The 57671-nt window shown below is 73.5% G+C and carries 31 protein-coding genes (1 of these 31 running past the window's edge); 20 read left to right on the top strand and 11 right to left on the bottom strand.

Annotation, left to right across the window (positions count from 1 at the left end; all coding sequences use genetic code 11):
• The 4 genes in view from AB0D44_RS09745 to AB0D44_RS09730 are tightly spaced (at most 14 nt apart) and all read right to left on the bottom strand, a layout consistent with a single transcriptional unit that may run on beyond the window.
• Window positions 1-91, bottom strand: partial view of a histidine kinase gene (locus AB0D44_RS09745; protein ID WP_362587047.1) — the 5' end (the start) only. Its footprint begins 1316 nt before the window's first position; 91 of the gene's 1407 nt are visible here — the first part of the coding sequence; it begins with the start codon at window positions 89-91; its stop codon lies off the left edge, out of view.
• On the bottom strand, window positions 91-756 hold the full coding sequence (locus AB0D44_RS09740; protein ID WP_362587044.1) for a response regulator transcription factor: 666 nt from the start codon (window positions 754-756) through the stop codon (window positions 91-93). Before AB0D44_RS09740 ends, AB0D44_RS09745 begins: the two co-directional genes overlap by 1 nt.
• Window positions 757-770: 14 nt before the next feature.
• Window positions 771-2765, bottom strand: coding sequence for an FtsX-like permease family protein (locus AB0D44_RS09735; RefSeq protein ID WP_362587041.1), 1995 nt, complete (start codon window positions 2763-2765; stop codon window positions 771-773).
• Window positions 2753-3493 (bottom strand): ABC transporter ATP-binding protein, encoded by a 741-nt coding sequence (locus tag AB0D44_RS09730; protein WP_362587038.1) that lies wholly within the window; start codon window positions 3491-3493, stop codon window positions 2753-2755. The genes AB0D44_RS09735 and AB0D44_RS09730 overlap by 13 nt, the downstream gene beginning before the upstream one ends.
• A 246-nt stretch (window positions 3494-3739) precedes the next feature.
• Between AB0D44_RS09730 and AB0D44_RS09725 the strand changes: the two genes are divergently transcribed.
• Together AB0D44_RS09725 and AB0D44_RS09720 are read left to right on the top strand one after the other, a co-directional pair.
• On the top strand, window positions 3740-5053 hold the full coding sequence (locus AB0D44_RS09725) for a sensor domain-containing protein (RefSeq protein ID WP_362587035.1): 1314 nt from the start codon (window positions 3740-3742) through the stop codon (window positions 5051-5053).
• On the top strand, window positions 5041-5703 hold the full coding sequence (locus tag AB0D44_RS09720) for a response regulator transcription factor (protein ID WP_362587032.1): 663 nt from the start codon (window positions 5041-5043) through the stop codon (window positions 5701-5703). The genes AB0D44_RS09725 and AB0D44_RS09720 overlap by 13 nt, the downstream gene beginning before the upstream one ends.
• 55 nt (window positions 5704-5758) lie before the next feature.
• On the opposite strand, the gene pheA is transcribed toward AB0D44_RS09720, so the two are convergent.
• Complete coding sequence (pheA, locus tag AB0D44_RS09715) at window positions 5759-6694, bottom strand: prephenate dehydratase (protein WP_362587029.1); 936 nt, start codon at window positions 6692-6694, stop codon at window positions 5759-5761.
• Between the two features lie 331 nt (window positions 6695-7025).
• Between pheA and AB0D44_RS09710 the strand changes: the two genes are divergently transcribed.
• From AB0D44_RS09710 to AB0D44_RS09660, 11 genes are all read left to right on the top strand, one after another.
• Window positions 7026-8381: a serine hydrolase domain-containing protein gene (locus AB0D44_RS09710; protein ID WP_362587026.1), complete on the top strand. Its 1356-nt coding sequence runs from the start codon at window positions 7026-7028 to the stop codon at window positions 8379-8381.
• A gap of 105 nt (window positions 8382-8486) precedes the next feature.
• Entirely contained in the window at window positions 8487-18758 is a 10272-nt protein-coding gene (locus AB0D44_RS09705; RefSeq protein WP_362587023.1) for an amino acid adenylation domain-containing protein, read from the top strand.
• A 91-nt stretch (window positions 18759-18849) separates the two neighbouring features.
• The gene (locus AB0D44_RS09700) at window positions 18850-31257 is read left to right on the top strand and encodes an amino acid adenylation domain-containing protein (protein WP_362587020.1); all 12408 of its coding nucleotides are present in this window, start codon (window positions 18850-18852) and stop codon (window positions 31255-31257) included.
• Between the two features lie 27 nt (window positions 31258-31284).
• Complete coding sequence (locus AB0D44_RS09695; RefSeq protein WP_362587017.1) at window positions 31285-32250, top strand: TauD/TfdA family dioxygenase; 966 nt, start codon at window positions 31285-31287, stop codon at window positions 32248-32250.
• A 1-nt stretch (window position 32251) separates the two neighbouring features.
• Complete coding sequence (locus tag AB0D44_RS09690; RefSeq protein ID WP_362587014.1) at window positions 32252-33493, top strand: MFS transporter; 1242 nt, start codon at window positions 32252-32254, stop codon at window positions 33491-33493.
• A gap of 194 nt (window positions 33494-33687) precedes the next feature.
• A complete protein-coding gene (locus AB0D44_RS09685; protein ID WP_362587011.1) occupies window positions 33688-34497 on the top strand; it encodes a helix-turn-helix domain-containing protein in 810 nt (269 codons plus the stop codon).
• A gap of 20 nt (window positions 34498-34517) precedes the next feature.
• On the top strand, window positions 34518-35270 hold the full coding sequence (locus AB0D44_RS09680; RefSeq protein WP_362587008.1) for an alpha/beta fold hydrolase: 753 nt from the start codon (window positions 34518-34520) through the stop codon (window positions 35268-35270).
• A 50-nt stretch (window positions 35271-35320) separates the two neighbouring features.
• On the top strand, window positions 35321-35773 hold the full coding sequence (locus AB0D44_RS09675) for a helix-turn-helix domain-containing protein (protein WP_362587005.1): 453 nt from the start codon (window positions 35321-35323) through the stop codon (window positions 35771-35773).
• Between the two features lie 148 nt (window positions 35774-35921).
• A complete protein-coding gene (locus AB0D44_RS09670; RefSeq protein WP_362587002.1) occupies window positions 35922-36485 on the top strand; it encodes a hypothetical protein in 564 nt (187 codons plus the stop codon).
• Entirely contained in the window at window positions 36482-37672 is a 1191-nt protein-coding gene (locus tag AB0D44_RS09665; RefSeq protein ID WP_362586999.1) for an MAB_1171c family putative transporter, read from the top strand. Before AB0D44_RS09670 ends, AB0D44_RS09665 begins: the two co-directional genes overlap by 4 nt.
• Window positions 37669-38925: a cytochrome P450 gene (locus AB0D44_RS09660; protein ID WP_362586996.1), complete on the top strand. Its 1257-nt coding sequence runs from the start codon at window positions 37669-37671 to the stop codon at window positions 38923-38925. Before AB0D44_RS09665 ends, AB0D44_RS09660 begins: the two co-directional genes overlap by 4 nt.
• On the opposite strand, the gene AB0D44_RS09655 is transcribed toward AB0D44_RS09660, so the two are convergent.
• Window positions 38891-39301, bottom strand: a complete 411-nt coding sequence (locus tag AB0D44_RS09655) for a Fur family transcriptional regulator (RefSeq protein ID WP_362586993.1) — start codon at window positions 39299-39301, stop codon at window positions 38891-38893. The genes AB0D44_RS09660 and AB0D44_RS09655 overlap by 35 nt on opposite strands.
• A 185-nt stretch (window positions 39302-39486) precedes the next feature.
• Here AB0D44_RS09655 and katG point away from each other — a divergent pair, with 185 nt between their 5' ends.
• From katG to AB0D44_RS09635, 4 genes are all read left to right on the top strand, one after another.
• Window positions 39487-41703 carry a catalase/peroxidase HPI gene (katG, locus tag AB0D44_RS09650; RefSeq protein WP_362586990.1) on the top strand — a complete coding sequence of 739 codons (2217 nt, stop codon included), beginning with the start codon at window positions 39487-39489 and terminating at the stop codon, window positions 41701-41703.
• A 256-nt stretch (window positions 41704-41959) separates the two neighbouring features.
• The gene (locus AB0D44_RS09645; RefSeq protein ID WP_362586987.1) at window positions 41960-42070 is read left to right on the top strand and encodes a class III lanthipeptide; all 111 of its coding nucleotides are present in this window, start codon (window positions 41960-41962) and stop codon (window positions 42068-42070) included.
• Between the two features lie 109 nt (window positions 42071-42179).
• Window positions 42180-44882 carry a class III lanthionine synthetase LanKC gene (lanKC, locus tag AB0D44_RS09640; RefSeq protein WP_362586984.1) on the top strand — a complete coding sequence of 901 codons (2703 nt, stop codon included), beginning with the start codon at window positions 42180-42182 and terminating at the stop codon, window positions 44880-44882.
• Complete coding sequence (locus AB0D44_RS09635) at window positions 44879-46417, top strand: ABC transporter ATP-binding protein (protein WP_362586982.1); 1539 nt, start codon at window positions 44879-44881, stop codon at window positions 46415-46417. The genes lanKC and AB0D44_RS09635 overlap by 4 nt, the downstream gene beginning before the upstream one ends.
• Before the next feature lie 77 nt (window positions 46418-46494).
• On the opposite strand, the gene AB0D44_RS09630 is transcribed toward AB0D44_RS09635, so the two are convergent.
• From AB0D44_RS09630 to AB0D44_RS09620, 3 genes are all read right to left on the bottom strand, one after another.
• Window positions 46495-49470 carry an AAA family ATPase gene (locus AB0D44_RS09630; RefSeq protein WP_362586979.1) on the bottom strand — a complete coding sequence of 992 codons (2976 nt, stop codon included), beginning with the start codon at window positions 49468-49470 and terminating at the stop codon, window positions 46495-46497.
• 141 nt (window positions 49471-49611) lie between these two features.
• Window positions 49612-50286 carry a response regulator transcription factor gene (locus AB0D44_RS09625; protein ID WP_362586976.1) on the bottom strand — a complete coding sequence of 225 codons (675 nt, stop codon included), beginning with the start codon at window positions 50284-50286 and terminating at the stop codon, window positions 49612-49614.
• Window positions 50274-51401, bottom strand: coding sequence for an ATP-binding protein (locus tag AB0D44_RS09620; RefSeq protein WP_362586973.1), 1128 nt, complete (start codon window positions 51399-51401; stop codon window positions 50274-50276). Before AB0D44_RS09620 ends, AB0D44_RS09625 begins: the two co-directional genes overlap by 13 nt.
• Before the next feature lie 253 nt (window positions 51402-51654).
• On the opposite strand from AB0D44_RS09620, the gene AB0D44_RS09615 reads away from it, so the two are divergent.
• On the top strand, window positions 51655-52635 hold the full coding sequence (locus AB0D44_RS09615) for an endonuclease/exonuclease/phosphatase family protein (protein WP_362586970.1): 981 nt from the start codon (window positions 51655-51657) through the stop codon (window positions 52633-52635).
• A 112-nt stretch (window positions 52636-52747) separates the two neighbouring features.
• Here AB0D44_RS09615 and AB0D44_RS09610 read toward each other — a convergent pair whose 3' ends face one another.
• Both AB0D44_RS09610 and AB0D44_RS09605 read right to left on the bottom strand, forming a co-directional pair.
• Complete coding sequence (locus tag AB0D44_RS09610; protein WP_362586968.1) at window positions 52748-54193, bottom strand: glyceraldehyde-3-phosphate dehydrogenase; 1446 nt, start codon at window positions 54191-54193, stop codon at window positions 52748-52750.
• 297 nt (window positions 54194-54490) lie between these two features.
• Window positions 54491-55432, bottom strand: a complete 942-nt coding sequence (locus AB0D44_RS09605; protein ID WP_362586965.1) for a nucleoside hydrolase — start codon at window positions 55430-55432, stop codon at window positions 54491-54493.
• Between the two features lie 352 nt (window positions 55433-55784).
• Here AB0D44_RS09605 and AB0D44_RS09600 point away from each other — a divergent pair, with 352 nt between their 5' ends.
• Together AB0D44_RS09600 and lysA are read left to right on the top strand one after the other, a co-directional pair.
• On the top strand, window positions 55785-56177 hold the full coding sequence (locus AB0D44_RS09600) for an SAV_915 family protein (RefSeq protein WP_362586963.1): 393 nt from the start codon (window positions 55785-55787) through the stop codon (window positions 56175-56177).
• Window positions 56174-57508: a diaminopimelate decarboxylase gene (gene lysA / locus AB0D44_RS09595; RefSeq protein ID WP_362586960.1), complete on the top strand. Its 1335-nt coding sequence runs from the start codon at window positions 56174-56176 to the stop codon at window positions 57506-57508. The genes AB0D44_RS09600 and lysA overlap by 4 nt, the downstream gene beginning before the upstream one ends.
• Window positions 57509-57671 lie beyond the last annotated feature (163 nt).

Below are 57671 nucleotides of genomic sequence, written 5' to 3'. Positions count from 1 at the left end.
CGACGGAAAGGTAGATGGCCCCGGCCGCGACCTTCGACTGAACGGACTGCCCGGACCGGCGGGTGGGGGAGTCCGTGACGAGCGCGCCCATCAGGCGACGCTGTCCCGTCCCATTCCCCGCAGATAGTCCAGGACCGCCAGGACGCGACGGTTGCCCTCTCCCGAACTCGGTATCTGCAGTTTGCACAGGATGGCGGTGACGTGCTTCTCCACGGCGCGTTCGGATATGTCCAGCCGGGCCATGATGCCCGTGTTGGACAGGCCCGTCGCCACGAGTTCCATGACCTGGCGCTCCCGGTTGGTGAGGAGTTCCGCGGCCCGCCGCTCGCTCGGGTTCCCGACGAACTTCTTGTATATCTCGGCGTCCAGGACGGTCTCCCCGGCCACGACCCGCTCCAGGGCGGTGAGGAAGTCGTCGATGCTGCCCACCCGTTGCTTCAACAGGTAGCCGGTGCCCCCGCGGGCGTCGCGGACGAGGTCCTTGGCGTACTCGTACTCCACGTACTGCGAGAGCACCAGCACGGCGGTGCCGGGACATCGCTGCTGGATGTCCCGTGCGGCCCTGATGCCCTCGTCGGTGAAGCTGGGCGGCATGCGCACGTCCATGATCGCCACATCGGGTTCGCACGCGGCGACCACCTGCAGGACGTCGGTCACGTCGCCCAGCGAGGCGACGACCTCGATTCCCTCATCCTCCAGCAGCCGCTGCATTCCCATGCGCAGGAGCGCGGAATCTTCGGCGATCAGGACGCGCACAGTCTCTCCCCTTGCTACTGACGAGTGGTCGCCATCGTGATGCCGGCCTTCCCGAGGAGGCGCCGGGTCGCCAGGAGGCCCACGGTCGCCGAGACCGCCACACATGCGAGGACCAATCCCGACAGCGCCCCCCACGGCACACTCAGCGGAACCGCGTCATACGTCACGCGCAGCGCTGCACGATAGGCCTGGAGCCCGGACGCCACAACTGCCGTGGCGACCACGGCCGCCACGGTGGTCGTGCACCCAGTTTCCCACAGGGCCATGCTCCTCAACTGCTTCTCGCTGACGCCGACCAGACGCATGTCGGCGAACTCGCGGGTGCGCCTGCTGTACGACATGACCAAGGTACTCGCCACGGAGATCAATGCGTAGGCGGAAGCGGGTCCCGCCAGTACCACCAGGACCAGCATGTTGAGCCGTTCTTGACCGCTCGACGAGCGCGCGAACCACTGGCCGGTCTCGGTCACCCGCACCCGGTCGGCGCCCAGCCGCGTGGTCAGCTCCCGGGCCACCGTGCGGGCCGCGCCGGCCGAGGCCGGGTCGAGCAGTACCGTCGCCCGCCCGGGCTCGGGGGCCCCGGGCACGCCGGCCGCAAGGACCACGTGCGGTACGGCCGTTCCGCCGTCGAGGACCGCCGTCACCTCGGCGGTGGCGGGACGCCCGCCGAAGAGCCCGTACGTCAGCCGGGTGCCCACGTGGTAGCCGTACCACTCGGCGTACTCGCGGGAGACCGCGGCCTGGCCCGGGCCGAGCTCCGTGACCGCGCCCTCGACCACGTCGACGCGGTGGGTGCGGGCCAGTGCGGGCAGGTCGGCCGCGGCGCCCCGGTCCTGCCGTACCGAGGTCCGGTCGGCCACGGCCAGTTCCAGGCCGGCCGGCGCCGACACGGCGCGCACGCGCGGGTCGGCCCGGAGTCCGGCCAGCACGTCCTGGGGCAGCGGACCGCCGGAGGCCCCTTCCACCACCAGCTGTCCGAGGGTCCGGCTGCGGTCGTCGGACTTGATCGTGGCGCCCGTGGTGGACAGCACGGAGGTGAACACCCCCACCACGGCGACGATGGCGAGGACCGGACCCACCAGGGAGGCCGTCCTCAGCTTGGAGGTGCCCAGCGACTCCACGGCGAGCCGGGCGGCCACCGAGCTCGAGCGCCGGACGGGTGCGGCCAGCAGCCGGGTCAGCGCGGGCAGATAGGCGGGGCCCAGCGAGGACGCGGCCAGGGTCAGCGCCATCGATCCGAACAGCGCCAGCGGGACGGACCCCTCCAGGCCCGCCTGCGGGGCCAGCCCCACCATGACCGCACCCACCGCGAGCAGCAGCAGGCCGCTCACCCAGCGGCCGCCGGTCATGGCGCGCGAGTCAAGGACGGCCTCGCGCAGCGCCTCGGTGGCGCCCACCCGGGAGGCACGGCGGGAGGCGGCCATCGCGCCGAGCACGGCCATGACCAGCCCGGAGGCCGCCGCGATCAGCAGGGGGCCGCCCAGGGAGCCGGCCCGCAGCTCCGCGGGCGACAGGCCCGTGCTGTTGAGCGCGTCCACGGCCCACGGTGCGGCGACGGCGGCGAGCAGGCATCCCACCGCGACGGCGGGCACCGCGACGGCCACGCTCTCCCCGATCACCATGCGGCGCACCTGCTTGGCGCCCGCGCCGACCAGACGCAGCAGGCCCATGTCCTGGCGGCGCAGGGCCACGCTGAAGGCGCAGGTACCGGCGATGACGAACACGGTCACGAAGGCGGAGACGATGCCGGCCATGACCAGCACGGTCTGGATGCCGCCCAGGTCGAGCCCTCCGCTGACCAGGGTGTGGGCGGTCCCCCGGCCGTCCTCGAGGGTGATGGAGGGGCGGCCTTCGGGGGACGGCTGGCGGACGTCGAAGGTGGCGGCCAGGGCCGCCGAGGACACCGCGATCAGTGCCACGCCGAGCACGAGCGAGACGAACGTCCCCAGGAACAGCGGCGCGTGGTGGCGGACCGAGCGCACGGACAGCTGCCACATCACGCGTCCCACCGGTTCAGCCGGGCCGAGATGCGCTCGACGGTGGGGGTGCGGTCGGTCCCCACCACGCGGCCGTCGACCAGGTAGACCACCTGGTCCGCGTAGGCGGCGGCCACCGGGTCGTGGGTGACCATCACCACGGTCCCCCCGGCGCGGTCCACCAGGCTCCTCAGCAGGGCCATGACCTGACGGCCCGTGGCCCGGTCGAGCGCGCCGGTCGGCTCGTCGGCGAAGACCACCTCCGGCTCGGCCACCAGGGTCCGGGCGATGGCCACCCGCTGCTGCTGACCGCCCGAGAGCTGGGCCGGGCGCCGGTCCGTCAGCTGCTCCAGACCCACCTGGGCCAGTGCGCCCACCACCAGCGACCGCTGGGGCCTCTTGCCGTTCAGCCGCAGCGGGAGCGCCACGTTCTCGTAGGCCGTCAGCATGGGCAGCAGGTTGAACTGCTGGAAGACGAACCCCACCCGCTGCCGCCGGATCCTCGTCAGCTGCTCCTCGTCACAGGCGGCCAGATCGGTGTCGCCGAGGAGCACCTGCCCGCCCGAGGGCCGGTCGAGTCCCGCGGCGCAGTGCAGCAGGGTCGTCTTGCCCGAACCGGAGGGGCCCATGACGGCGGTCATGGCGCGGGCCGGGAACTCCACGCTGACCTCGTGCAGGACCGGTCCCGTGGCGCCCGGGTAGGTCTTGGACACCGAGACCAGTCGCGCGGCCGACACCTTCATGTCGGTGAGAAGTGCCATGTCGTGAATCCTTTGCCGAGGCGGTGGGGTGCGGGGGGGAACGGGAGGGGACGGGCGGACGGGCGTCGGGAGCAGGGGTGGAAGCGGAACCCGTCCAGTCCAGCACCGCGGGGTGCCCCGGCGCAGTGGGCCTGAGGGGACACCCGGGGGGAGGGTTTTCCCTACCGACAGGATGCGGAGGCGGGACTAGAGTTCCGGGAAGATCACAGAGCGGCGGACACGCCGGGTACCACGAAGGGTGCGCAGATGTCGGGCCAGCCGTTACCGCACGGACCGAGCGGGCAGACCGTTGCCGTCTGGGAGGCGATGCGGCCGGGGCCCCGGCACTACCTGCGCTCCCGCTGGCCGCTGCGCAGCTGGGCCTACCTGTTCAGCGGTGCGCTGTTCGGCGTGGGCGTGCTGCTGTGCCTGGCCGTGCTGGTGGCCCTCGGGGTGGCCCTCTCGGTGGTCGGGGTGGGGCTGATGGTCCTGGCGGCGACCGCGCTGCTGGGGATCCCCGTCGCCCGGGCCGAGCGGCGGCGCATGCGGCTGGTCGAACCGGCCGTGCCCGCGGATCCGCACGGTCCGCTCCTGGACATGGGCGCCTGGGCGCGGCTGCGGACCCGGTTGCGGGAGCCGGCGACCTGGCGGGAGCTGGGCTACACGGCGCTGCTGGCGATCGTCTTCGCCGGTGCGGGCCTGGGCGTGACCGCCCTGCTGGCGTTCTCGGTCATGCTGCTGGTCTCGCCCGTGGTGGTGTGGGCGCTGGCACCGGAGACCGTGATGATCATCCCCGGTCAGGCGGTCGGCCATCCGCTGGCCGCACTGCCGTTCAGCCTCTGCGGGGCCCTGGGCCTGGCCCTGTCCGCGTACGCCGCGGGGCTGCTGGCCGGTGCGCAGGTACGGACGGCCTGGTTCCTGCTCGCGCCCCGCGAGGTGCAGGACGACCACCGGGTCATCGAACTCACCCGCTCCCGGGCCCGGCTGGCGGACGCCTTCGAGGCCGAGCGCCGCCGCATCGAGCGCGACCTGCACGACGGAGCCCAACAGCAGCTGGTGGCGCTGACGATGACCCTGGGGCTGGCCGAGATGGAGCTGGGGGACAAGAGTCCCGAGGCCTCCGAACTGGTCGCCCGCGGGCGGGGGGAGGCCCGCCGGGCGCTGGACCAGCTGCGGGACCTCGTACGGGGCATCCACCCGCAGGTGCTGACCGATCACGGGCTGGCCGCCGCCGTCGCGGAGGTCGCGCTGCGCAACCCCGTCCCGGTCACGGTCGACATCGACCTGCCGCGGCGGCTGCCGGGCCAGGTGGAGACGATGGCGTACTTCGCCGTGACCGAGGCGCTGGCCAACGCGGTCAAGCACAGCGGGGCCGGCTCGATCTCCGTCGTCGGCCGGCTGGAAGGCGACCGGCTTATCCTGTTGATCACCGACGACGGGCGCGGCGGGGCGGATCCCGACAAGGGAACCGGTCTGTCCGGGCTGGCGGACCGCATGGCGATCCTGCGGGGCCGGCTGCTGGTCTCCAGCCCGGTCGGCGGTCCGACCCAGCTCCGAGTGGAGGTCCCGTGCTCCGCGTAGTCCTTGCCGAGGACGCAGTGCTGCTCCGTGCAGGACTCGTCGAACTCCTGACCCGCAGCGGCCACGAGGTGGTCGCCGCGGTCGGTGACGCGCAGGCGCTGGCGCGCGCGGTGGACACCGAGCTGCCCGACATCGTGATCACCGATGTCCGCATGCCGCCGGACTTCCGGGACGAGGGCCTCAAGGCCGCGCTGGAGCTGAGGGCCCGGCACGCGCGGCTGCCCGTCCTGGTGCTGTCCCAGTACGTGGCCACCGCGTACGCCACCCAGCTGGTCAGCGGCGGGGGTACGGGCGCGGCGGGGCTCGGCTACCTGCTCAAGGACCGGGTCGGCGAGGTCTCGGAGTTCCTGGACACGCTGCGGCGGGTCGCCGCGGGCCAGACCGTGATCGACCCCGAGGTGGTCCGGGTCCTGCTCCAGCAGCAGACGGCGAGCCGTCCGCTGAACCGGCTCACGCCCCGGGAGCGGGAGGTGCTGACGCTGATGGCCGAGGGACTGACCAACCAGGCGATCGCGCAGCGGCTCAGCGTCACGGAGGCCTCGGTGGTCAAGCACTCCAGCAACATCTTCATGAAGCTGGACCTGGACCCGGCGGAGGGCAACCGGCGGGTCCTGGCCGTCCTGGCCCACCTGCGGGGCGGATCCGCCTGAGGACGGCGGCGGCAGGTTCCGTACGGGCCGCGTGGGCCGCAGGGGCCGCACGAGGTCAGTACCGCCCGTCCTGAATGCGCGTCAGCCAGTCGGCCACGGCCGTGAAGTCGCCCTCGGCCGTGCCGGGCCGCGGGACGCCGACGGCGTCGCCGGGGTCCCCGGCGAGCGGGTAGGAGCCCAGGAAGCGGACCTTCGGAGCGATCCGCTTCAGGCCCATCAGGGCCTCGCCGACCCGCCGTTCGGTGACGTGGCCCGCGGCGTCCATCACGAAGCAGTAGTTGCCGATCCCCTCCCCCGTGGGACGTGACTGGATCAGCATCAGGCTGACCCCCCGCACGGCGAACTCCTGGAGCAGGTCGAGCAGGGCACCGGGCCGGTCACCGCCGAGCCAGACCACCACGGAGGTCTTGTCCCGCCCGGTGGGCGCCGCGGGCCTGGCCGACCGGCCGACGAGCACGAACCGGGTCTCGGCGTTCTCGGCGTCGTGGATCTCGGTGACCAGGGCCTCCAGCCCGTAGCGGGCCGCCGCGAACTCCCCGGCGAAGGCCGCGTCGTAACGGCCCTCCTGCACCAGGCGGGCGCCGTCGGCGTTGGAGGACGCCGACTCCCACACCGCGTACGGGAGGTGGCGCCGCAGCCAGCCCCTGACCTGGGACTGGGCGACGGGGTGGCCGGTCACGGTCTTGATGTCCCCGAGCACCGTGCCGGGGCGGACCAGCAGGGCGAAGGCGATGGGCAGGCGCACCTCGCGGTAGATCATCAGCGGTTCGCCCTGGGCGAGTTCGTCGATCGTGGTGGTGACCCCGCCCTCGACGGAGTTCTCGATCGGTACGAGGGCGGCGGCGGCCTCGCCGCCGCGGACGGCGTCCAGCGCCGCGGGTACCGAGACCATGGGGACGAGCTCCCTGGTCGCCGCTTCGGGAAGGGTGTGCAGGGCGGCCTCGGTGAACGTTCCCTCCGGGCCGAGATAGACGTATCGGGTTGCCGACATGCGCGCCACCCTAGGCCGGGCCGGCGCCGCACCCTGCCCCACGGGGCCCGCCCGACGCCCTCCACAGGCGCTCTGACCTGCGCACTTTCCTCCCAGGGAAACACCTTGCCCACGACCATGCGTTCGATCAAGGATGTGGAGGTACGGGCAGCCACACCCTCGATGGTGCGGATAGCCGTACCAGTGGGAGGACTGCCACGACAGCGGTGGCACACCCTCCGGGCCGCCGCCGTCTGCACCTTCCGCCGGCGTGCCGTACGACGCACTGCGCGCACGCATCCGTGCCGCCTGGGCAGTGCCGGTCGAGCGATGTCGAGCGATGGGGGAGGACATGAACATGCGGCATGCCGCCGACCTGCTGCGCACGTTGACGCAGGAGCACGCGGTACCCGGAGCCCAACTCGCCGTGGACACGGGGACGGAGTCGGTTGCGGTCGCCACCGGCGTCACCCGGGCCGGTACCGATGTGCCCGTGGACTGCGGGACGGCGTTCGCCTACGGCTCCGTCACCAAGGCGTTCACCGCGACCCTGGTGCTCCAGCTCGCGTCCGACGGCGACATCGGGCTCGACGATCCGCTCGCGGACGTCCTGCCGGAGTTCCGGCAGCCGAAGGACGGGGCCGCGGGTTCCGTCACCGCCCGCCACCTGCTGTCCCACACCGCCGGCCTGGTTTCCGACCACCAGCTGCCCGACCCCGGTGAGCGGTCGCTGCGGCGGTACGCGGCGAGCGTCGCCGCACTCCCCCTGTTGCTCGCGCCCGGCAGCTCCTTCAGCTACGCGAACACCGGCTACAACGTGCTGGGCCGCCTCGTCGAAGAGGTCACCGGCACGTCCTGGCAGAGCGCGCTGGGGGACTTCCTGCTGGGCCCGCTGGACATCCGGCCGCGCTTCCTGCACGGCTCCGGCCCGAGCGACGGCGCGACACCGGCGCAGGGGCACGCCGTCCGCCCCGGGGAGCGGCAGGCCCGGCCGGTCGGCCTGTACCTGCCGCCCACCTGGGCGCCGGCCGGCGGACTGTGCGGCAGCGCCCGGGACCTGATCTCCTTCGCCCGTCTGCACACCGGTGCCGCCGACGGTGCCGAGAGCCTCCTGGGCCCCGAGGACCGGGCCCAGATGCACACCCCGCAGCCCGCCGCCGACGCCTTCGGGATGGCCGACGGCTGGACCCTGGGGCTCGCCCGCTACGGGGCGGACGGCCACTGGCTGGGCCATGACGGCACCGTGGACGGCGCCACCTGCCACCTGCGCCTCCACCCTGCGTCCGGCGCGGCCGTGGCGCTGACCACCAACGCCACCACGGGAACCCGTATGTGGCCCGACCTCCTGCGGGAACTGCGCACGCTCGGCCTCGACGTCGCCGACTACTCGGGCGCCCGCCCCTCCTCCCCCACCGCCGACCGCCCCCTCGCGGACCCGGCACCGCTGTTCGGTGAGTACGCCAACGGCGACACCGTCTTCTCCGTCCGTCCCCACGGCGACGGCGTCCGGTTGAGCGACCCGTCCGGTCTGCTCGCGGACCTCGAGCTGTACGACGGACTCCACTTCAGTGCGCGGCGCACCGACACCGCCGCCGCGCCCTACCCCGGACGCTTCGTCCCGGACCCCGCGACCGGAGCCGTGAACCTGATGCAGCTGGCGGGCCGGTCCGCCACCCGCCTGCGCGGCGCCGACCGCCCCGCGGCCTGAAGGCCGCGCACCTCTTCGTCCCCTTCTTCTTCCGACTTCCCCCGTCCCGTGCGGCCACCGGCCGCGGGCTCCGGCGCGGAGGTCAGTCCCTCATGGAGGCACAGCTTGACTCGCGCCGCTGCACCGGTTGGCCGGCCCCTGCCCGAGCACGTGGAGTTCTGGCGGAACCGGCTGGACGGGCTCACCCCGCTCGACCTGGCACTGGACCGCCAGCGGCCCGTCGTCCGGTCGACCGCGACGTCCACGCACGCGTTCACGGTCCCCTCGGACACGACAGCCGCCCTGCGCGCGCTCGCCGAGCGCACCGGCACCGGCCTGCTGGAGGTGCTGACGGCCGCCGCGTGGGCGCTGTTCGCGCGCTACTCCGGTCAGGAGGACGTCGCGGTCGGCACGGTCTCACCGCGCACCGGGCACACCGTGGTGCTGCGCGCCCCCGTCGACGCGCAGGAGCCCTTCGTGCGGCTGGTGGACCGGGCGGGGCGGACCGTGCGGGACGCCCTGGACCACGACGGGCTGCCCTTCGGCCGGCTGGTGGAGGCCCTGGCCCCGGAGCAGGACACCAGCGTGACCCCCTTCATCCAGACCATGGTCGTCCTGCGGGGCGCGGACACCCCGCACGGGGCGCCGTACGACCCGCTCGACCTCGCGCTGGAGTTCACCGAGGCGGGCGAGGTGCTCTCGGGCCGCGTCCACTACAGCACGGCCCTGTTCGACGCCGCGACGGCCGCCCGGCTGGGCGGCCACCTCGACCGGCTGCTGGCGGGCGCGGCCGCCGACCCCGGGCAGGCCGTCGCCACCCTCCCGCTGCTCACGGACGCCGAGTTCGACCGGATGGCCCGCGAGTGGAACGCCACCGCGCTCGAGGTCCCCGCCGGCACCTTCCCGGAGCTCTTCGCCGCCCAGGTGGCGGCGCGCCCCGATGCCGTGGCGGTGATCGACGAATACGGTTCGCTGACGTACCGCGAACTGGACGAGCGGGCCAACCGCCTCGCCCACCACCTGACCGCCCGCGGCGCCGGCCGCGACGTGCTGGTGGGCCTGTGCGTGGAGCGCAGCGCCAGGATGGTCACCGGGCTGCTCGGGATCATGAAGGCGGGCGCCGCCTACGTGCCCCTCGACGCCAACTACCCCTCCGAGCGGCTGGGTTACATGCTCCGCGACTCCGGGGTCGCGCTGATCGTGACGCAGGAGCACCTCGTCGGCAGGCTCCCGCAGACCGACGCCGTCCTGGTCGACCTGGACCGCGACCGCGCCGCGCTGGAGCAGTGGCCGCACACCGCGCCCGAGACCTCGCCCGCCCCGCACGACCTCGCCTACGTCATCTACACCTCGGGCTCCACCGGACGGCCCAAGGGCGTCCTCGTCTCGCACGCGGGGATCGGCAACCTGGCCGCCGTGCAGGCCGCGCACCTCGGCGTCACCCCGGACAGCCGCGTCCTGCAGTTCGCCTCCGCCAGCTTCGACGCGGCGTTCTGGGAGATCTGCATGGGCGTGCTCACGGGGGCCGCGCTCGTCATGGGCTCCGAGGAGGCGCTGCAGCCGGGCGAGCCGCTGGCCGCCTACACCCGCAAACACGGCGTCACGCACGCCACGCTGACCCCCACCACCGTGGCCGTCCTGCCCGAAGGCCGCGGTCTGCCCGAGGGCGCCACCCTGGTCGTCGCCGGAGAGGCCAGTACGGGGGCCCTGGTGGAGCGCTGGTCCGCCGGCCGCCGGATGATCAACGCGTACGGGCCCACCGAGAGCACCGTGTGCGCGACGATGAGCGGCCCGCTCGGCGGCGCGGCCGTGCCGCCGATCGGCGCCCCGATCGCCAACACCCGGATCCACGTGCTCGACAGTGCGCTGCGGCCCGTGCCGGCCGGGGTCCGCGGCGAGCTCTACATCGCCGGGACGGGACTGGCGCGCGGCTACCACGGCCGCCCCGGACTGACCTCCGAGCGCTTCGTCGCCGACCCCTTCGGCGCACCGGGCAGCCGCATGTACCGCACCGGCGACGTGGCCCGCTGGAAGGGCGACGGCACCCTGGAGTACCTGGGCCGGGCGGACGACCAGGTCAAGGTGCGGGGCTTCCGCGTCGAACTCGGCGAGATCGAGAGTGCGCTGGCCCGGCGGCCGGACGTGGCGCAGGCCGTCGTGATCACGCACAACACCAACCTGCTGGCGTACGCGGTGCCCTCCGGCCGGGCGCCGCTGGCCGCGGAGACCCTGCGCGCCTACCTGGCGGAGCGGCTGCCGGAGTACATGGTCCCCTCGGCGGTCGTGGTCCTCGACTCCCTCCCGCTGACCCCCAACGGCAAGGTCGACCGCCGCGCGCTGCCCGCCCCCGGTCCGGCACAGGGCACCGACGGCGCGTACGTCGCCCCGCGCAACGCCGTGGAGGAGACCATCGCCGGCGTCTGGGCCGAGGTGCTCGACCTCGATCAGGTGGGTGTCCACGACGACTTCTTCGCCCTGGGCGGCAACTCGATCCTCTCCGTGCGGGCCGCGGCCCGGCTGCGGGAGGCGCTGGGCATCACGCTGTCGCTGCGGGTGCTCTTCGACACCCCCACGGTGGCCGCGCTCGCCGCCTCGGTGGACTCCGCCGAGCAGGGAGCGGAGGTCTCCATTCCCCGGGTCTCGCGCGAGGGCCTGCTGCCCATGTCGTACGGGCAGCGGCGGCTGTGGTTCCTGGAGAACTTCGACCCCGGCAGCGCCGAGTACCACACCACCTTCGGGCTGCGCCTGACCGGGCGGATCGACGCGGAGGCGATGCGCGCCGCCGTCACCGACCTGACCGACCGCCACGAGGCGCTGCGCACCACCTTCGGGGTGGTCGGCGGCCAGGGCGTGCAGGTGGTCCACGCCTCGCTCGCACCCCGGTGGAACACCGCCGACCTGTCCGGCGTCGCCGACGGGCTGCGCGAGGACCGGCTGCGGGAGCTGGTGCGCGCCGAGCACGCCCGGCCGTACGACCTGCGCAGCGGGCCGCTGGTCCGTGTCCTGCTCGCACGGCTGTCGGCCGAGGAGCACGTCCTGGCCGTGGGGATCCATCACATCGTCACCGACGGCTGGTCCACCGGGGTGGTGTCACGGGAACTGGGCGAGCTGTACGCGGCCCGGGTGCGCGGGGAGCGGGCCGACCTGGCCGAACCTCCCGTGCAGTACGCCGACTTCGCCGCCTGGCAGCGCGGCCGGATCGAGGACAGCGGCGTCGTGGGGCGGCAGGCCGACTGGTGGCGGGAGCGGCTGGCGGGGCTCACCCCGCTGGAGCTGCCCACCGACCGGCCCCGGCCGGTCGTGCGGTCGACGGCGGGCGCCGAGTTCCTGTTCGAGCTGGCGCCCGGGACGGTCGCCCGGGCGAGGGCCCTGGCCGGGGAGCGGAGCGCCACCCTGTTCATGGTGCTCACCGCCGCGGTCAAGGCCGTCTTCGCCCGGCACTGCGGCCAGGAGGACATCGCCGTGGGCACGGCGACCTCCGGGCGCGGCCACCGTGATCTCGAGCAGCTCGTCGGCTTCCTGGTGAACACGGTCGTCCTGCGCTCGCGGGTGGACCCGGCGGCGTCCTTCGGGGCGCTGCTCGACCGGGTCAAGGAGACCGTGCTCGACGCGTTCGCGCACGAGGACCTGCCCTTCGAGCGGCTGGTGGAGGTGGTACAGCCGGAGCGGGACGCCGGCCGCACCCCGCTGATCCAGACGATGGTGGTCCTGCAGAACGCCCCCAGGGGCGAGGTGCGGATGCCCGGCCTCCAGGTCTCCCCCCAGCCGGTGGAGCACCATGCCGCGCCCTTCGACCTGACCCTGGAGTTCACCGAGGACGGTGCGCGCGTCGCCGGCCGGATCATCTACAGCACGGCCCTGTTCGACGAGGCGACGGTCGCCCGGCTCGCCGGGCACCTCACCGTGCTCCTCGACGCGGCCGGCGAGGACCCCGGCCGGTCCGTGGCGGACCTCCCGATGCTGACCCGCGCCGAGTTCGAACAGGCCGTCCACGGCTGGAACGACACTTACCGCCCGCTGCCCGAGGCCTCCCTGCCGGAGCTGTTCGCCGCCGTCGCGGCCGAGCGGCCGGACGCCGTGGCCCTCGTGTACGGCCCGGAGCGGCTGACCTACGGCGAGCTCGACGCGCGCGCCAACCGGCTCGCCCACCGGCTGGCCGACGCGGGCGCGGGCCCCGAGGTGCTGGTGGGGCTGTGCCTGGAGCGGGGAGCTCAGGCCGTGGTGGCCCTGCTGGCCGTGCTGAAGGCCGGGGCGGCGTACGTCCCGCTGGACCCCGGGTACCCGGAGCAGCGCCTCGCGTACATGGTCCGGGACGCCGGTGTCCGGCTGCTCGTCACTCGGGAGGGACTGCGCGACCGGCTTCCGGGCGCGGCCGTCGGCGTGCTCACCGTGGACGGTCCGCGGGGCGAGGCCGCCGGGTTCCCGGACACGGCGCCCGAGGTGGCGCTCTCCCCGGACCGGCTCGCCTACGTGATCTACACGTCCGGTTCCACCGGACACCCCAAGGGGGTCATGACCTCGCACCGGTCGGTGGTGCGCCTGGTCCGCGAGTCCGGCTTCCTGGACGTCGGGCCGGGGGACGCGGTCGCCCAGTTCGCCTCGCTGTCCTTCGACGCCTCGACGCTCGAGGTGTGGGCGGCGCTGCTGCACGGTGCGCGACTGGCCGTGCATCCGCCGGCCGCGCCGACCGGCAGCGAGCTGGGGGCGTTCCTGGAGGAGCACGGGGTGACCCATCTGGCCATCGCGGCAGGCCTGTTCCACCAAGTCGTCGACGACGACGTGCAGGCGCTGCGCGGGCTGCGCCAGGTCATCGCCGGCGGCGACACGGTCTCCGCCGAGCACTGCGCCCGGGTCCTGGCGGCCCATCCGCGCCTGCGGCTGTTCAACGGCTACGGGCCGACGGAGGCGACCTCGCTCACCACGGTGCACGCGCTGGGCGCGGACCTCGACACGGCCGCGCCGGTGCCCATCGGCACGCCGATCGGCAACACCCGGGTGTACGTGCTGACGCCGGCCCTGGAGCCGGCCCCGGCCGGTGTGCCGGGAGAGCTCTACATCGCCGGTCCCGGCCTGGCCCGCGGCTACCTCGGCCGGGCCGGCCTGACCGCGGCGCAGTTCGTCGCCGACCCGTACGGGGCCCCCGGCTCCCGGATGTACCGGTCGGGCGACCTCGCCCGCCGGCGGTCGGACGGCGCGGTGGAGTTCCTCGGCCGGGCCGACGGCCAGGTCAAGATCCGCGGGTTCCGCATCGAACTCGGGGAGGTCGAGAACGCGCTGAAGAAGCACCCCGCCGTGACGGACGCCGTCGTCGTCCCGTACGAGGGGGACTCGGGACACCGCCGTCTGGTGGCGTACCTCGTGTCCGGGCAGGAGGTGCCCGCCGGTGAGCTGCGCGCCCACCTCGCCGCCTCGCTGCCCGAGTACATGGCGCCTTCGGTGTTCGTGCCCCTGGACCGGCTGCCGCTCACCGCGAACGGCAAGGTGGACCGCGGGCGCCTGCCGGAGCCGGAGGGCGCCGCCGCGCGGCCGGGCGGTCCGGCCTACGCGGCACCCTCCGGCGCGACCGAGGAGATCCTGGCCGCCCTGTGGTCCGAGGTGCTCGGGGTCGAGCGGGTCGGGGTCCGCGACAACTTCTTCGACCTGGGCGGCGACTCGATCCTCTCGCTCCAGGTGGTCTCGCGGGCCCGGCAGGCGGGTCTGCAGCTGACCTCGAAGCTGCTGTTCGTCCACCAGACCATCGCCACCCTGGCCCCGGCCACCGGTGTGGTCACCGACGGCCGCAGCGAGCCCGCCGAGGTCTCCGGGCGGGTCGAACTCACCCCGATCCAGCGGCGGTTCTTCGAGGATTACCCCGAGGGCCCCGACCACTACACCATGTCGGTCCAGCTGGAGCTGGCCTTTGACACGGACCCGGCCCTGCTGGAGCGGGCACTGTCCGCCGCGGCCGGCCGGCACGACGCCCTGCGCATGCGGCTGACGCGCGAGGACGGCGCGTGGGTCCAGGAGTACGGCGAGCCGGCCGCGACGGCCCTGCTCACCGTGCGGGACCTGTCCGGCCTCGAGGAGTCCGAGCAGGGCGCTGCCCTCGACGAGGCCGCGCTCGCCGTGCAGCGCTCGCTGGACCTCGGCACCGGTCGCCTGCTGAAGGGCGTGTTCTTCCGGCTGGGCGCGGGACGGCTGCCGCGCCTGTTCCTCACCGCGCACCACCTCGTCATGGACGGCGTCTCCTGGCGCGTGCTCCTCGAGGACCTCACGGCCGCCTACGCCCGGCTCGCACAGGGCCGTCCCATCGAGCCGGCCGTCCGGACCAGCAGCTACCAGCAGTGGGCCCGGCGGCTGGCCGAGCACGCCCGCGGGGGCGGCTTCGCGGCCGAACTGCCGTACTGGAACGGCGTTCCGGCGGGCGCCGCCGTGCCGCGCGACGGGACGGCGCCGAACACGTTCGGCTCCTCCTCGAGCATCTGCACCGTGCTCGGCAGGGCCGAGACGAAGGCGCTGCTGCACCAGGTGCCGTCCGCCTACCGCACCCAGATCAACGACGTGCTGCTGACGGCGCTGGGCCGCGTCCTGCACCGGTGGGCCGGTGCGCCGGTCACCATCGCGCTGGAGGGGCACGGGCGGGAGGACCTGTTCGAGGACATCGACCTGTCCCGCACCGTGGGCTGGTTCACCACCGCCTTCCCGGTCTGCCTCGACGTGCCCGGCGAGGACTGGGGCAGCGGCCTGAAGTCCGTGAAGGAGGGCGTCCGCGCCATCCCGCACCGCGGTCTGGGACACGGGGCGCTGCGCCATCTGGTTCCGGAGGGCTCCGGCCTCCTCGCCGACGGGGCCGACGGGGCCGCCGGGCCGGCGATCAGCTTCAACTACCTGGGGCAGTGGGACGGTTCGACCAGCACGGACGGGCTGATCCGCAAGCGGCTGCCCGCACCGGGCCGGGACCAGGCCGACGCCCTGTCCCGCCCGCACCTGATCGACATCGTGGCCGCGGTCGGTGACGGCGAGCTGCGGATCGACTGGATCCACTCCCCCGGCAACCACACCGCCGAAACGGTCGAGCGGCTCGCCGGGGAGTTCCTGACGGCCCTGCGCGGGATCATCGCGCACTGCCTGGCCGAGGGCAGCGGCGGCGCCACTCCCTCCGACTTCCCGCTGGCCGGCCTCGACCAGGCCGCCGTGGACCGGATCGCGGGCGACGGCCGGGACGTGGAGGACATCCACCCGCTGACCCCGATGCAGGCCGGCATGCTGTTCCACACCCTCGCCGACCCGGCCTCCCCCACCTACTTCGAGCAGATGACCTACGTGCTCGAAGGGGTCGGCGACCCCGGCCTGCTGGCCGCGGCCTGGCAGCAGACCGCCGACCAGCTGGGCGTGCTGCGCGCCCACGTGGTCTGGGAGGGCGTGGAGCGGCCCCTGATGGTGGTGCGGCGCCGTGCCGCGCTGCCCGTGGAGCGGCTGGACTGGCGCGGGCGGACCGAGGGGGAACAGGAGCGGGCGCTCGCGGGCCTCCTCGCCGCGGAGCGGGACCGCGGGCTGGACCTGTCGGCGGCCCCGCTGATGCGGCTGGTGCTGATCCGGCTCACGGACAGCTCGGTGCGCGTGGTGTGCTCCTTCCACCACCTGCTGCTCGACGGCTGGAGCGCCTTCTCCGTCCTGAGCCAGACGCACAGCGCCTACGGTGCGCTCGCAGCGGGCGGGGCGGCCGCGGCGGCGCCCGTCCGGCAGCCGTTCCGCTCGTACGTCGAGTGGCTGGAGCGGCAGGACCCGGCGCAGGCGGAGTCCTACTGGCGCGAGCGGCTGGCCGGGGCCGCCGGGCCGACGGCGCTGCCGTACGACCGCAGCCCGCGGGCGAGCCACTCGGCACGCTCCACCGGGCGGCTCGCGACCCGCCTGTCCCCTGCCGCGTCCGAGGAGCTGTTCGCCTTCGCCCGCAGCCGCCGGCTGACCGTCAACACGCTGGTCCAGGCGGCCTGGGCCCTGCTGCTGTCCCGGTACTCCGGTGAGCGCGACGTGGTCTTCGGCGCGACCGTCTCGGGCCGGCCCGCGGACCTGCCCGGTGCGGACTCGATCGCGGGCATGCTGATCAACACGCTGCCGGTGCGGGTGGACGTCGACGGCGGGGCGCCGGTGGCCGAGTGGCTGGACCGGCTCCAGCGCGAGCAGGTGGAGGCGCGCCAGTACGACTACGTGGCGCTGCCGCGGATCAGGGGCTGGAGCGATGCCGCCCCCGGCACCAGCCTGTTCGAGAGCCTGGTCGTCTTCGAGAACTATCCCAGGGAGGACCGGCCCACCGGGGACAGCGGCCTGGTGCTCAAGGGGCTGGAGGGCATGGACATCACCAGCTTCCCGCTGAACCTGCTGGCCTACACCGACGAGGCGTTCGCCTTCACGCTGGCCTACGACCCCGCTCTGTTCGACGGGGCCACCATCCGGCACCTGGCGGGGCACTTCACCGCCCTGCTGGCCGGGCTCGCCGAGGAGGGCGGCACGTCCGGGCGGACCGTCGCCGACGTGCCGATGCTCGACGAGGGCGAGTTCGAGCGGGTGGTGCGCACCTGGAGCGCGCCCGAGCGGCCCGCCGTTGCGGACGGCTGCCTGCACGAGCGGATCGGCCGGCAGGCGGCCGCCACCCCGGACGCGGTGGCGGTCTCGGCCCGCGGCCGGTCGCTGACCTACCGGGAGCTGGACGAGGAGGCCAACCGGCTCGCCCACCACCTCGTCTCCCTGGGAGCGGGTCCGGGCAGGACGGTGGGGCTGTCGGCCGGGCGCGGCATCGAGCTCGTGACGGGGCTCCTCGGCATCATGAAGTCGGGTGCGGCGTACGTGCCGCTGGACCCGGCGTATCCGGCGGAGCGGCTCGCGTTCATGCTGCGCGACTCGGGTGCGGGAATCCTGGTCGCCGACGGCAGCGGTCCCTCCGGGGCGGCCCCGGAGGGCGTGACCGTGGTCGATCTGCACGGCGACCGGGCGGCCCTGGCCGTGCGTCCGGCGTCCGCCCCCGAGGTCGCGGTGTCCGGCGAGGACCTCGCGTACGTCATCTACACCTCGGGCTCGACGGGACGGCCCAAGGGCGTGGCGGTCGAGCACCGTTCGGTGCTGAACCTGCTCGAGAACACCCGGCCGGCCTACGGATTCGGCGAGCACGACGTGTGGAGCGCCTTCCACAGCTACGCCTTCGACGTCTCCGTGTGGGAGATGTGGGGCTGCCTGTCCTCGGGCGGCCGCCTGGTGCTCGTCGACCCGGACTGGGCCCGGCAGCCCGAGGCCGCCTGGGCGCTCCTGCGCGAGGAGGGGGTCACGGTGCTGTGCCAGACCCCCTCCATGTTCCGCGCCCTGGTGGAGAGCGCGGCCGCGGCCGGCAGCCCCGGCCTGCCGGACCTGCGCTGGGTGATCCTGGCGGGCGAGGCGCTGGAGCCCAAGCACCTGAACACGTGGTTCGACCGGTTCGGCGGCGGGCCGGCCCGGCTGGTGAACATGTACGGCCCGACCGAGGCCACGGTGTACGTGACGCGCCAGGAGATCACGGCCCGGGACGTGGCGGACGGCGGCCCCATGCCCGTGGGACGGCCCCTGCCGGGCTACCAGGTCCTGCTGCTCGATCCCGCGGGCCGGCCGGTGCCGGTCGGGGTCACGGGCGAGCTGTACATCGCCGGTGCGGGTCTGGCCCGCGGCTACCTGGGCCGGCCGGAGCTGACCGGGGAGCGGTTCCCCGCGCACCCCTTCGGCGGGCCCGGGGAACGCGCCTACCGCTCGGGTGACCTCGCGCGGTGGCGGGCCGACGGCGCACTGGTGTACCTGGGGCGCGCGGACGGGCAGGTCAAGATCCGCGGCTTCCGGATCGAGACCGGCGAGATCGAGGCCGCACTCGTCACGCACCCGCGGATCGCGGACGCGGCGGTCACCGCCCATGCGGACGACGACCGCACCTTCCTGGTCGGCCACGTCGTGGCGCCCGGGTGGAGCGATCCCGACCCGGCGGAACTGCGCGCCCATCTGCTGGCGCTCCTGCCGGAGTTCATGGTGCCCGCCGTGTTCCTCCCGCTGGACGAGCTGCCGCTGACACCGAGCGGCAAGGTGGACCGGGGGGCCCTGCCGGCCCCGCAGGGCCGGGTCGCCGGCGGGAGGGCGTACGCAGCCCCGCGCACGGCGACCGAGGAGGCGCTGGTGCGGATCTGGCAGGAGCTGCTCGGCGTCGAACCCGTCGGCGTGCACGACGACTTCTTCGCCTCCGGCGGCGATTCGCTCCTGGCGGTGCGGATGGCCTCGCGCATCAACGCCGCCTTCCTGACCGACCTTTCACCCAGGACCCTGTTCGACCGGCCGACGGTCGCCGAGACCGCGCACGAGATCGAGGACCGGATCCTCGCGGAGCTGGAGGGCGGCGACGCCGCTCCGTGACGCGGGGCCCTCGCCTCGCCGCCCCGCCCCTTCCCCACCCGAGCACACGCTCCGTGGCGCGCCCCGGCGCCCACGTCCTCTAGGAGACTCCATGAACACGCCGTCTTCGCGCGAGAACCGGATCGCCGCGCTCCCCGACCATCTGCGCGCGGCCCTCGCCGAGCGTCTGGCCGGCCGCTCCCCGGCCCCGAGCGGCCTCGCGGTTCCCCGCGTCCCGCGCTCCGAGACCCTCCCCATGTCCTACGGGCAGCAACGCCTGTGGTTCATGGAGGACTTCGCCCCGGGCGGCGCCGACTACCACCTGGCGCAGGCGCTGCGCCTGACCGGCCCGCTGGACGCCGGAGCGCTGCGTGCGGCGGTGGGCGACCTGATGGCCCGGCACGAGGCCCTGCACACCACCTTCGGCCTGGCCGACGGCGCCGGCGTGCAGATCCTGCGCCCCGGCCTGGTTCCCGAGTGGGCCTTCGTGGACGTGTCGGACACCGGCCCGGCCGACCGCGAGGCGCAGGTGCGCGAACGGGTGCGGGACGAGATGGGCCGCCCGTACGACCTCGAGGGCGGCCCGCTGGTACGGGTGCTCCTGGTGCGGCTGTCCGGCACCGAGCACGTGTGCGTGCTGGGGATGCACCACATCGTGACCGACGGCTGGTCCATGGGGATCGCCGCCCGCGAATGGGGCGAGCTGTACGCGGCCCGGGTCGAGGGCCGCCCCGCGCGGCTGGCCGACGTACCGCTGCAGTACCCGGACTTCGCCGCCTGGCAGCGCGGCCGGCTCGAGAGCGGGGAGCTGCTCGCCGAGGAGCTCGCCTGGTGGCGGGAGCGGCTGGCGGGGCTCGCCCCGCTGGAGCTGCCCACCGACCGGCCGCGGCCGGCCGTACGGTCCTCGGCCGGTGCGGCGCTGCGGTTCGAGGTGCCGGGAGCGACGCTCGACGCGGTGGCGGAACTGGCCCGTTCGCGCGGCGCGACGCTGTTCATGGTGCTGACCGCGGCGGTGGGCACGGTCCTGGCCCGCTGGTCGGGCCAGGAGGACATCGCGCTGGGCACCTCCTCCTCCGGCCGCCGCGAGGAGGAGCTGGAGCACCTGGTCGGCTTCCTGGTCAACACGGTGGTGCTGCGTTCCCGGGTGGCGCCGGAGATGACCTTCGACGAGCTCCTCGGCCAGGTCAAGGAGACCGTCCTGGACGCCTTCGCCCACGAGGACGTGCCCTTCGACCGGCTGGTGGAGGCCCTCGCTCCGGAGCGCGACCCCAGCCGTACCCCGCTGGTCCAGGCGATGGTGGTGCTGCACAACACCCCGGCCGGCTCGGTCGCCTTCCCCGGTGTCGCCGCGGCGCCGTACCCGCTGGACCGGGACGCCTCGCTGTGCGACCTCACCGTGGAGTTCGAGGCGCGCGAGGGCGCGCTGCTCGGCCTGATCGAGTACAGCACCGAACTCTTCGACGAGGAGACGGCCGCCCGGCTGGCCGGCCATCTGACCACCCTGCTGGCCTCGGCCGCCGCGGACCCCGGCCGGGCCCTCGCGGAACTGCCGATGCTGACGGACGGCGAGTACCGCCAGGCGGTCGAGGAGTGGAACGCGACGGAGCACGACGGCGGGGATCCGGCGCCGATCCACGAGCGGGTGGCCGCCCAGGCGGCCCGCACCCCCGACGCCGTGGCCGTCCTCGCCGACGACGCGACCCTCAGCTATCGCGAACTGGACGAGCGCGCCAACCGGCTGGCCCACGTCCTGCGGGACCGGGGGGCGGGAGCGGGCACGCCGGTCGGCCTGTGCGTGCCGCGCGGCACCGCCATGGCGGTCGGCGTGCTGGGCGTCCTCAAGGCGGGGGCGGCGTACGTGCCGCTCGACCCGGACTATCCCGCCGACCGCCTCGCGCACATGCTGCACGACTCGGGGGCGGCCCTGGTGGTCACCGAGGAGGCGGTCCGCGGACGGCTCCCGGAGTCCGGCGCCTCCCTCGTCGACCTGACGGCCGACCGCGACACGATCGCCGCGGCCCCCGCCACCGCACCCGACGCCCCCGTCTCCCCCTCGGACCTGGCCTACGTCATCTACACCTCGGGCTCGACGGGCCGCCCCAAGGGCGTGGCGATCGAGCACCGCAACGCGACGCACATCTGCGCGGCCTGGGACGAGCAGTACGGACTGTCCCACCTGGGACTGCGCTTCCTGTCCGTGTCCAGCATCTCCGTCGACCTGTTCTTCGCCGACCTCATCCGCTCGCTGCCGTTCGGTGGCGCCCTGATCATCGCCTCCCGGGACGTGACCACCGACCCGCCCGCGCTGCTCGCCCTGATCGAGCGGACCGGCGCCACCGGGCTGGAGATCGTCCCGTCCCTGCTGAACGCCGTGCTGGCCGAATGCGCCCGCCAGGGCAGCGCGTTCCCCCCGCTGCGGCTGATCTCGGTGGGCTCCGAGGGCTGGCGGGTCGAGGACTGCCGGGAGCTGCTGCGCCGGATCGATCCCGGCACGCTGGTCGTCAACGCCTACGGCGGCACCGAGGCCACCATCGACTCGACGGTGTTCCTGCCCCGGCCGGACTCGCTGGGCGACGGGGTCTTCGTACCGGTCGGCCGGCCGCTGCCGAACACCCGCGTCTACGTGCTGGACGCGGGGATGCGGGTGGTGCCGGTCGGGGTGCCCGGTGAGATCTGGATCGGCGGCGCGGGCGTGGGCCGCGGCTACCACGGCAACGAGGAGCAGACCGCCGAGCGGTTCCGGCCGAGCCCGTTCGTGGCGGGCGACCGCCTCTACCGCACGGGCGACCGGGCCCGCCGGCTGCCCGGCGGCGACCTGGAGTTCCTCGGCCGGGCCGACGACCAGGTCAAGATCCGCGGCTTCCGGGTGGAGCTCGGCGAGGTGGAGAGGGCCGTCCGGTCGCACCCGGCCGTCGAGGAGGCGGTCGTCGTCGCCCGGGAGGAGGCCTCCGGGCGGCGCAGGCTCGTCGCCTATCTCGTGACCGGCGGGGAACCGGCCCCGGCGGACCTGCGCGGCCACCTCGGCGGCCTGCTGCCCGACTACATGGTGCCTGCGGCGTTCGTCAGGCTGGAGCGGCTGCCGCTGACGCCGAGCGGCAAGGTCGACCGCCGGGCGCTGCCCGAGCCGGGGGTGCAGGACGCCGCGCCGGACGCCGAGTACGCCGCCCCGCGCGACGGGACCGAGGAGGTGCTGGCCGCCGCCTGGGCCGCGGCGCTCGGTGTGGAGCGGGTCGGCATCCACGACAACTTCTTCGACCTCGGCGGCGATTCGATCCTGTCGATCCAGGTCGTCTCCCGGGTCCGCCAGGCCGGCTTCCGGCTCACGTCCAAGCAGCTCTTCGTGCACCAGACCATCGCCGCGCTGGCCGCGGTGGTGACCAAGGATGCGGACCCGTCCACCGCCGCCCCGGACACGGGCCCGGGGGCGGCCGAACTCACCCCGATCCAGCGGTGGTTCTTCTCGGCGCACACCGTGGCCCCGGAGCACTACGCGATGTCGGTGCAGGTGGAGCTGGCCCCGGACACCGACCGCGGGCTGCTGGGGCGCGCCCTGGAGGCCGTCGTCGCGCACCACGACGCCCTGCGGATGCGGTTCCGCCGCGAGGGCGGGGAATGGGTCCAGGAGTACGGCGGCGCGGCCCCGGGCGCCGGCCGCCTGCTCGACGTCTGCGACCTGACCGGGCTGGACGAGCCCTCGCGCCGCACGGTGATGCACGGGGCCGCGCTGGCGGCCCAGCGGTCCCACGACCTGGCCGCCGGCTCCCTGGTGCGGGGCGTGTTCTTCGACTCCGGCGCGGACCGGGCGCCGCAGCTGCTGCTGGCCGTCCACCACCTGGTGGTCGACGGGGTGTCCTGGCGGGTGCTGCTGGCCGACCTGGCTGCCGCGTACGGCCGGCTCGCCGAGGGCAAGACGGTGGACCTGGGCCCGAAGACCAGCAGCTACCGGCAGTGGTCCGGGCAGCTGGCCGAGCTCGTGCGGTCCGGCGGTCTCGACTCCGAGATCGCGTACTGGCGGGCGGTGGACCCGAACGGCGCCCCCGCCCTGCCCACCGACCGCAACGGGGCCAACACCACCGCCCACGAGCGGACCGTCGAGGTGCTGCTCGGGCGGGAGGAGACCGAGGCCCTGCTGCACCGGGTGCCCGCCTCCTACCGCACGCAGATCAACGACGTGCTCATGGCGGCGCTGGGCCGGACCATGGCCCGCTGGACCGGCCGGGACCGCGTGGTGGTCGGCCTGGAGGGCCACGGCCGCGAGGAGCTCTTCGACCACCTCGACCTCTCCCGTACGGTCGGCTGGTTCACCACGCACTTCCCGGTCGCCCTCACCCTGCCGGGCGACGGCGCCGGCTGGGGCGAGGCCCTGAAGTCGGTGAAGGAGCAGCTGCGCGCGGTCCCCGGAAGGGGCCTGGGCTACGACGCGCTGCGCTTCCTGTCCCGGCCGGGCAGCCCCGGCCACGCGCTGCGGGACGACCGGCTCCCGGAGATCAGTTTCAACTACCTCGGCCAGTTCCACGGGACGACCGACGGGGGCGGGCTGGTCCGCGGGCGGGTGGCCGCCTCGGGTCTCGACCACGCCCCCGAGGAGCCGCGCCCGTATCTGCTGGACGTCATCGGCCTGATCGACGACGGCCGGCTCGGCGTCACTTGGACGTACTCCGGTGAGGTCTTCGACCGGGCCACCGTCGAGCGGCTCGCCGGGGAGTTCCTGACGGCCCTGCGCGAGATCATCGCGCACTGCCTGGCCGAGGGCAGCGGCGGCGCCACCCCCTCCGACTTCCCGCTGGCCGGCCTCGACCAGGCCGCCGTGGACCGGATCGCCGGGGACGGGCGCACGGTGGCGGACGTCTACCCGCTGACGCCGACGCAGGCCGGGATGCTCTTCCACACCCTGGCCGACCCCGGCGGCCCCGGCTACTTCGACCAGATGGTCTTCGACTTCGACGACGTGGACGACGTCGAGGTGCTGGCGGCGGCCTGGCAGTACGTCACCGACCACCTGGAGCTGCTGCGCGGCTCGCTCGTGTGGGAGGGGGTGCCCCGGCCGCTGATGGTGGTCAACCGGCACGCCGTGCTGCCGGTGACCCACCTGGACTGGCGGGAGCTGCCGGAGCACGAGCACCGTGCGGAGCTGGAGCGCTTCCTCGCCGAGGACCGGGCCCGGGGGCTGGACCTGGGCACGGCTCCGCTGGCCCGGCTCGCCCTGATCCGCACGTCGCAGACCGGCGTGCGGGTGGTCCGCAGCTCCCACCACGTGCTGCTGGACGGCTGGAGCACCTTCCAGATGCTCTCCGCGCTCTCCGTGGCCCACGAGGCGCTGGCGGCGGGCCGGACCCCCGTCCTGCCGGCCCGCACGCCCTTCCGCGCGTACGTGGAATGGCTGGAGGGCCAGGACCTGACGCAGGCACAGGCGTACTGGCGCGGCCGGCTGGCCGGGTTCGAGGAGCCCACCCCGCTGCCCCTCGACCGGCGGCCCGCCCCCGGCCACCAGCCCCGGTCCACCGGCCGGCTGGTGCGGCGGCTCTCCGCGCAGGCCGGGGCGGAGCTGACGGCCTTCGCCCGGCGGCAGCGGATCACGGTGAACGCGCTGGTGCAGGGCGCCTGGGGCCTGCTGCTGTCCCGGTACACGGGCCGTGACGACGTGCTGTTCGGTGCGACCGTCTCCGGGCGGCCCGCCGATCTGCCGGGCGTGGACTCGATCGTCGGCATGACGCTGGGCACCCTGCCGGTGCGGGTCGGGGTCGACGGCTCCGCGCCGGTTGCCGAGTGGCTCCGGCGGATCCACGACGCCCAGGTGGAGGCGGCGCAGTACGAGTACGTTCCGCTGACGCGGGTGCAGGGCTGGAGCCCGCTGGGGGGCGCCACCCCGCTCTTCGAGAGCCTGGTCAACTTCGAGAACTATCCGATGACCGACGGGACGGCGGTCGCCCAGGGGCTGCGGCTGCGGAACCTGGAGAGCGTCGAGACCACCAACTTCCCGCTGGTCCTGCGCGCCTACGCGGGCGACGGGTTCGGCTACTCGCTGGCCTACGACCCCGAGCTGCTGGACGCGACCACGGTCGAGCGCATGGCGGGCCACCTGGAGACCCTGCTGACCGGCATGGCCGCCGATCCGCAGCGGGCGGTCTCGGCCGTGCCCATGCTGTCCGACGAGGAGTTCGAGCAGGAGGTCCGCGGCTGGAACGCGGCGAGCGCCGAGCCGGGCCAGGGGGAGTTCCTCCACGAGCGGTTCGCCCGGTGGGCCGCCCGGACCCCCGATGCCGTGGCCGTCTCCTGGGCCGAGGGCACCTTGACGTACCGGGAGCTGGACGAGCGGGCGAACCAGCTCGCGCACCACCTGGCCGGCCTGGGCGCCGGCCCGGACCGGCTGGTGGGCCTGTCGGTCGAGCGCGGCCCGCTGATGGTGCTCGGCGTGCTCGGCATCCTCAAGGCGGGAGCCACCTACGTTCCGCTGGACCCGGCCTATCCGGCCGAGCGCCTCGCCTTCATGGTCCGCGACTCCGGCATGGGCATCCTGCTGACCCAGCGGGAGCTGCGGGACCGGCTGCCGGTGTCGGGGGCCGCCGAGGTGGAACTGGACGGCGACCGGCCCGCCCTCGAGGCACACCCGGTGACGGCGCCCCGGGTGGCGCTCACGGGCGGGAACCTGGCCTACGTCATCTACACCTCGGGGTCGACCGGCCGCCCCAAGGGCGTCATGGTGACCCACGCGAACGCCGCGAACCTGTTGCCGTGGCTGGATCGGGCCTATCCGGTCGACCCCAGCGACAAGGTGCTGCTGCGGACCTCGATGAGCTTCGACGTGTCGGTCTGGGAGCTGATGCTGTCGGTGCTCTCGGGGGCCACCGGACATGTGGTCTCCACCGAAGTGTCCAAGGATCCGTTCGAGCTCGCCGACGTCCTGGACCGGTACGGGATCACCATCGCGCAGTTCGTCCCCTCGCTGCTGGGCGCGCTGCCGCTGGACCGCAGGCCGCGCGCCCTGCGCCGGCTGTTCGTCGGCGGGGAGCCGCTGCCCAAGTCGGTGGCCGACGCCGTCCGCTCGGCCTGGGACGTGCCGCTGACCAACAAGTACGGGCCCACCGAGGCGACCATCCAGATCACCGTCGCCGACCACCTCGCAGGCGGGGACGGCGAGACCGTCTCGATCGGCGGCCCGATCGCGGGCGCCTCGCTGTTCGTGCTCGACCCGCAGCTGCGTCCGGTGCCGGTGGGCGTGGCGGGCGAGCTGTACGCCGCCGGCCCGGTCCTGTCCCGGGGCTACCTGAACCGGCCCGGGCTGACGGCCGAGCGGTTCGTCGCCTGCCCGTTCGGGGAGGCCGGGGCGCGCATGTACCGGACCGGGGACCTCGTGCGCCGCACGGCGGACGGCCGGCTCCAGTTCATCGGCCGGACCGACGACCAGGTCAAGCTCCGCGGGTTCCGCATCGAGCTCGGCGAGATCGAGGCCGCGCTGGACCGGCTGGCCGGGGTGGGCCAGGTCGTGGTGTCCGTACGGGAGGACAGCCCCGGTGTGCGGCGGCTCGTCGCCCACTACACCGCGGACCGCGCGCTGACCTCGAACGAGCTGCGCACCGCCCTGTCGGCCTCGCTGCCCGAGTACATGCTGCCCGACGCCTTCGTCCGCCTGGAGCGGCTGCCGCTGTCCCCGAACGGCAAGGTGGACCGCAAGGCGCTGCCCGCCCCGAGCGCCGAGGGCGAGCAGCCGGAGACGCAGTACGTCGCGCCGCGGACCGGGACCGAGGAGACCCTGGCCGCGCTGTGGGCCGAGGTGCTCGGTGCGCCCCGCGTCGGCGTCCACGACAACTTCTTCGACCTGGGCGGCAACTCGATCCTGGCGATCCTGGTGGTCTCCCGTACGCACAAGGCGCTGGGCATCCAGGTCTCGCCGCGGCTGCTGTTCGACGCCCCGACGGTCGCCGAACTCGCGGCCGCGCTGGTCCCGGCGGACGACGCCGACGGGGCGGGCGGCACGGCCGGGGCCGAGGGCCCGGCGATCCCGGTGGTGTCCCGTGCGGGCGGCCTGCCCATGTCGTTCGGGCAGCAGCGCCTGTGGTTCCTGCAGGACTTCAACGCGGACAGCACCGAGTACCACTCGACGGCGGCCGTACGGCTGGCGGGCGAGCTGCACGCGGACGCCCTGCGCACCGCGGCCGGCCTGCTCGTCGCCCGGCACGAGGCCCTGCGCACCACCTTCGCCCTGGCCGACGGCCGCGGGGTGCAGCTGGTCCACGAGGTCCTGGAACCGGGCTGGCGCACGGCCGACCTGTCGGACGTCCCCGAGGAGCAGCGCGAGGAGCGGCTGCGCTCCCTGGTGCGCGCCGAGGTGGACCGGCCGTTCGACCTGGCGGACGGCCCCCTGTTGCGCCTGCTGCTGGTGCGCATGGCCGACGACCGGCACGTGCTGGTGCTCGGAATGCACCACATCGTGACCGACGGCTGGTCGATGGGGATCGTTGCGCGGGAGCTGGGCGAGCTGTACGCGGCGCAGGTGCGCGGGGTGCCCGCGCAGCTGCCGGACGTCCCGGTCCAGTACCCGGACTTCGCCGCGTGGCAGCGCGGCAGGCTGGAGGACGGCGGTCTGCTGGAGGAGCAGCTGGCGTGGTGGCGCGACCGGCTGGACGGGGTCGCGCCGCTGGAGCTGCCCACGGACCGGCCGCGGCCGGCCGTCCGCTCGGCGCGCGGCCGGTCCGTCACCTTCGAGGTGCCCGCCGAGGTGGTGGCGGGGGTCAAGGAGGTGGCGCGGGAGCAGGAGGCCACCTTGTTCATGGCCCTGACGGCGGCGCTGAAGGTGGTGTTCGCCCGGTACTCCGGACAGCAGGACATCGCCGTCGGCACGGCGTCGGCGGGCCGCGGCCGCGCGGGGCTGGAGCACCTCGTCGGGTTCCTGGTGAACACCGTGGTGCTGCGCTCACAGGTCGACCCCGCGATGCCGTTCCGCGAGCTGCTCGGGCAGGTCCGGGAGACGGCGCTGGAGGCCTTCGCCCACGAGGAGGTGCCGTTCGAACGCGTGGTGGAGGCGGTGCAGCAGGAGCGGGACACCAGCCGGACCCCGCTGTTCCAGGTCATGGTCGTGCTGCAGAACACCCCGGGGAGCCACCTGGAGCTGGCCGGGCTGCGCACGTCGGGCTTCGAGATGGAGCGCGACAGCGCCCTGTACGACCTCACCGTCGAGTTCGAGGAGCACGCCGACGGGGTGCGCGGCCTGGTCGAGTACAGCAGCGAGCTGTTCGACGAGGAGACGGTCGGCCGGTTCGCCGAGCACGTCAAGGCCGTCCTGGCGGGCGTCGCCGCGGCCCCGGAGCAGACCGTGGCCGAGCTCCCGCTGCTCGCGTCCGGCGAGTTCGAGCGGGTGGTGCGGGAGTGGAACCGCACGGGCGGTGTGCCCGCTCCGCTGGGTTCGCTGCACGGGATGGTCGCCGCCCGGGCCGCGGCCGACCCGGCGGCGACCGCCGTCTCGTGCGGGCCCGACGCCCTGTCGTACGGGGAGCTGGACGAACGGGCGAACCGGCTCGCGCACCACCTGGTGTCGCTGGGGGCCGGCCCCGGGGTGCTGGTGGGCCTGTCCGTCGAGCGCGGTGTGGACATGGCCGTCGCCATGCTCGGCATCCTGAAGTCCGGGGCCGCCTACGTACCGCTGGACCCCGCCTACCCGGCGGAGCGGCTGGCGCACATGGTCCAGGACTCCGGGACGAAGATCCTGGTCACCCACCGCGGCCTGGAGCGGCGGCTGCCGGCGACGAGTGCCGTGGTGGTCGATCTGGACGGCGACGGGCCGGCGATCGGCCGGCTCCCGCGGACGGCGCCGCAGACCGCGGTGTCCGGCACGGACCTCGCCTACGTGATCTACACCTCCGGTTCCACGGGCCGTCCCAAGGGCGTGGCCGTCGAACACCGGTCGGTGCTGCACCTGCTGGAGAACTGCCGCCCGGCGTACGGGTTCGACGAGCGGGACGTGTGGACGGTCTTCCACAGCTACGCCTTCGACTTCTCGGTGTGGGAGCTGTGGGGGTGCCTGGTCACGGGCGGCCGCGCGGTGGTCGTGCCGCGGGACGCGGCGCGCAGTCCGGAGGCGATGTGGTCGCTGCTCGAGGCGGAGGGCGTGACGGTGTTCAGCCAGACGCCGTCGATGTTCCGCGAGCTGGTGGCCACGGCGGCGGAGCGCGGCCGGGCGCAGCTGCCGGCGCTGCGCTGGGTGGTGTTCGGCGGCGAGCCGCTGGAGCCCAAGCACCTGACGGCATGGTTCGACCGGTACGGGTCGGGCCGGGCCCGGCTGGTGAACATGTACGGCATCACCGAGACCACCGTGCACGTCACGTTCCAGGAAGTGCTGGCCGGCCACCTGGCGGACGGGGGCCGGATCCCGGTCGGCCGGCCGCTGCCCGGCTACCGGGTGCTGCTGCTGGACGCCTCGGGCAGGCCGGTGCCCGTGGGGGTTCCCGGTGAGATCCACGTGGCCGGCGGCGGTCTGGCCCGCGGCTACCTGAACCGGCCCGAGCTGACCGCCGAGCGTTTCCCGCTCAACCCGTACGGCGCCCCCGGTGAGCGGATGTACCGCTCGGGCGACCTGGCGCGCTGGCGTGCGGACGGCACCCTGGAACACCTCGGCCGCAGCGACGACCAGGTAAAGGTGCGCGGCTTCCGCATCGAGCCCGGGGAGATCGAGGCGGCGCTGGTGGGCCACGCCGGCATCCGCGAGGCCGTGGTGACCGTCCACCAGGACGAGAACGGACACCGCAGGCTCGTCGCCTACCTGGTGGGCGGCGGCGAGCTGTCCACGGCGCAGCTGCGCGAGCACCTCGCCGCCTCGCTTCCGGACTACATGGTGCCGGCCCTGTTCGTGGTGCTGGAGGCGCTGCCGCTGTCGCCGTCGGGGAAGGTGGACCGGCGCGCACTGCCCGCTCCCGAGGCGCAGGCGGGCCCGTCGGGCGCCGAGTACGTCGCTCCGCGCAACGGCGTGGAGGAGGCCCTGGCCCGGATCTGGGCCCAGGTGCTGGGGGTCGACCGCGTCGGCGTCCACGACAACTTCTTCCACCTCGGCGGTGACTCGATCCTGTCCATCCAGGTCGTTTCGCTGGCCCGGCAGGAGGGGGTGCAGCTGACCTCCCGGATGCTCTTCCTGCACCAGACCATCGCCTCGCTGGCCGGGCAGGCCGCGGTGGCCGCAGCGGGCTCGGCGCCCGCCGCGGCCGTCGAACCGGAGCGCGGCGCCGTCGAACTCACGCCGATCCAGCGGTGGTTCTTCGACCAGCACGAGGCCGTCACCCCGGACCAGTACGCGATGTCGGTACGGGTCGAACTGGCCCCCGGCACCGATCCCGTACTGCTCGGCCGGGCCCTGGACGCGGTGATCGCCCAGCACGACGCCCTGCGCCTGCGGTTCACCCGCGGTCCCGAGGGGTGGGTGCAGGAGTACGGCGACGCTCCGCGCGGCGTGCTCGCCGTGTGCGACCTGTCCTGCGAACCGGACGCGGCCGCGCGGGAGCGGGCGGCCGACGCGGCGGCCCTGGCCGCCCAGCAGCAGCTCGCGCTGGCCTCGGGGTCCCTGGTCCGGGGCGTCTACTTCGGTCTGGGCGAAGAGCGGCTGCCGCAGCTGTTCCTGGCCGTGCACCACCTGGTGATGGACGGCGTCTCCTGGCGGGTGGTCCTGGAGGACCTGGCCACCGCGTACGGGCAGCTCGCCGGCGGCGCCGCGGCCGACCTCGGGCCGCGGACCAGCAGTTACCGGCAGTGGGCGGGGCGGCTGGCCGACCACGTGCGCTCCGGCGGCCTCGACCACGAGGTGGAGTACTGGACGCGGGCCGCGGCCTCCCCCGCCGTCCCGCAGGACGGCGGGGGCGCCAACACCTACGGCGGCGGCGCCGTGGTGTCCCTCCGGCTGGGCCGGGAGGCGACCGACGACCTGCTCAAGCGGGTGCCGGGGGCCTTCCGCACCCAGATCAACGACGTGCTGCTGACGGTGCTGGGGCGGGTGCTGGGCGACTGGGCCGGAGCTGCGGTGACCGTCGCGCTGGAGGGCCACGGCCGCGAGGAGCTGTTCGAGGACGTGGACCTGTCCCGCACGGTGGGCTGGTTCACCACGATCCACCCCGTCACCCTCGACGTCCCGGCCGGCGACTGGGCGCCCGCGCTCAAGGCGGTACGTCGCCTGCTGCGCGCCGTTCCCGGACGCGGCCTGGGCTACGGCGCCCTGCGCCACCTGTCCGCCGCGGACGGCCCCGGCCGGGTGCTGGCGGACCAGGAGCAGCCGCGCGTGAGCTTCAACTACATGGGCCAGTGGGACCAGGCCGCCGACCCCGACGGGCTGGTCCGCGGACACCTGGAGGCCCTGGGCCGCGACCGGGCCCCCGGACTCGCGCGTCCGCACCTGATCGACATCGTGGCGGCCGTCGTCGACGGCGAGCTGCGGATCGACTGGATCCACTCCCCCGCCCACCACCGCACCGCCACCGTCGAGGGTCTGGCCGACCGGTTCCTGCAGGGACTGGAGCAGATCGCCCGCCGGGCTCGTGCCAACTGAAGGGTTCTTCCTGTGTCGCGCTACGTCTTGAACCAGAACGAAACGGATGCGGTGGCCGCTCTGGCGGACCGCTTCCTCGCAGGCCACCAGGGCTGGGAGCCGCTCCTCCTCGCCGACGAGATCAGGGCGGAGTCCGAGCGGCTGCCGCTGGGGATACGGCAGTTCCTCGTGGCCTGCCGGACCGCGGAGGAGCCCGTCATCACGCTGGCGAACCTGCCCGTCGACGAGCACCTCGTGCCGACCCCGGCGAGCTGGCAGGTCGCCGAGAAGGAGGGGGCGGCGATCCGCGAGGAGCTGGTGCTGCTGCTGGTCGCCTCCGTGCTCGGTGACCCCTTCGCCTGGGCGAACCAGCAGAACGGCCGCCTCGTGCACGACGTCTGCCCGGCCAAGGGCCAGGAGTCCTCGCTGACCAGCGCGAGCAGCGAGACCCAGCTGACCCTGCACACCGAGGACGTGTTCCACGCGTGCCGGGGGGACTACGTGGCCCTGATGTGCCTGCGCAACCCGGACGGGGTGGGCACGACCGTGGCGGGGCTCGACGCCCGTTCGCTGCCGGAGCCGCTGCGGGAGGTGCTGGGGCAGGACCGCTTCCGCTTCTACCCGGACGACTCGCACGCGACAGCGCCCCGGTACTCCGGCGGCCGGCCCGTCGCCCCGGAGGAGCGCGAACACGAGGTGGCGTCCGTCCTGTTCGGCCCCGCCGATGCCCCGTACCTGCGGATCGACGCGGACTTCACCCGAGCGCTGCCCGGTGACGCGGAGGCCGGCCGGGCCATGGAGGAGTGCGCCGACCTGCTGAACGCCTCCGCCGAGCGGGTCGTGCTCGGCCCGGGCGAGGCGGTCTTCCTGGACAACTACCGGGTGGTCCACGGCCGGGACGTGTTCGTGCCCCGGTACGACGGCGAGGACCGGTGGCTCAAGCGCACCAGCGTGGTCCGCGACCTGCGGCGCACGTACGTGCACACGCGGTCCCGCTCCCGCGTGCTGGGCTGACATGGCCGGGAAGGACTTCACTCTGCTGTGGGCGAGCCAGACGGTCAGCGAGTTCGCCTACAGCACCTCCCTGATCGCGCTGCCCCTGCTGGTGCTGACGATCACCGGGTCCCCCTCGCAGGCGGGTGTCATCGCGTTCGTCGACGCCGTCGCCATGCTGCTCGCCGGCCTGCCGGCGGGCGCCGTGGCCGACCGGTACGACCGGCGGTCGGTGATGCTCTGGTGCGAGGGGGTGCTGGTGGCGGTGTTCGGCGTCACGGCACTGTCCTTGTGGGTGGAGGTGGCCTCGCTGCCGGTCCTGGTGCTGCTGGCCCTGGTGAGCGGTGCGGCCACCGCGGTGCTGCTCGCCGCGGGCGCGGCGATGGTGCCGGCCCTGGTCCCCCGGGAGGAACTGTCCGGCGCCGTCGCGATGAACGCGGCGCGCACGTACGCCGGCCAGCTCGTCGGCACCTCGGCGGGCGGCTTCCTGCAGGCGATGCGCAACGCGCTGCCGTTCGCCTTCGGCGGCGTCGCCCACGCGATCAGCTTCGTCCTGCTGCTCTTCATCACGCCGCAGCCGCCGGCGGGGCGGAAGGGGTCCCGCAAGTGGTCCGCCCGGGACCTGGTGGACGGCGTCCGCTGGATCTGCGGTCAGCCCTTCCTCCGGCTGGGCCTGCTCTACGCCACGGTCACGAACTTCTTCTACGGGGCGGTGTACTTCGTCGTGATCGCGTCGGCGAAGACGAGCGGGATGAGCTCGGGCCTGGTCGGCGTCATGGCCGCGCTCCTGGGGGTCGGCGGGCTGCTGGGCGCGCTGGCCGCGCCGCGGCTCCAGCGGGTCCTGACCGGCTCCCGTCCCATCTTCCTGGTCCTGTGGCTCTTCGCCGCGCTGACCGCGGGGATCGCGCTGCTGCCGGGCAGCTACACGCCGGGGATCCTGCTGGGGGTCACGGCCTTCACCGCGCCGACCGCCAGCTCCTACTTCACGACCCACCAGCTGCTGCTGACCCCGGACACCCACCGCGGCCGGGTGATGAGCGTGGCCAACCTCTGCAGTGCGGGCGGCGCCGCGATCGCGCCGCTCGCCGGGGGCGCCGCCTTCGACTTGTGTGGACGGCCCGTCACACTGCTGGCCTGCTCGGCCCTGCTGGGCGTCCTCGCCCTGTCGGCCGTACTGAGTCCGGTCATGCGCCGGCCCCCGCAGGCCCCGGCCGTGGCGGAGGTGGGCGGGGAGACGGACACGGTACCGCAGTCAACGCGGTGAGCACGTACTTCAGGTGGCCCGGACCCGACTGATCAGGACTCCGCGATGTCAGCCCCCGATGGCTCGAAAGTACCCTGCCCCGAGGCCGGTTGATCACTGTAGGCTCGTCGGCAGTCGTCAACTCATGTGGATGCGCAAGGTATCGGGGGCGCGCGGGTCACCGCGTGCATGGCTTTGACATCAGGAGAAATGCGTTGGTTACCCTCCGACTGACCGTCGAGGACCTGTCGCGAATACGCTTCATCGGCACCCTGGGGGCGGAGTTCGAATCGCGCCTCGCGGAGCTGAGATACGCGGAGCCGCTCCAGGACGAGTTCAGCGAGTGGCGCCGGAAGGTGAAGCGAAGACTGCGCCGCATCTCCACGATCACGGCGTCCGCGCCGCCGCCCGCGCCCCGCACCACGACCGGCCCCTCCCCCGCCGGGGGGTACTTCCACGCCACGGCCATCGAACCGTTCTGGGGGCGCATCCGCAGCCACCTGGAGACGGAGCGGGAGCTGTTCGGGCGCACGGCCCTGTCGGGCGGCGTGGAGAGCGCGCTCAACCGGCTGCACCCGACGATCGACTGGGACGCCCCCTACTTACGGGTGGACAACGGGCAGAGCCGGCGGGAGATACGGCTCACCGGCGACGGCATCGTCCTCGCGCCCTCCCTGTTCGCCAGCCGCCCGCTCGTCCTGGACCCGGAGAGCGGACGACAGGGGCTGACCACCCTGGTCTACAACGTCCCGCTCGACACCGAGTCCGCCTCCTCCCTGTGGCAGGCCGAGGAGGACGGCGCCGCCGCCCTGCGCGAGCTGCTCGGGCACACCCGGGCGAGCGTCCTCGAAAGCGTCCGCGTACCCAGCTCCACCGGTGACATCTCCCGCCGCCTGCACATCTCGAAACCCTCCGCGAGCAAGCACGTCAGCGTGCTCCGGCGGTCGGGGCTGGTGGCGACCGAACGCAAGAGCAACCTCGTCGTCCACCGCCTCACCCACCTCGGCGAAGCCGTGCTCGGCTAGCCAGATTGGCCGGAACCACCATGAGCAGGAAGTCCCCCTGGCTGGTGCCCTACGGGCCCGACCCCGACGCGCGGACCCGTGTGGTCGTCTTCCCGCACGCGGGCGGCAGCGCGAGCTTCTTCCGCCACTGGGCGCAGCACCTGGGCCCCGGCTTCGCCGTGCAGGCCGTCCAGTACCCGGGCCGGGAGAACCGGCTGGCCGAGCCGCTGGTCCCCGCGATGGCGCAGCTGGCACAGGGGGTGGCCGAGGCGCTGGCCGACGGGCCGGCCGACCCGCGCGAGACGGTGTTCTTCGGCCACAGCATGGGAGCCGCCGTCGCCTACGAGACCCTGCGGCTGCTGGAGGCCCGGGGCTCCGGCTCCGTCACGCGGCTGTGCGTGTCGGGGCGGGAGCTGCGGGCCCCCGGCGAACCGGCCGCCCCGGCCGTCCGCGACGACGAGCAGCTCATGGCGTCCATGGCCCGGCTCGGCGGGACCCGCTCGGCGGTGCTGGACGATCCGGAGCTGCGGGAGATGGTGCTGGGCATCGTCCGCAACGACTACCTCCTGATCGACACCTACCGGCCCGACCCCGGCGCCCAGCCCCTGCGGGCCGACGTCCTCGCCCTGACCGGGGACCGGGATCCGCAGGTGGACCTCGGGCGGATCGACGCGTGGGCCTCGGTCACCACCGGCGCGTACGCGCGGCACGTGTTCCCGGGGGGCCACTTCTACCTCACCGATCACGCACCGCGCCTGCTGCGGCTCGTGACGGGAGGACGGACGGCAGGCTGACCCGTCGAGCACGAAGGTAAAGTGCGCCTTCGAAGATGGAGGCACGGCGCATGACCAACCCCGACGACAAGCCGGCCGGCAGCCTGGCCGACAAGCTGAACCACCTGTTCAGCAGCACGGCCCCGGCCGGCCGCGGGCCTTACACGGGCGAGGAGGTCGCACGTGCCATCACCGCGGCCGGCGTCCCCATCTCGGGCAGCTACATCTGGTTGCTGCGCAAGGGCCAGCGCGACAACCCGACGCTGCGCCACATCGAGGGGCTGGCCAAGTTCTTCGGTGTGCCCCCCGCCTACTTCTTCGACGACGAGGTGACCGACACCGTCAACTCCGAACTGGCCCTCCTGGCTGCGATGCGGGACGCCCAGGTCCAGCGGGTCGCGCTCAGAACCGCCGGCCTGTCGGAGCGCAGCCTGCGCTCCATCAACGAACTGATCGAACGGGTCCGCGAGTTGGAGGGCCTCGCGGAGGACCCGCCGGTATCCGCGGATCCCGCCGACGACTGACGCGAAGCCCCTCTTGACAGGTCCGTACTGGCGCAAACCCGCCTGTACCAACCGGGACAACTGTGTTGGGGTAGAACTCCTGACGATCACCCGGGGGGATCAGGATGTTCAGCGGTGCAGCACTCAGCGTCGATGTGCTGTGATCGTCGTGCGCTGGCGATCGAAACTCGGCGGCCCGCCCGCCAACCCACTGGCCGAGCGGTGCCGGGAGAAGGTGCGGGGCCTGCGTCTGCCGCCCGGGCAGAAACTGACCATCGGCGAGCTGTGCGACTACGTCGGGACCCTGCGCGGACGGCAGGTGCACATCGTCACGCTCGCCCTGCCGTCCACCGGGCCGCACGGACTGTGGGTCTCGACGGAGACCCGCGACTACATCTTCGCCGAGGAGCGCCTGGTACCCGTCCACCAGCAGCAGGTGATCCTCCACGAGATCGGCCATGTCGTCTGCGACCACGACACCTCTCCCGTCATGAGCGGCGACGCCTCGCGGCTCCTGATGCCCTCGCTCGACCCGGCGCTCGTACGGCGCGTCATGGGACGGGAACACGGCGACTCCGAGGCCGAGCTCGAGGCCGAACTGGTGGGTTCGCTGATCGGCGGGCTCATCGGCACGTGGAACGTCCACCCCACCTGGACCGTGCCCCCGCAGGCCCGGGACATCGCCGAGCGGCTGAGCTCGCTGGAATCGCCCGCGGCCCGGGACCCGGCGTGAACACCATCCTCTACCCGCTCTGTTCGGCGGTGGCCCTCGCGGCGCTCCTCTACAAGGCCCGGGTGCTCAGGACGGACCGCTCGGTCCCCCAGGTGGCCCTGGTCGCCAACTTCGCGCTGCTCTTCGTCATCTTCACCGTGTCCACGCCGTCGGTCTGGGTGCGGGTCAGCGAGCTCGCCGGGATCGAGAACTTCGCCGGCCTGCTGACCCAGAGCTGCGTGGTCGTCATGACCGTGTGCCAACAGCTCGTGCTGCTGCACTTCAGCCACGGGCCGCAGGCCGCCCGCCGCAAGGCCGTCCCCCGCGTGGTGGCCCTGGGCCTGGTGCTGGTGACCATGGGGGTGCTGTTCTTCGCGGCGACGGCCCACGGCGAGGCGCCGCACGACTTCGCCGTCGCGCGGGCCCAGTTCACCCCCGCCTACCTCGTGGTCTACCTCGCCGCCTTCACCGCGAACCAGGTCCAGGTCGGGGTGATGGGCCTGCGGTACGCCAGGATCGCGCCCTCGCCGTGGCTGCGCCGCGGCCTTCGCATGGTCGCCCTCGCCCTGCCCTTCGCGCTCGTCTACACGGGGGCCCGGACCGCCGACGTCGTCGCGGCCCAGCTCGGCCACGACGGACGCGCCTGGGAGCCCGTCGCACAGATCGGCGTGGCCATCGCCGTGATCGTCCAGACGATCGGCTGGATCCTGCCGGACTGGGGCCCGCACCTCACCTCCCTGCGCGACCGGATCGGCCACCGGATCGCCCACCGCGCGCTGAGCCCCCTGCACCGCAGCCTCACCGAGCACGTACCGGAACCCGTCCTGCCGTTCACCCGGGCCCTGGACCGCCGCACGCGCCTGTACCGCATGGTGATCGAGATCCGCGACGCCCAGTGGGCCCTGCGCACCTGGATGGACGCGGACGTGGCCGAGCTGGCCCGGCAGGACGCGGAGCGGGCCGGTCTGCGCGGCGAGGAGCTGGCGGCCGTGGTGGAGGCGGCCCAGCTCAGGAACGCGATCGACGCCAAGCGCCGCGACCTCGCGCCCCAGCGCCAGCCGCAGACGCCCATGGCCGCGGCCCCCGGCGACCTCGCGGCCGAGCTCGCCTTCCAGCGCAGGCTCGCCCGTGCCATGTCCTCGCCCCTCGCCGTCCGCTACGCCGGCCGGCCCGAAGCCCCCGGCACACCACGCAAGGAACCCGCATGACCCTGAACACCGCCCCGACGGCCCTTCCGCAGCCCTTCGGAAGCGACTTCCCGGCCGATCCCCACGCCATGTACGCGCAGCTGCGCGAGAAGGGTTCCGTGCACCGCGTGGCGCTGCCGGACGGCTCGCCGGTATGGCTGGTGACCCGGGAGGCCGATGTCCGCCGGGGCCTCGCCGACCCCCGGCTGTCCGTCGACAAGAGGCACTCCGGAACGGGCTTCAAGGGCTTCTCCCTGCCCCCGGCGCTGGACGCGAACCTGCTGAACCTGGACGCGGAGGACCACCTGCGGCTGCGCCGCCTGGTGTCCCAGGGGTTCACCCCCCGCCACGTGGAGCGCCTGCGCGGCTCCGTCCAGGCGGCGGTCGACGCGCGGATCGACCGGCTGGAGGAGCGCATGGCGGCCGAGGGCCGGGCCGACGTGGTCGAGCACCTCGCCAGGCCGCTGCCCCTCACGGTCATCGGGGAGCTGCTGGCCGTGCCCGAGGCCGACCGGGAGGCCTTCTCCGGGTGGGTCGCCGCCATGCTCGCGCCGGCGTCGCGGGAGGACCTCGGCTCCGCGATCGGGGCCATCCACGAGTTCCTGCTCGACCTGGTGGCGCGGCGGCGCGCCCACCCCGGTGAGGACATGCTGTCGGACCTGATCGCGGCCCGGGACGACGAGGACCGGCTCACCGAGAACGAGCTGGTCTCGCTGGCCTTCCTCCTGCTGATGGCGGGGAGCGAGAACGTCCAGCACCTCCTGGGCAACGGCCTCCTCACGCTGCTCACGCACCCCCGGGAGCTGGCGGCCCTGCGGGCCCGGCCGGAGCTGCTGCCCCAGGCCGTGGAGGAGCTCTTGCGCCACTCCCACCCCAACCACACCGCGATCCGGCGGTTCCCGACCGAGCCCGTCGACATCGGCGGCGTACGGATCCCCGCCGGCGACACCGTGCTGTTCTCCCTGGCCGCCGCCCACCGCGACCCGGCGCGCTACCCCGCGCCCGACCGGTTCGACCTCGACCGGGCGGACAAGGCCCACCTCTCGCTCGGCCACGGGCTCCACTACTGCCTCGGTGCGCCGCTGGCCCGTATGCAGGTGTCGCTGGCCCTCGGCGCGCTCCTGCGCCGCCTGCCGTCCCTCCGGCTCGCATGCCCCGCGCAGGACGTGCCCTGGACCACCACCTTCAGGTTCCACGCCGTCCGGGAGCTGCCGGTGGCCGTGAGGGTGCAGGCCGGGGCTACGCGCAGGACGGGCACAGACCCCGGTAGGTGACCTCGACGCCGGACACCGTGAAGCCGAACCGTTCCTGCGCGGGGAGGACGGCCAGCGGGCTGCCGGTCGGGTGGACGTCGCGGATGAGGCCGCAGCCGGAGCACACCAGGTGCTGGTGGGGGTGGTGCGCGTTGGGGTCGTACCGCTTCGCGCGGCCGTCCGTGGAGACCTCGACGACCTCGCCGAGGGACACCAGCTCGCCCAGCGCGTTGTAGACGGTGGCCCGGGAGATCTCGGGCAGCCGCTGCGCCGCGCGGGCGTGCACCTCGTCGGCCGTCAGGTGCACGTGTTCGCCGTCGAGGACCTCCGCGACGACGCGCCGCTGGGACGTCAGCCGCCATCCGCGCCCCCGCAGCCGTTCCAGCAGATCACTCATGTCGGCTCTCCGATGAGATATTGGCTTGGTGTCCGTCTTGACTTGGACTCTGTCCATCGTAGGATCGGTTCTGTTGATAGCCAAGAGGATGAATGACCCCAAAGCGGCAGGAGTCATTCGAGACCGTCCAGGACGTGACCACCTCGGCGTCGAGACCGCGATCCGCCTGGTCCGGAAGGATTCCCATGTCTGAGAACCACGATGCAATCGTCGTAGACGCCAAAACGGAGGGCGGAGGTGGCTGTCCCGTCGCGCACGGGCGCGCCGCGCACCCGACCCAGGGCGGCGGAAACCGCCAGTGGTGGCCGGAACGCCTCAACCTGAAGATCCTCGCCAAGAACCCCGCCGTGGCCAATCCCCTGGGCGAGGAGTTCGACTACGCGGCCGCGTTCGAGGCCCTGGACCTCGCAGCCGTGAAGCGGGACATCGCCGAGGTGCTCACCACCTCGCAGGACTGGTGGCCGGCCGACTTCGGCCACTACGGCCCGCTCATGATCCGCATGGCCTGGCACAGCGCGGGCACGTACCGCATCACCGACGGCCGCGGCGGCGCCGGCGCCGGCCAGCAGCGCTTCGCCCCCCTGAACTCGTGGCCGGACAACGGCAACCTGGACAAGGCCCGCCGTCTGCTGTGGCCGGTCAAGCAGAAGTACGGCCAGTCCATCTCGTGGGCCGACCTCATGATCCTCACCGGCAACGTCGCGCTGGAGACGATGGGCTTCAAGACCTTCGGCTTCGCCGGCGGCCGCGCCGACGTCTGGGAGGCCGACGAGGACGTGTACTGGGGCCCCGAGACCACCTGGCTCGACGACCAGCGCTACAGCGGCGACCGTGAGCTGGAGAACCCGCTCGGCGCGGTCCAGATGGGCCTGATCTACGTCAACCCGGAGGGTCCGGGCGGCAACCCGGACCCGATCGCCGCGGCCCGCGACATCCGCGAGACCTTCCGCCGGATGGCGATGAACGACGAGGAGACCGTCGCCCTCATCGCCGGCGGCCACACCTTCGGCAAGACCCACGGCGCGGGCCCGGCCGACAACGTCGGAGCCGACCCCGAGGCCGCCCCGCTCGAGGCCCAGGGCTTCGGCTGGGCGAACACCTACGGCACCGGCAAGGGTGCGGACACGATCACCAGTGGTCTCGAGGTCACCTGGACCAGCACCCCGACCCAGTGGGGCCAGGGGTTCTTCAAGAACCTCTTCGAGTACGAGTACGAGCTCACCACGAGCCCGGCCGGCGCCCACCAGTGGGTGGCGAAGGACGCCGAGGCGATCATCCCCGACGCCCACGACGCGTCGAAGAAGCACCTCCCGATGATGCTCACCACCGACCTGTCGCTGCGCTTCGACCCGGTCTACGAGCAGATCTCGCGGCGCTTCTACGAGAACCCCGACCAGTTCGCGGACGCCTTCGCCCGCGCCTGGTACAAGCTCACGCACCGCGACATGGGCCCGATCGTGCGCTACCTCGGCCCGGAGGTCCCCTCCGAGACCCTGCTGTGGCAGGACCCGCTGCCGGCGCGCGAGGGCGAGCTCGTCGACGCCGCGGACATCGCCTCCCTCAAGGAGCAGATCCTCGGCTCGGACCTCACCACCGCACAGCTGGTCTCCGCGGCCTGGGCCGCGGCCTCCTCCTTCCGCGGCAGCGACAAGCGCGGCGGCGCCAACGGTGCCCGCATCCGCCTGGAGCCGCAGCGCACCTGGGAGGTCAACAACCCGGACGACCTCGCGCAGGTCCTGCGTACGCTCGAGGGCATCCAGGCCTCCTTCAACGCCGCGGGCGGCAAGCAGGTCTCGCTGGCCGACCTGATCGTGCTCGCGGGCTCCGCGGCCGTCGAGCGGGCCGCCAAGGACGGCGGCGTCGACGTCGAGGTGCCGTTCACGCCGGGCCGCGTGGACGCCTCGCAGGAGCAGACGGACGTCGAGTCCTTCGCCGCGCTGGAGCCGTCCTCCGACGGCTTCCGCAACTACGTCGGCAAGGGCAACCGCCTGCCGGCCGAGTTCCTGCTGCTCGACAAGGCGAACCTGCTGACGGTCAGCGCGCCCGAGATGACGGTGCTCGTCGGTGGTCTGCGCGTCCTGGGCGCCAACCACGCCGGGTCCAAGCACGGCGTCTTCACGGACAAGCCGGGCACCCTGTCCAACGACTTCTTCGTCAACCTGCTCGACATGGGCACGACGTGGAAGTCGACCTCCTCGGCGCAGGACGAGTTCGAGGGCCGTGACGCCTCCGGCGCGGTCAAGTGGACCGGTACGCGTGCCGACCTCGTGTTCGGCTCGAACTCCGAGCTGCGCGCGCTCGCGGAGGTCTACGCGAGCAACGACGCGAAGGAGAAGTTCGTGAAGGACTTCGTCGCCGCGTGGGACAAGGTCATGAACCTCGACCGGTTCGACCTGGTCTGATTCCGGCGTCCGGGCCGGCCCCCAGGGGCCGGCCCGGACGTTTTTCCGCACCCCGTACTTCCCCCGTGGGCCGCCTCCGTGCGGCCCACCACCATTTGTGCCCCCTGCGGGCGGCCCGTTCCTGGGGGCGGGGGGCGGGAATGACGGGTGGGCAGCTCCCATGTGCGGGCGGGGCGGGTGGCGTTGACTCGGGCATGCCGATCGGCCAGTACGGCGACTGCGACCACTCCACCCGATCTCCGAGGAGGTGACCTCGATGAGCGTACTCAAGCTCCAGAACCTGCAGCCCGTGGCGACGAACAACAGCGCTGCCGTCATCAGCCTGACCAGCAGCAGCAGCACCTGCTGTTCCACCAAGCCGGTGTAACCCCGACGGCGATCCGTGCAGGGACGCGCTGTGTCCCCGCACGGATCGCCGTTTCCGTTTCCCGCCGGCCGCTGGCGGCGGCGGTCCTCGGACGATCACAGAGGCGGACATGCGCAACGAACGATGGGTCTACCGATTCCTCTTCGCCTGGAACGACACGCTGTTCTTCGACCCGCTCGACGTCTCCTACGAGCCGAGGGCCGACCACTTCCTCGCCGGGCTCGACGAACGGCTGCGGGCGCGGTTCGTGCGCAGCGGCATCTGGTGGAGCCATCGGCACAACCCGGACCTGCCGGCGCAGGGCTGGAAGATCCACGTCTCGGCGAGCCAGGACACGGTGCGTGAGGTCGCCGCTTCCGTGATCGCCCATCTGACCGCCCACGAGATCGACTTCAAGATCGCCCTGGACCTCAACATCTTCGAGATGCTCAACTCCAAGGCCATGTCCCGGGGCAGCGGCGGCAAACTCGTCACCGTCTACCCGCGCGACGACGAGGAGTTCAGGACCTGTCTGGCCGACCTGGCCCGCGTCCTGGAGGGCGTCGAGGGCGCCTACGTCCTGTCCGACATGCGCTACCGGGACAGCAAGGCGCTCTACTTCCGCTACGGCCAGTTCCTCGACACGCACGCCGTCGACGTCCTCGGGCGCCGGGTGCCGCACATCCTGGGACCCGACGGGCCCGTGCCCGACGACCGGCAGCCCGGCTACGCCCAGCCGTGGTGGGTGCCGTGGCCGTTCACCGACTGGAAGCCGGCGGACGAGGACGAGGGGGACGGCCTGCTCGGCGGCCGCTTCCGGGTGACCGGGGCGATCCAGTTCTCCAACAGCGGCGGGGTGTACACGGCCGAGGACACCGCGGACGAGGACCGCAAGGTGGTCCTCAAGGAGGCCCGGCCGCACACCAACATCAACCCGCGCCAGGACCACGACGCCGTGGACATCCTCGCCCGCGAGTGGAGGTTCCTGGAACGGCTGGCCGGCGCCGGCTCGTATCCGAAGCCGATCGCCACGTTCCGGCACTGGGAGCACCACTACATAGCCGAGGAGTTCGTCGAGGGTTCCGACGTCCGCTCGGTGCTGCTCGAACGCAACCCGCTCGCACGGCCGGAGTTCGACATCGACCGGTCGCGGGAGTTCCTGCGGATCTTCATCGCCGTCTTCCGCGGACTGACCCGCGCGATCCGGGCCGCCCACGAGCGCCAGGTGATCCTCGGCGACTTCACCCCCGCGAACCTGCTGATCAACACCGACACCCACGAGGTGACCATCGTCGATCTGGAAGCGTGCCGGCTGGCCGGGGGCGGGGACGGCGGCGGGAGCGACGACGCGTCGCTGGAGAAGCCGGTCGAGCTGTTCACCCCGGGGTTCAGCCTCTCCCGCAGCCGCTTCGAGCTGAGCGGGCCCGAGGGCGACCTCTACGGCCTGGCGAACACCATGGCCTACTTCATCTTCCCGATCGCGGCGATGTCGTACGTACGCGAGGACGTCCTCGACGCGTACCGGATCTTCACCGACTCCCTGGGCTGGCCCGCGCGGATCCACGAGCTGCTCACCGAGCTGGCCGGGGCGCGGATCACCCTCACCGAGGTGCTCGAGGCCCTGGAGTCCGAAGCGGACCTGATCGCCCAGGTCGAGGCCGCGCCCGTGGAACCGGTCGTCGAGGAGCGGCTCGGGCTGGTGCAGGCCGAGGCCGGAGTGGCCGCGTTCGTCGAGGCCGTCGCCGACACCGACCGGGCGACGCTCTTCCCGGTGGATCCGTTCTCGCACGTCACCAACCCGCTGAGCCTGGGATTCGGAGCCGGCGGCGTCCTGTGGTCGCTGAACGCCTCCGGCATCCCGATCCGCCCGCAATGGCGGGGCTGGCTGAGCGACGAACTGGCCCGCATCGACGTGGCGGAGTACCCGGACGGACTCATGAGCGGCCTGGCCGGCATCGCCTGGGCGGCCGACTCGCTCGGGCTGCGGACCCAGGCCAGGGAGCTGCTGACCGTGGCCAACCGGCGGGCTCCGGAGACCGGCGACCACACCTTCTACTACGGCCTCGCCGGGCTGGGCATGACGAACCTGCACTTCTTCCTGCGCGGCGACGACCCGCGCGACCTCGCCGCCGCGCAGGAGTGCGCCCGTGTGCTGTGCGCCGCCGCGCAGCGCGACGGCAGGCAGGCCTACTGGCTGAACGAGTTCTCGTCCAAGGGGCCGTTGACCGGACTGGGCTTCGGTCAGGCCGGTGTGGCGCTGTTCCTGTTGCGGATGTACCAGGTCACCGGAGAGGAACGCTACGTGCGGCTGGGGCGGGACGCGCTCGCCTGGGAGATGGCCCATGCCAAGCCCCTGGACCCCGACGCCGCCGACAGCGTGATCATGTTCGAGCACGAAGGCACGATGGAGCCGTACGTCGAGGTGGGCTCCGCGGGCGTGGCGCAGGTGCTGCTGCGCTACGGCGACCTGGACAACGCACGGACCGTCCTGCGCGGGCTGGACGCCCGGCACTCGGTGCTGCCGGGCTACGCCTTCGGGATGAGCGGCGTCGCCGACGCGCTGCTGGACGCCGCCGAGTTCACCGGTGACCGCACGTACCGCGACACCGCGCTGCGCCAGCTCGATTTCGTCCGGAAAGTGTTCCTGTTCGAGCCCGCCGAGCGCTTCGCGGTGCCGCGCCGGGACGGGGTGACCCCGCTCGGCGTTCCCGGGGAGGGTCTGCTGCGCTGCTCCTGCGACTACCTGACGGGCTCGGCGGGCGTGCTGCGGGTGCTGCACCGCGTGAACGGCGGTGGCACGGCCGACTTCCTGCTGGACGAGGCCGCGCGGTGAACCAGTTGTGGCTCACCCTGAGGGGGCACCGGGCACGGTTCGTCGTGATCATGGGCGCCGAGGCGGCCATGGGCGGGCTCGAGGCCCTGCTGCACCCGCTCCTGCTCAAGGCCCTGTTCGACCAGGCGATCCTGGCCGCGGACTTCCGCAGGTTCCTCGTCCTCGGCTGCGGCTATCTCCTGCTGGGCCTGACCCTCAACCTCGCGGGGTACGGGATCTCCTCGTGGCGCAAGCGGTTCGAGAACGCGTTCACGCTGGTGCTGGAGACGGAGCTGCTGGCCCGCACGCTCGGCCTGGACGGCCGGAGGATAGCGGCGGCGGGCAACGCCTCGTACGTCAGCCGCATCCACAACGACGTGGCCGAGGGCGTACTGCCGGCCGTGGACGTCTGCATCCGCATCGCGCGGCAGGCGGTCGCCTCGCTGGTCTTCCTCGGGGTGCTGCTGTACCTGTCCTGGCAGGCCAGCCTCATCCTGCTGGTGATCGTGCCGCCGCTGGTGCTCGTGAGCAACCGGCTGGCCAAGCGCATCGAGGACAACACCGAGCCCGAACGCGAGGCGGAGGCGCGGTACATCAACGGGCTGACCCGGACCCTCGAGGCCTTCCACGCGCTCCGCGGCCTGCCGTCGCTGCTGCCGGGCACGCGCGCGGCGAACCAGGACGCGCTGCGCGGGTTCCTGGGCATCAAGTTCGTCAATTACCGGCTGTCGTTGAAGCAGAAGACCCTCAGCGACCTGGTCATGAACCTCTCGGACACCGCGTCCATGGTCGTCGGAGCGTTCTTCGTCTTCTCGGGCAGGATGTCGTTCGGCAGCTTCCTCGCCTTCGTGAACTCGCTGTGGCGGGCCGTCACCGGGATCTTCGACCTGGTCAACATGATTCCGCAGGCCCGCCGGAGCACCGCCGTCCTCAAGCGGATCCAGGCCCTGCGCGCCTCCGGACAGGCGCCCTACCACGAGGAAGGGGCCCTGGTCCTGGTCCGCGGCGCCCGGGTGCGGTACGGGGACGGCGACGGCGCCGAGGTGTCGATCGAGGACTTCGCGCTGGGCGTGGGCGAGCACGTCCTGCTGCGGGGTCCCAACGGCTGCGGCAAGAGCACCCTCCTGCACATCATCTCCGGAACCCTCGCCCCCGACGCCGGGGCGGTCACCCTGCCGCCCCGCGTGGCGAGCCTGACCGCCCCGGTGAACCTGCCCCCGCTGCCGGTGCGCGCACTGGTCTGCGACGGGAGGCTGCGCACGTCGATGGGCCTGGACGGGCTGGCCGACCAGTTGCCCTCGGAGCTGTCGTCCGGGCAGCGGCAGCGGGTGGGGATCGCCGCGCTCCTGTGCGAGGACGCGGACGTGTACCTCGCCGACGAACCCTTCTCGAACCTCGACGGGGACGGACGGGACCTGGTGCTGCGGACCCTGCGCGAGCGGACCGACGGCCGCGCCCTCCTGGTCGTGCACCACGGGGACGAGGACCTCGACGGCCGCTTCGACCGGGTGGTGACACTGGCGGCGGGCGCGCTCTCGCGAACGGGCCCGGCCTGACCGGCCGGGCACGCCCGGGCCGTCCCGTACGGATCCTGCCGACCCGCGCCGCCCGGCAGGATCGCAAGGGACCTTTCCTAAACCGGCACCGTGGCGCCGACGCCGGACCCGGTGACCAGTTCGCGGGCGGCGGAGGCGAATGCGGAGCGGTTGGGGTGACCGGTCTTCTGCAGGAGGCTCGCCACGTGCTTCTCGACGGTGCGCGGCGAGATGTGCAGGAGGCCGGCGATGTCCTTGTTGCCGATCCGCTCGGCGAGCAGCCGGGCCACCTCGAACTCGCGGACGGTGATGCCGTACCGGCGCAGGAACGGCGGCACCTGTTCGCTCCCCGTGCGCCGCTGCCGGACCGGGGCGCCCATCTGGCGGAGCAGGGCCCGGCAGGCGCCGGCGACCGCCTGGAGTCCGGCGCCGTGGAAGTGTTCCTCCGCCTCGCGCAGCCAGTCGGCCGGCGCGCCCCAGCCGTCCGCGTGCGCCGAGCGGGCGACCAGCCGCAGGCACAGGTGGCGTGCCATGGGGTAGGGCTCGGCCGCCTCCAGGGCCGCGCGCGCGGCGGCCGTGGCCTCGCCGGGACGGCCCTCGCGGCCCAGCAGCACGGCGTGGGCCAGCCCGACGAACGGGCGGTTCCAGCGGGTACCGCCGGCGCTCGCCCCGGCGACCTCGGCGTGGTGGCGCCGACCCATGCGCCCGGCCAGGACGCCGAGCAGCAGGATGACGCCGTGTCTGCCGAACTCGCCGGTCGCCGGGTTCTCCGCGTCATAGGCCAGCGCCTGCGCGAACTCCCGCTCGGCCCGGTCGTGCCGCTCCTCGAGCAGCGAACAGAAGGCCCGCGCCAGCCCGTACGCCATCGACCGCACGCCCGGCGCGTGGTCGACGAGCGGGTCCAGTGCCTCCAGTGCCTCCTGCATCTCGGCGCGCCGGCCCTGGTGGGCGCAGCGCACCGCTTCGGCCAGCCGCAGCTGCGACAGGACCTGCCCCAGCCCCAGCCGTTCCGCTTCGGCCGTGCCCGTACGGATCCGGTCGCGGGCGGCCCCGAAGGCGCAGCGCTGGATCTCGTCCAGGGCGAGGGCGAAGCCGGTCTCGTGCGCCAGCGGCAGGGCGCCCCTGCGCAGGGCCTCCTGCCGGGCCCGCTCGAGCGGCGCCGGCCGGCCGTCGCGCCGCGCCGCGATCCCGGCCAGGTGCACCTCGGCGGAGACCCGGAGCAGGGGGAGCCGGTGCTCGTGGGCGAGGGCGCAGGCCTGCGCGAGGCGGGCCAGCGCGGCCGGCTCGTCCCGGTCCCGGGCGAGCTGTCCGAGGACCAGCAGGGCTTCGCAGGCCACGGCCGGCTGATCGGCCCGCCGGGCCGCGTCCGCCGCCCGGCGGGCGAACCCGGCGGCGGTGGACAGCCGGTCGGGCGCGCACCGGCACAGCTCCACCTCGGCCGCGGCGAGGTCCACGAGGGCGGCGTGGGCCGGGTCCGGACGGTCCTCGAGCAGCCAGCGGGCGACGTCCAGGTGCCGGAGGGCTTCCGCGGGCCGGCCCCGCAGAGCGGCGATCCGGGCCAGTCGGGCGTGGAGTCCGGCCCGGCGCCCGGCGGGTACGGCGTGGTCGACGCCCAGCGCGTCCATGCCGGCGACCAGCGCGGGCAGCTGGTCGAACCGGGCCGAGCGGGCGACGGCGTCCAGCAGGTGCTCCAGGACCGTGGCGTGGAGTCCGGGGGCGGTGGCGGCGTCGACGAGGCCGTGCGCCCGCACGAGCAGCTCCACGGCCCGGGCCACCGCCCCGTCCGCCGCGCCGTCGGTCATCGCCCGCTGCGCCGCCTCGCAGTACAGGCGGATCGCCTCGTGCGTGTCCGCGGTGTGCCCGTGCAGCTCCGCGGCCTGTGCGCACCAGGGTCCGGGGAGCCCGGGGTGCAGGTCGGCCAGGGCGCGCACCGCCCGCCGGGCGTACCCGGCGCGCTCGCCCGGGCCGAGGTCGTCGAGGAGGGCCTGCGCGACCAGCCGGTACCGGAACGCGTACCACTGCGTGCTGGATGCGTCCGGCACGATCAGGCACGCGCCGGCCGCGGCACGCAGGATCGCGGACAGCTGCGCGCCATCGCAGCCCAGGGCGCGCTGGAGCACCGGCAGCGGGAACCGCTCGCCGAACAGGGCCGCCATGGCGAGGAGTTCCGCGCCGAGCGGGCCGAGCCCCCCGGCCCGGCGTCTGACGCTGTCCACGACCGCGGCGGGCACGGACGGGAGCCGGTCCTCGCCCGGGGCGTGGCCGGTGTCCTCCCCGGTGGCGTCGTGGACGAGCTCCTTGACCAGGAAGGGGATCCCGGCGCCAGAGGTCTGCGCGCGCCGCACGAGCTCGGGGTCGGCCTCGGCCGGGGTGGTCCCGAGCTCGTTCGCGACGAGCAGGTGCACGTCCGGGCGGCCGAGGGGGCGCAGGTCGAGGACCGTGGCGGCCCCGCGATGGCGGGCCCGCGCGGCCAGCTCGGCCGCCGCGCCGGGTTCGCCGCCGGCCACGAGCAGGAGCACGGCCGGCTGGTGGCCGATGTTGTCCAGGAGGTACTCGACGACGGCCAGTGTCCCCGCGTCGGCCTCGTGCAGGTCGTCGAGGACGAGCAGGCAGCCGCGCCGGCGGCCGGCGGCCGCGGTCAGCCGCAGGACCGTTTCGGCGACCATGAGGGGGGACACGGCGCCGGCCCGCGGTCCCCGGGTGCCGTTCAGCAGGTGGCCGAGGACCGGCCCGTAGCGCCCGAGTTCCTCCGGGTCCGGCAGCAGGCCGGCACGGGACAGCAGCAGCAGCGCTTCGACCAGCGGCCGGTACGGGACGACCGGTCCCATCGTGCCGGCCCGGCCCTGCGCCGTCACCATGTCCGCCAGAGCGGCGGCGGCGAGGGCCTCGGCGGCGAGCCGGGTCTTGCCGATGCCGGGCTCGCCGGTGACGAAGACCGCGGCGCCCCGCCCGGACCGGGCGGCGGCGAGGGCGGCCCGGACCTGCTCCATCTCGGCCTGCCTGCCGATGAGTTCCCCTCGCGCGAGGTGCCTGCCGTCGATGCCCGTGGTGGTGCGGTCGTACAGCTGTGTCATCTGCCTCTCCTGGTGCGCGGGGAAGCGGAGGTGCGGTCGCCTGGCGGAGCGAGCGGCGGCGAGGTCGTCGCCGGGGCCGACGATACGAAGGGGGGACCGCCGCCTGTAGCCGTCCGTTTGGGGGGCTTGCGGCGGGGCGCCTCAGCCCCCGTCGAGGCTGTCCTCGCGCACCCGCCGGGCCAGGTCGAGCTTGGTGTAGGTGGGGCGGCCCGCCTGCTGGTACTTGGCCTTGACCCGGTCCAGGTAGTCCTTGGCCGTGTGGATCGTGATGCCCGCACGCCGGGCGGCGGCCTTCAGGGTCATCCCGGAGGCGTAGTCCAGCAGGACCTGCCGTTCCCGGGGCGAGAGCCGGGGCCGGGCGGGACTGGTGTCGTGCGCGCAGGCGAAGGCGAGTTCGGCGGAGTGGGCGCTGCGGCCCGCCGCGATGTCCAGGACTGCGGCGACCAGCGTCGGCAGGTCGTTGTCCTTGGTCAGGTATCCGTCGGCGCCGGCCCGGAGCGCCTCGATGATCCGCGAGCGGTCCGGGACGGTGCTGATCATCAGGACGCGGCTGCCGGAACGCAGCAGCCGCCGGATGTTGTCGGCGGGGGCGGAGCCGTCCCGCAGCACGAGGTCGAGGAGGACGACGTCGGGCGGGACGTACCCCGACGGGCCCGGCCCGTAGGGGAGCTCCGCGACGGCCGTGCCGAGCAGCTCCCCGACCGTGGCCGCGGTGGCCACCAGCCGCAGCTCGGGGACCGCCCCCAGCCAGGCCCGCATGCCGTCGAGGAGCATCCGGTCGTCGTCCACCACCGCGACCGTGATCACCGGGGCCATCTCAGCTCCACCCGTACCCCCTCGCCGGGCGCGGTGTCCACGGTCGCCAGGCCGCCCACCTCGGCCATCCGGGCACGCACCGAACCGCGCAGCCCGAGACCGGGCACGGACCGCTCGGGGTCGAAGCCGGGCCCCCGGTCGACCACCGTGACGACGGCTCCCCCACGCCCGTCGGTGTCCCCGGTGGCGGTGAGCCAGGCGTGCCCGGTGCCCGCGTGCCGCCGTACGTTGTTCAGGGCCTCGCGCGCGGCGTCACCGAACGCGGCGGCGACCTCGGGCGGCACCTTCGGCAGGTCGTGGTACTGGGCGGTGACCTGCAGTTGCAGGCTCTCCACCGAGCCCACGGCCTCCTCCAGGGCCTCGCCGATCTCTCGGTGGTGCACCTCGTCGGTGGTCTGCTGGATCAGCCGGCGCAGGTAGGCGGCCTCCCGGGCGCAACGCTCCCGTACCCGGGGTGCGTTGGCGTCGATCCCGCCGGCCGCGAGGGTGGTCAGCGTGGCCAGGACGGTGTCGTGCAGGGCCCGGTGGTGTTCGAGCCGCTCGGCGTAGCGCGCCCGGTGCGCCTCGGCGGCCAGCGCACGGGCGTTGGCGTCGTCGAGGAGGCGTCCCTGGCGGCGCAGGTACCACCACATGACCCAGGCCATCACGGCCGAGGACAGCAGCGAGTTGACGTGGCCGCCGAGGACCGCGGGGCTCGCGCCCACCACCCGGTAGCCGATGAGGTGGGTCACCACCAGGAGCGCGACCGCCGCGAGGACGTGGAACCGTTCGAGGGCGATGGCCGCGGCGGCGCTCGCCGATCCGCCGAGCAGCATCGCCCAGCCGAGCAGGGCGGGTTCCCGCACCCCGCCCCAGGTACACAGGACGAACGGCAGCAGGCACCCGGTGACCAGGACGTCCGCCCACACGTGCCGCCGGTCGAACCAGCCCCGGCGCAGGGCCGAGCCGTAGCCCAGCACGCTCAGTCCCAGAGCGACGGCGAGTCCGGCGTACTGCAGGGAGACGTCCTGGCGGCGCTGGGCCACCGCGATGACGCCGACCGTCAGATGGCTCGCCCGGTAGAGCAGGGTGGTCAGGATCATGAACGACTGGGCGCGCTGCAGCCCCGACCCCACGCCCGTCGTCCTGCGCAGTGCCCGTAATCGTCGTATTGACAAGAACGCCACCGACACCACCACCCCGCCCGTGATCATCACTGATGGCACGCATTGTGCCCCAGCAGGTGCATGCCAAGAGCGGCATCCGGCCACGGTGTCCGCGGGGCCGGCAGGCTGCTCCGACGAGCCGTCGGCGGCCGGGTGACGTAGCGTGGTAGGCGCCTGCTCGGCTCGGTCGTGTGCGAACGCACCCTGGGAGAGGGCAGAGGCCATGGATGTCACAGTGGGAACGTTCAACCTCAACAACCTGTTCTCGCGCTTCAATTTCAAAGCCGAGATAGAGCAGACCCTGCCGTTCCGGAAGGACGGCCGGCTGACCTCCAGCTACGAGTTCAAGGACCCCAGTAAGTTTCGGATCCGCACGTACAAGGGACGGCTCGTCAAGGGCATCAGCGTCGAGGAGCAGGAGATGCTCGCCCGGCGGATCGCCCGGATGGACCTGGACGTGCTGGCCGTTCAGGAGGTCGAGGACATCGACACGCTGCGCTTCTTCGCCGCCCGGCGGCTGCGCAAGGCCTACCCGTACCTGTCGCTGATCGAGGGCAACGACCCCCGGCTGATCGACCTCGCGGTGCTCTCCAAGTTCCCGATGGGAGCGGTCACCTCCTGGCAGCACGCGCCCCATCCCGAGCTGCCGGGCGAGCGCGTGTTCAGCCGCGACCTGCTGGAAGTGGAAATCCTGGATCCGCGCGACCCGGACCGGCACCTGCTGACGGTCTTCAACAACCACCTCAAGAGCCAGTTCGTCGACCACACGAAGGATCCCGTGCAGGGCAAGATCGACAACGACCACCTGCGGACCCTGCAGGCCGAGGCCATCGCCCGGATCGTCGCCGCCCGCACCCGGCCCGACGGGCGGTTCGTCCTGCTGGGCGACATGAACGACACCCCGCAGGCGCCCACGCTCGCCGCCCTGGCCGCGCCGACCGCGCAGCTGACGCTCGAGGAGGCCCTCGCGCACCCCGTGGAGACCCGTCCGCCCAAGCCCGATGATCCGCCCCCGCCGTCTTCCGGGTCCTGGACCCACCGGTTCAAGGAGCCGGGGCAGGATGCGAAGTACGAGCTCTTCGATCAGATCTGGCTCAGCCGCAGCCTGGTGTCACGGCACAAGAGTTCGCACATCGACCGGCGCACCCGGCACGCCGGCGACGGATCGGACCACGACCCTGCCTGGGTGGTCCTCGACTTCTGACCCCCGGCTGCCGGCGGCAGGTCGGCTGCCGCCGCCCCGGCGCAGCCGTGGAACGCACCGCACCCCGCCCCGGACGACCGGGGCGGGGTGCGCGCGTGTCAGACCGCGGGGATCAGGCGACCGGGACCGGGAAGGTCGGGTACTCCACCCCGGAAACGTGCTGGACGACGCGGATGACCTGGCAGGAGTAGCCGAACTCGTTGTCGTACCAGAGGTAGAGGATGGCGTTGTCGCCGTCGACCTTGGTGGCGCCCGCGTCGACGATCGAGGCGTGGCGCGAGCCGACGAAGTCCATGGAGACGGCGTCGGGGGCCGTGGTGAAGTCGATCTGGCGCTTCAGCGGCGAGTGCAGCGAGACGTCTCGGAGGTAGTCCAGGACCTCCTCGCGCGTGGTCTCGCGGCCCAGGCGCAGGCTCAGGATGGCGATCGAGACGTCCGGGACGGGGACGCGGATCGAGCTGCCGGTGATCGGCGCCTTGAGGTCGGGAAGCGCCTTGGCGACGGCCGAGGCGGCACCGGTCTCGGTGATGACCATGTTGAGCGGCGCGGAACGGCCGCGACGGTCGGCCTTGTGGTAGTTGTCCAGCAGGTTCTGGTCGTTCGTGAACGAGTGGACGGTCTCCACGTGGCCGCGCAGCACGCCGTACTCGTCGTCCATGGCCTTCAGCGGCGGGACGATCGCGTTCGTGGTGCAGGAGGCGCAGGACAGGATCTGCTCGTCGGGCTTGATCGTGTCGTGGTTGACGCCGTGGACGATGTTCGGGACGTCGCCCTTGCCCGGGGCGGTCAGGACGACCTTGTCGATCCCGGGGCGCAGGTGCTTGGAGAGGCCCTCGCGGTCGCGCCACTTGCCCGTGTTGTCGATGAGGATGGCGTCCTGGATGCCGTACGCCGTGTAGTCGACCTCGGACGGGTCGTTCGCGTAGATCACCCGGATCGCGTTGCCGTTGGCGATGATCGTGCTGTTCGCCTCGTCCACGGTGATCGTGCCCTGGAACTGGCCGTGGATCGAGTCGCGGCGCAGCAGCGAGGCGCGCTTGACGATGTCCTGGTCGCCGCCCTGGCGGACGACGATGGCGCGCAGCCGCAGGCCGTTGCCCGAGCCGGCCTTCTCGATCAGCAGGCGGGCGACGAGGCGGCCGATGCGGCCGAAGCCGTACAGGACGACGTCGCGGCCGGCGCCGCGCTCGAGCTTGTTCTCACCCGTGGCGCCGATGACCGCGTCGGCGGTGAACTCGGCGACCGAGAGACCGCGGTCGTCGGTCTTGTACGTCGCGGCCAGCATGCCGATGTCGATCTGGGAGGGACCGAGATCGAGGGCGGCGAGGGCCTGGAGGAACGGCATCGTCTCGGTGACCGACAGCTCCTCGCCGTCGATCTGACGGGCGAAGCGGTGGGTCTTGAGGATGCTCACCACCGATTTGTTCACCAAGGAGCGGCTGTGGAGCAGAACGGTGACGTCCCGCTCCCGGTGCAGCTTCCCGATGATCGGGATCATCGACTCCGCGATCTCCTCGCGGTTCTTCCAGTTGGTGAACGAGTCATCATTGACAGTCACAGGTTTATCTTTCGAGCTAGGCGGCGCTCATATGCTAACCCGTCCCCCGTTTGGCCCATCAAGCGGGGGAGGCCGAACGCCTCGGCCGGCGGTTCGCAGGAGGGCTGCCGGCCGGCCGGGTCGGGCGTCAGGGTGCTGATGATCAGCTCGCCGACCCCGTGGGTCCCGGCCAGTGGCCAGCGGTGGCGGGGGTGGTCTCGTACGGTCTGCCGGGCGGTCCCCCTCCTCGGCCACGCCGGTGCACGTCATGGCGAGCCGCGAAGGGGAGCTGCCGGGCACCGCCGAGGCACTGCCGATTCAGGTACGGGCACCCAGCACCGCCACGGCGTCGACCATCCGGTCCCAGAACAGCTCGGTCTCCAGGGTCACCGCGACCTGCGCGTTGACCGGGAGCGGCAGGGAGCGGTGCAGGTCGACCACCGTGGCGCCCCGCGTGTACTGGCCCCGCAGCTCCACGACGACGCCCGCCGGTACGCAGTGCACGAGTCCGGGCTCGATGACGCGGGCCACCGCGACGGGGTCGTGCAGCGGCGGACTGGGAAAGCCCCACAGTCGGCGGTAGGTGGAGCCGAAGAACGACAGCAGCTCCGCGCACGTGCGGCCGAGCTCGGTGCCGAGCCCCTCGAAGCGGGCCAGCACCTCGGGGGTGGCGAGCGCCTGGTGGGTCACGTTGAGGCCGCACATGGTGAGCGGCACGCCGCTGCGGAAGACGATGTCGGCGGCCTCCGGATCGGCCTGGATGTTGAACTCGGCGGCCGGCGTGCGGTTGCCGCGGTCGGTGGAGCCGCCCATCAGGACGATCTCGCGGATGTACGCGACGTCGTCGGGGTAGCGGGTCAGCAGCAGGGCGATGTTGGTCAGGGGCGCCGTCGGCACGAGCGTGACGGGCTGCGGGTGCGTGGTGAGGATCCGGTGGATGAGGTCCACGGCGTGCCCGGGGACCACGCCCACGGTGGGCTCGGGGAACCGGGGCCCGTCCAGGCCCGACTCCCCGTGCACGTCGTCCGCCACCCCCAGCGGCTGGACCAGCGGGCGGTCGCAGCCGGCCGCGATGGGCACGCCCGTGATGCCGGCGACCGTGCAGACGCGGCGCGCGTTCAGGGTGGTCTTGGCGAGCGTCTGGTTGCCGGCGACCGTGGTGATGGCGAGCAGGTCGACCGCGGGGTCACCCGCCGCCAGCATGATCGCCAGGGCGTCGTCGTGGCCGGGATCGCAGTCGATGATGATCGGAACGGGCACGCTCACTCCTCGGGCATCCTGGGCATCCGGGGCACCTTCCGTACCAAGTCTGCCTCTTCGCGGCCCTGCTCACGCCCGCGCCCGTGCCCGTGCCGGTGCTCGTTCCTGTGCTCGTTCGCACGCGGAGGAGCCGTCCGCGGACGGTGTATTCCGGCCGTTGGACGGGCACGCCCGCACGCCGCGGCGCCCGGCGTCAGCGATGCGTATGGACCCGGCGGGGCACCGTCAACATCCCGTCAGGGAGTGGCCGCGGGCCGGTGGTTGCGGGGATAGCTTCGAGTGCGCGCGCTCCGGACCGCCTTACCGCGGCCGGGGCGTCATCTGCCACTCGTGGTTCCTCAGGGAGGGCCCCATGTGCTTGTTCCCCTACGACGACGATCCCGAGCCCGAAGAACGGACCCCGGCCGGGCCCCTGTACGTGCCGGCCCGGCCGGGAGGAGCGCACGTCACGGTGCGGCTGTTCCGCACCCCCCTGGGCGCTCGCACCGCCGTCGGCTTCACCAGCCCGGACCGGCTGGCCGCCGCGCTCGGCGCCGCCCAGCCCTGGATCCGGCTCTCCGCGTCCGCGCTCCGCGCGCTGGCCGAACCCCTCGGGGCCTGCCTGCTGACCGTCGATCCGGCCCTCACCGCCCCCGCCGTCACCCCGGCCACGGCCACGGACCCGGTCACCCCTCCCCCGCCCCGCGCGGCCGCGGCTACGGGCGCAGGCACGGCCCGGGCCGTCCGGCCGGAGGGCGCGTCATGACCACGCCCCTGCTCTCCGGGATCCGGGCCGGAGCCGACGACCTGTCGGTCTGGCCGGCCTCCGCGACACGGCTCCCCCACGGCGGCCTGGCGGTGGGCGGGGTGTCCCTCGCCGAGGTCGCCGAACGGTTCGACACCCCGGTCTACCTCCTGGACGAGGGCGAGGTGCGCGAGCGCGCCCGGACCTACCGGGACGCGTTCCCCGGGACCGAGGTGCTCTACGCCGCGAAGGCCTTCCTCTGCCGCGCGATGGTGCGCTGGGTGCGGGAGGAGGGACTGGGCCTGGACGTGTGCTCCGCCGGAGAGCTGGAGCTCGCCGTCACCGCCGGCTTCCCGCCCGAGCGCATCGTGCTGCACGGCAACGCCAAATCGCCCCGCGACCTGGCGGCGGCGCTGCGGCTCGGCGTGGGGCGGATCGTCATCGACGGTCCGTCGGAGATAGCCCGGATCGCCGCCGCCGTCGGCCCCGGGAGCCGCCAGAAGGTCATGGTGCGGGTGGTGCCGGGCGTCTGCGCCGGCGGCCACGACAAGATCCGCACCGGTACGGACGACCAGAAGTTCGGCCTGTCACTCACCGACGGGGGCGCGCAGCACGCCATCGCCCGCGTCCTGGGCCAGCCCCGGCTCGAACTGACCGGCCTGCACTGCCACATCGGTTCCCAGATCACCGGTGTGAAGCCGTACCTGGTGGCCGTGCGCCGCATGGTGGGGCTGATGGCCCGGGTCCGGGACGCGCACGGCCTGGTCCTGCCCGAGCTGGACATGGGCGGCGGCCACGGCATCGCCTACCGGCCCGGCGAACCCGCCCTCGACCTCGCCGAACTCGCCCGGCGGATGCGCGCCGAACTCTCCGGAGGCTGCGCCGCGGCCGGGCTGGCCGTGCCCCGGCTCCTCATCGAGCCCGGGCGGGCCGTGGTGGGTCCGGCCGGAGTGGCCCTCTACCGGGTGCTGTCCGTCAAGCTCACCGGCGAGAAGGTGTTCGTCGCCGTGGACGGCGGCATGAGCGACAACCCGCGCCCCGCCCTGTACGGGGTGCGCTACGCCCCGCGCCTGGTCGGCCGCACCTCGGCCGCCGGCACCCGTCCGGCCACGGTCGTCGGCCGGCACTGCGAGGCCGGTGACGTGCTGGCGGCCGACGTGGAGCTGCCGGGCGACGTCCGTCCCGGTGACCTGCTCGCCGTACCGGTGGCCGGCGCCTACCAGCTGTCCATGGCCTCGGGCTACAACCTCGTCGGCCGGCCCGCGGTCGTCGCGGTCCACGGGGGATCGGCCCGGGTCCTCGTACGCCGCGAGACGCTGGAGGACTTCCGCAACCGGGACGTCGGCACCTAGGGGGTGTCTGACGGAGGTCCGTGGTGAAGGAGCGGTGTCCGGTGCGTGCTCTCGGCGTGCCGGCCGGATGCCCTCGTACTGGACGTACTTGGGCTTTCGGCCGGTGCGGCGAGAGTGCGTGCCGGGCACCGCGACGCCGCGGACCTCCGTCAGACACCCCCTA

Source organism: Streptomyces sp. NPDC048349 (genome assembly GCF_040651925.1).
Lineage (GTDB): Bacteria > Actinomycetota > Actinomycetes > Streptomycetales > Streptomycetaceae > Streptomyces.
The sequence above is the reverse complement of the archived record's forward strand: the minus strand, read 5'-3'. Positions and strand labels throughout refer to the sequence as shown.

What these genes read in the sequence shown, in the direction of transcription:
- katG (WP_362586990.1), top strand. Translation starts at nt 39,487, where the DNA reads ATGTCTGAGAACCACGATGCAATCGTCGTAGACGCCAAAACGGAGGGC.
- AB0D44_RS09710 (WP_362587026.1), top strand. Translation starts at nt 7,026, where the DNA reads ATGAACATGCGGCATGCCGCCGACCTGCTGCGCACGTTGACGCAGGAG.
- AB0D44_RS09645 (WP_362586987.1), top strand. Translation starts at nt 41,960, where the DNA reads ATGAGCGTACTCAAGCTCCAGAACCTGCAGCCCGTGGCGACGAACAAC.
- AB0D44_RS09700 (WP_362587020.1), top strand. Translation starts at nt 18,850, where the DNA reads ATGAACACGCCGTCTTCGCGCGAGAACCGGATCGCCGCGCTCCCCGAC.
- lanKC (WP_362586984.1), top strand. Translation starts at nt 42,180, where the DNA reads ATGCGCAACGAACGATGGGTCTACCGATTCCTCTTCGCCTGGAACGAC.
- AB0D44_RS09660 (WP_362586996.1), top strand. Translation starts at nt 37,669, where the DNA reads ATGACCCTGAACACCGCCCCGACGGCCCTTCCGCAGCCCTTCGGAAGC.
- pheA (WP_362587029.1), bottom strand. Translation starts at nt 6,694, where the DNA reads ATGTCGGCAACCCGATACGTCTATCTCGGCCCGGAGGGAACGTTCACC.
- AB0D44_RS09655 (WP_362586993.1), bottom strand. Translation starts at nt 39,301, where the DNA reads ATGAGTGATCTGCTGGAACGGCTGCGGGGGCGCGGATGGCGGCTGACG.
- AB0D44_RS09675 (WP_362587005.1), top strand. Translation starts at nt 35,321, where the DNA reads ATGACCAACCCCGACGACAAGCCGGCCGGCAGCCTGGCCGACAAGCTG.
- AB0D44_RS09625 (WP_362586976.1), bottom strand. Translation starts at nt 50,286, where the DNA reads ATGGCCCCGGTGATCACGGTCGCGGTGGTGGACGACGACCGGATGCTC.
- AB0D44_RS09680 (WP_362587008.1), top strand. Translation starts at nt 34,518, where the DNA reads ATGAGCAGGAAGTCCCCCTGGCTGGTGCCCTACGGGCCCGACCCCGAC.
- AB0D44_RS09690 (WP_362587014.1), top strand. Translation starts at nt 32,252, where the DNA reads ATGGCCGGGAAGGACTTCACTCTGCTGTGGGCGAGCCAGACGGTCAGC.
- AB0D44_RS09630 (WP_362586979.1), bottom strand. Translation starts at nt 49,470, where the DNA reads ATGACACAGCTGTACGACCGCACCACCACGGGCATCGACGGCAGGCAC.
- AB0D44_RS09615 (WP_362586970.1), top strand. Translation starts at nt 51,655, where the DNA reads ATGGATGTCACAGTGGGAACGTTCAACCTCAACAACCTGTTCTCGCGC.
- AB0D44_RS09725 (WP_362587035.1), top strand. Translation starts at nt 3,740, where the DNA reads ATGTCGGGCCAGCCGTTACCGCACGGACCGAGCGGGCAGACCGTTGCC.
- AB0D44_RS09730 (WP_362587038.1), bottom strand. Translation starts at nt 3,493, where the DNA reads ATGGCACTTCTCACCGACATGAAGGTGTCGGCCGCGCGACTGGTCTCG.
- lysA (WP_362586960.1), top strand. Translation starts at nt 56,174, where the DNA reads ATGACCACGCCCCTGCTCTCCGGGATCCGGGCCGGAGCCGACGACCTG.
- AB0D44_RS09600 (WP_362586963.1), top strand. Translation starts at nt 55,785, where the DNA reads ATGTGCTTGTTCCCCTACGACGACGATCCCGAGCCCGAAGAACGGACC.